The sequence below is a fragment of the Sphaerospermopsis sp. LEGE 08334 genome (genome assembly GCF_015207205.1).
Taxonomy (GTDB): Bacteria; Cyanobacteriota; Cyanobacteriia; order Cyanobacteriales; family Nostocaceae; genus Sphaerospermopsis.
In genome coordinates, this window is the sequence record NZ_JADEXH010000016.1 from 1 (window position 1) to 57671 (window position 57671).

General features: G+C 36.9%; 42 protein-coding genes and 1 pseudogene (1 of these 43 running past the window's edge). 19 read left to right on the top strand and 24 right to left on the bottom strand.

Translation table 11 applies throughout. From position 1 onward, the window contains the following. Positions 1–286 precede the first annotated feature (286 nt). On the top strand, positions 287–538 hold the full coding sequence (locus IQ237_RS10820) for a hypothetical protein (RefSeq protein ID WP_194054957.1): 252 nt from the start codon (positions 287–289) through the stop codon (positions 536–538). 75 nt (positions 539–613) lie between these two features. Here IQ237_RS10820 and IQ237_RS10825 read toward each other — a convergent pair whose 3' ends face one another. The 5 genes from IQ237_RS10825 to IQ237_RS10845 all read right to left on the bottom strand — a co-directional run bounded on the left by IQ237_RS10825 (position 614) and on the right by IQ237_RS10845 (position 4213). Further along, on the bottom strand, positions 614–1195 hold the full coding sequence (locus IQ237_RS10825) for a CPBP family intramembrane glutamic endopeptidase (protein ID WP_194054959.1): 582 nt from the start codon (positions 1193–1195) through the stop codon (positions 614–616). 142 nt (positions 1196–1337) lie between these two features. Beyond that, positions 1338–2375, bottom strand: coding sequence for a DUF3326 domain-containing protein (locus IQ237_RS10830; RefSeq protein WP_194054961.1), 1038 nt, complete (start codon positions 2373–2375; stop codon positions 1338–1340). Between the two features lie 244 nt (positions 2376–2619). Continuing rightward, complete coding sequence (locus tag IQ237_RS10835) at positions 2620–2802, bottom strand: hypothetical protein (protein ID WP_194054963.1); 183 nt, start codon at positions 2800–2802, stop codon at positions 2620–2622. A 120-nt stretch (positions 2803–2922) separates the two neighbouring features. Next, positions 2923–3240: a 2Fe-2S iron-sulfur cluster-binding protein gene (locus tag IQ237_RS10840; protein WP_194054965.1), complete on the bottom strand. Its 318-nt coding sequence runs from the start codon at positions 3238–3240 to the stop codon at positions 2923–2925. A 109-nt stretch (positions 3241–3349) separates the two neighbouring features. After that, positions 3350–4213 carry a hypothetical protein gene (locus tag IQ237_RS10845; RefSeq protein ID WP_194054967.1) on the bottom strand — a complete coding sequence of 288 codons (864 nt, stop codon included), beginning with the start codon at positions 4211–4213 and terminating at the stop codon, positions 3350–3352. Between the two features lie 39 nt (positions 4214–4252). Here IQ237_RS10845 and IQ237_RS10850 point away from each other — a divergent pair, with 39 nt between their 5' ends. Beyond that, the gene (locus tag IQ237_RS10850; protein ID WP_228020024.1) at positions 4253–5155 is read left to right on the top strand and encodes a metallophosphoesterase; all 903 of its coding nucleotides are present in this window, start codon (positions 4253–4255) and stop codon (positions 5153–5155) included. A 217-nt stretch (positions 5156–5372) separates the two neighbouring features. On the opposite strand, the gene IQ237_RS10855 is transcribed toward IQ237_RS10850, so the two are convergent. The 3 genes from IQ237_RS10855 to IQ237_RS10865 all read right to left on the bottom strand — a co-directional run bounded on the left by IQ237_RS10855 (position 5373) and on the right by IQ237_RS10865 (position 6881). Continuing rightward, the gene (locus tag IQ237_RS10855) at positions 5373–5591 is read right to left on the bottom strand and encodes a PIN domain-containing protein (protein ID WP_220610696.1); all 219 of its coding nucleotides are present in this window, start codon (positions 5589–5591) and stop codon (positions 5373–5375) included. After that, the gene (locus tag IQ237_RS10860) at positions 5591–5866 is read right to left on the bottom strand and encodes a hypothetical protein (RefSeq protein ID WP_194054969.1); all 276 of its coding nucleotides are present in this window, start codon (positions 5864–5866) and stop codon (positions 5591–5593) included. The genes IQ237_RS10855 and IQ237_RS10860 overlap by 1 nt, the downstream gene beginning before the upstream one ends. A gap of 445 nt (positions 5867–6311) precedes the next feature. Next, positions 6312–6881, bottom strand: a complete 570-nt coding sequence (locus IQ237_RS10865; RefSeq protein ID WP_228020028.1) for a TM2 domain-containing protein — start codon at positions 6879–6881, stop codon at positions 6312–6314. Positions 6882–7098: 217 nt separating this feature from the next. Here IQ237_RS10865 and IQ237_RS10870 point away from each other — a divergent pair, with 217 nt between their 5' ends. Together IQ237_RS10870 and IQ237_RS10875 are read left to right on the top strand one after the other, a co-directional pair. Next, positions 7099–7818, top strand: coding sequence for an ATP-binding protein (locus IQ237_RS10870; protein WP_194054971.1), 720 nt, complete (start codon positions 7099–7101; stop codon positions 7816–7818). 390 nt (positions 7819–8208) lie between these two features. Beyond that, positions 8209–8622 (top strand): hypothetical protein, encoded by a 414-nt coding sequence (locus IQ237_RS10875; protein WP_194054973.1) that lies wholly within the window; start codon positions 8209–8211, stop codon positions 8620–8622. 509 nt (positions 8623–9131) lie between these two features. Here IQ237_RS10875 and IQ237_RS10880 read toward each other — a convergent pair. Beyond that, a complete protein-coding gene (locus IQ237_RS10880; RefSeq protein ID WP_194054975.1) occupies positions 9132–9971 on the bottom strand; it encodes a prephenate/arogenate dehydrogenase in 840 nt (279 codons plus the stop codon). 84 nt (positions 9972–10055) lie between these two features. On the opposite strand from IQ237_RS10880, the gene IQ237_RS10885 reads away from it, so the two are divergent. Then, positions 10056–10649, top strand: a complete 594-nt coding sequence (locus IQ237_RS10885; RefSeq protein WP_194054977.1) for a DUF1517 domain-containing protein — start codon at positions 10056–10058, stop codon at positions 10647–10649. A 172-nt stretch (positions 10650–10821) separates the two neighbouring features. Further along, complete coding sequence (locus IQ237_RS10890; protein ID WP_194054979.1) at positions 10822–11706, top strand: hypothetical protein; 885 nt, start codon at positions 10822–10824, stop codon at positions 11704–11706. 82 nt (positions 11707–11788) lie between these two features. Here IQ237_RS10890 and aroF read toward each other — a convergent pair whose 3' ends face one another. The 10 genes from aroF to IQ237_RS10940 form a co-directional block, all read right to left on the bottom strand. Further along, entirely contained in the window at positions 11789–12847 is a 1059-nt protein-coding gene (gene aroF / locus IQ237_RS10895; protein WP_194054981.1) for a 3-deoxy-7-phosphoheptulonate synthase, read from the bottom strand. A gap of 224 nt (positions 12848–13071) precedes the next feature. Further along, positions 13072–13542: a PAM68 family protein gene (locus IQ237_RS10900; protein ID WP_194054983.1), complete on the bottom strand. Its 471-nt coding sequence runs from the start codon at positions 13540–13542 to the stop codon at positions 13072–13074. Positions 13543–13555: 13 nt separating this feature from the next. Next, positions 13556–13825 carry a 30S ribosomal protein S15 gene (gene rpsO / locus IQ237_RS10905; RefSeq protein WP_096572226.1) on the bottom strand — a complete coding sequence of 90 codons (270 nt, stop codon included), beginning with the start codon at positions 13823–13825 and terminating at the stop codon, positions 13556–13558. 202 nt (positions 13826–14027) lie between these two features. Beyond that, entirely contained in the window at positions 14028–14831 is an 804-nt protein-coding gene (locus tag IQ237_RS10910; protein WP_194054985.1) for an SDR family oxidoreductase, read from the bottom strand. Positions 14832–14909: 78 nt separating this feature from the next. Beyond that, a complete protein-coding gene (locus IQ237_RS10915; protein WP_194054991.1) occupies positions 14910–16427 on the bottom strand; it encodes a thioester reductase domain-containing protein in 1518 nt (505 codons plus the stop codon). Between the two features lie 2 nt (positions 16428–16429). Beyond that, the gene (locus tag IQ237_RS10920; protein ID WP_194054992.1) at positions 16430–18100 is read right to left on the bottom strand and encodes a PfaD family polyunsaturated fatty acid/polyketide biosynthesis protein; all 1671 of its coding nucleotides are present in this window, start codon (positions 18098–18100) and stop codon (positions 16430–16432) included. Between the two features lie 153 nt (positions 18101–18253). Next, on the bottom strand, positions 18254–21574 hold the full coding sequence (locus IQ237_RS10925; protein WP_194054993.1) for a type I polyketide synthase: 3321 nt from the start codon (positions 21572–21574) through the stop codon (positions 18254–18256). A 19-nt stretch (positions 21575–21593) separates the two neighbouring features. Next, complete coding sequence (locus tag IQ237_RS10930) at positions 21594–22946, bottom strand: polyketide synthase (protein WP_194054994.1); 1353 nt, start codon at positions 22944–22946, stop codon at positions 21594–21596. Positions 22947–23133: 187 nt separating this feature from the next. Beyond that, positions 23134–24864, bottom strand: coding sequence for an SDR family NAD(P)-dependent oxidoreductase (locus IQ237_RS10935; protein WP_194054995.1), 1731 nt, complete (start codon positions 24862–24864; stop codon positions 23134–23136). Positions 24865–25168: 304 nt separating this feature from the next. Then, the gene (locus tag IQ237_RS10940) at positions 25169–30547 is read right to left on the bottom strand and encodes a type I polyketide synthase (RefSeq protein WP_194055126.1); all 5379 of its coding nucleotides are present in this window, start codon (positions 30545–30547) and stop codon (positions 25169–25171) included. Positions 30548–32185: 1638 nt separating this feature from the next. On the opposite strand from IQ237_RS10940, the gene IQ237_RS10945 reads away from it, so the two are divergent. From IQ237_RS10945 to IQ237_RS11000, 13 genes and pseudogenes are all read left to right on the top strand, one after another. Then, positions 32186–33394, top strand: a complete 1209-nt coding sequence (locus IQ237_RS10945; RefSeq protein WP_194054996.1) for an ABC exporter membrane fusion protein — start codon at positions 32186–32188, stop codon at positions 33392–33394. 120 nt (positions 33395–33514) lie between these two features. Beyond that, positions 33515–34693, top strand: coding sequence for an ABC transporter permease DevC (devC, locus tag IQ237_RS10950; RefSeq protein ID WP_194054997.1), 1179 nt, complete (start codon positions 33515–33517; stop codon positions 34691–34693). Positions 34694–34734: 41 nt separating this feature from the next. Continuing rightward, positions 34735–35739: an NAD(P)-dependent oxidoreductase gene (locus tag IQ237_RS10955; protein ID WP_194054998.1), complete on the top strand. Its 1005-nt coding sequence runs from the start codon at positions 34735–34737 to the stop codon at positions 35737–35739. A 203-nt stretch (positions 35740–35942) separates the two neighbouring features. Continuing rightward, positions 35943–36938, top strand: coding sequence for a glycosyltransferase family 2 protein (locus IQ237_RS10960; RefSeq protein ID WP_194055000.1), 996 nt, complete (start codon positions 35943–35945; stop codon positions 36936–36938). 24 nt (positions 36939–36962) lie between these two features. Beyond that, positions 36963–37430, top strand: coding sequence for a DUF2141 domain-containing protein (locus IQ237_RS10965; RefSeq protein ID WP_194055002.1), 468 nt, complete (start codon positions 36963–36965; stop codon positions 37428–37430). Positions 37431–37558: 128 nt separating this feature from the next. Beyond that, positions 37559–38818, top strand: a complete 1260-nt coding sequence (locus tag IQ237_RS10970) for a glycosyltransferase family 2 protein (protein ID WP_194055004.1) — start codon at positions 37559–37561, stop codon at positions 38816–38818. Positions 38819–38973: 155 nt separating this feature from the next. Next, positions 38974–40236, top strand: a complete 1263-nt coding sequence (locus IQ237_RS10975) for a glycosyltransferase (protein WP_194055006.1) — start codon at positions 38974–38976, stop codon at positions 40234–40236. 1287 nt (positions 40237–41523) lie between these two features. Next, the gene (locus IQ237_RS10980) at positions 41524–42732 is read left to right on the top strand and encodes a response regulator (RefSeq protein ID WP_194055008.1); all 1209 of its coding nucleotides are present in this window, start codon (positions 41524–41526) and stop codon (positions 42730–42732) included. A gap of 300 nt (positions 42733–43032) precedes the next feature. After that, on the top strand, positions 43033–43398 hold the full coding sequence (locus IQ237_RS10985) for a response regulator transcription factor (protein ID WP_187038488.1): 366 nt from the start codon (positions 43033–43035) through the stop codon (positions 43396–43398). 186 nt (positions 43399–43584) lie between these two features. Continuing rightward, the gene (locus IQ237_RS10990) at positions 43585–44058 is read left to right on the top strand and encodes a chemotaxis protein CheW (RefSeq protein WP_194055010.1); all 474 of its coding nucleotides are present in this window, start codon (positions 43585–43587) and stop codon (positions 44056–44058) included. Between the two features lie 303 nt (positions 44059–44361). After that, positions 44362–45312: pseudogene (locus IQ237_RS27025) on the top strand (GAF domain-containing protein); the annotation flags it as partial. Continuing rightward, on the top strand, positions 45304–48594 hold the full coding sequence (locus IQ237_RS10995) for a GAF domain-containing protein (RefSeq protein WP_255512648.1): 3291 nt from the start codon (positions 45304–45306) through the stop codon (positions 48592–48594). The pseudogene IQ237_RS27025 and the gene IQ237_RS10995, both read left to right, overlap by 9 nt. 135 nt (positions 48595–48729) lie before the next feature. Continuing rightward, on the top strand, positions 48730–52479 hold the full coding sequence (locus tag IQ237_RS11000; protein WP_194055021.1) for a hybrid sensor histidine kinase/response regulator: 3750 nt from the start codon (positions 48730–48732) through the stop codon (positions 52477–52479). A gap of 117 nt (positions 52480–52596) precedes the next feature. On the opposite strand, the gene IQ237_RS11005 is transcribed toward IQ237_RS11000, so the two are convergent. The 5 genes from IQ237_RS11005 to IQ237_RS11025 all read right to left on the bottom strand — a co-directional run. After that, positions 52597–52863: a hypothetical protein gene (locus IQ237_RS11005; protein WP_194055023.1), complete on the bottom strand. Its 267-nt coding sequence runs from the start codon at positions 52861–52863 to the stop codon at positions 52597–52599. Positions 52864–53972: 1109 nt separating this feature from the next. After that, complete coding sequence (locus tag IQ237_RS11010; protein WP_194055025.1) at positions 53973–54380, bottom strand: PIN domain-containing protein; 408 nt, start codon at positions 54378–54380, stop codon at positions 53973–53975. A 5-nt stretch (positions 54381–54385) separates the two neighbouring features. Next, entirely contained in the window at positions 54386–54646 is a 261-nt protein-coding gene (locus IQ237_RS11015) for a hypothetical protein (protein ID WP_194055027.1), read from the bottom strand. Between the two features lie 241 nt (positions 54647–54887). Next, positions 54888–55499, bottom strand: coding sequence for a CPBP family intramembrane glutamic endopeptidase (locus IQ237_RS11020; RefSeq protein ID WP_194055029.1), 612 nt, complete (start codon positions 55497–55499; stop codon positions 54888–54890). A gap of 121 nt (positions 55500–55620) precedes the next feature. Then, a protein-coding gene (locus tag IQ237_RS11025) for a CHAT domain-containing protein (RefSeq protein ID WP_194055031.1) crosses the window boundary here: on the bottom strand, positions 55621–57671 show its 3' portion. Its footprint extends 196 nt past the window's final position; only the last 2051 of its 2247 coding nucleotides appear in the window; its start codon lies off the right edge, out of view; it ends in the stop codon at positions 55621–55623.

Below are 57671 nucleotides of genomic sequence, written 5' to 3' on the forward strand. Positions count from 1 at the left end.
TCTATTATTCCTGCTACTATCCCTAAATGGTCTATGTTCTGAATTTCTATTTCTTGAGGTTTTAATTTCACAACAGTTTCCTCTACTATTCTGTTGTTATCCATTATTTCTTATTTGGTTATCAATTCATTTTTTTCGTTTGTTTTTGTTACCAAGCTTCACTTTCTCACACCATCTCCCTTTTAATGCTACTCATTCTCATTAAGTCTCTTAATCTTTGAATTATCTTTAGTTATTATGTACTACTTTAATGGCTTTTTTACCTTGTGACAGTTGAGGGTGCGGAATGTGGGATCCAACCTACCTTCCGCACCCTCAACTGTCACACAACGAAAATTGGTCATTTGGAGATTTAGAATTGGCGATCGCCTACCAATATTCATTATCTTTGGTACAAAATACAACATTTGGTCGTAATGAAATTACGAAAAAACCGATTGTGACACCGGGGGGTGCGGAAGGTAGGATCCAACTCTTGAAACTCTCACCTGTCACCTGTCACCTAGCCTTCACAGATAACTTTTTCAGCAAACCCTAAATATTTTCTGTTTTCCCAGTCACCAGTCACCAGTCACTAGTCACCAATGACCAATCACCGATTACCAGTCCCCTGCTATAATTGCCGAATTTTCCACAGATAGCTAGATAGCCAATTTGTCAGGATATGAGCCATTATTGGTACTAACAAGTTTCCACTCAATAGGGCGCTATATGCCAAGATGATACCGATAATAGTTGCCCAAATTACATAAGGCCATTGTTCAGCACCACTGAGGTGTAAAACTCCAAAACAAAGACTGGAGACAATGACGGCTACATGATCTGCTCCTAAAGCTGGTAGCATGACACCGCGAAATAATAATTCTTCACTTAAACCTGGTAACAACCCCAGCCAGATCAAATCTGGTAAAGCTAAAGGTTTCAGTACCATTTCTAAGTAATAATCTGCGCTTTTGCGATAGGGAGGAGAGAAGCGATAAGCTAAACCACTAAAAACAGTGATGACTAAACCCAACCCCAAACCCAAAAATAAATCTTTGGGTTCCCAGTACAACCTAAATAGGGCAACGTTACCAAAGCGCAGCCACAATTTGGCGGCTATCCATAAAATAATCGCTGTTGCGCCCATAGCTACCAGGACTTGGGTGCGTGAGAGTTCAGGAATTTCTGGTTCTTGCTTTTGTTGTTCTACCACAGGCGTTTAAATAATGAGGACTGGACTGGGGACTGGGGACTGGGGATACTATTTTGGATTTTGGATTTTGGATTTTGGATTGTTTCTGTCAACTTCAATCTAAAATCTAAAATCTAAAATTATTCTGCCTTTTGCCTTTTCCTTATTCCCTAACTAATGAGTAAGGATTAATACCTGCTTTGTTGGCGACTAAGACACCGACTGCTTCTAAATATGAGTTTACCTTTATAGATTTTATTCCTAACGCTGGGGCAGGAACTTGTATTAAAGTTTTATTTTCTGTAACAGTTATTATTTGGCATTGTTTCTGGCTTAAACTTAGTAAGGTACTGCTACCACAGGCGTTTGCTGGTACTATAACGGCATCTACTTGATCTGCCCAAATGTCTGCTTGTAAAGAATTGATAAATTCTCTGTTGACGATAAACTGAGGGGCGCGACTTAAACCGACAAGGACGCATGGTAAAAAAGTATATCCTATTTCTTCGGCGGCGGAACGGGGTGATAAATGGGGATCGGGGGGTGCTGGTGCTAGGGCGGGTGCATGGGCGCAAGGTATTTTAAAGGTTCTCACTAATAAATGACTAATTACTGCTTCTGCTCCTGCTAGGGGGTCTACGCCTTTTCCATGACGGTAATTTTGCGTTGCTTGTTCATCTATGTTATCTGGAAAACGGGCTACTACTGCGATCGCTTCTGCTTTTTCTTTTTTAATCAATTTTTCTGCTGCTCGCAATAAACTGTCTGGGTTGCCTATTGTTCCCCAACTTGCACCGGATGAAGATATGCGTAATTCTACGTTTAACGGGGCATCTGTAATTACATGATTCGTAAGATTTAATCCTAGTGTGGCTCTGGCTGCGTCTGCGGTTTGCAGGTGTCGCAGCATTAATTCTGGTTCTATTCCTTGGTCTAAAAGTAAACCGACTCGGTTACTATGCACGGGTCTTAAACCCCATTCCCCAGCGGCAAATTTATCTAAACCATATCCTTCTACATAGAAGGCGTTGGGAATATTCCAGTATAAACTTGCACCGTTGAGGACATTGGGATGGGTAATCAGGCGATCGCATACCTGTGATATAACTCTAGCTACTGGTAGTGCGTCACCAGCATAACCACCAATGGCCGCGCCTATCCCGGTAGGTATAATTAAAATTGCTGTATATGGGCGTTGCATGATGGTATTATGAATTTTGTTTCGCGCAAAGAGGCAAAGGCGCAAAGGCGCAAAGTTGCTAATTTTGAATTTTTAATTTCTTGTAAGTATTCAGATGTAGCACCTGTAGATATCCAGATCCCCGACTTCTGCGATCAATTCACAGTTTATTGACACGATCATAAAAGAAGTCGGGGATATTATCACTCTATTCCTGAATGCTGACAATTTTTTTCATGCTCATTCAGCAACGCTTTAATCTTTATTATTCAGGGTTTGCTGTGGTGACAACTGCTTCTACTGTGGCTTTTTCCTGTTCTTCATCCACGGAAGTAACCGCCCAGCGCAGGGGTTCACCTTGTTTTTTTAATTCCGCTTCAATAACTTTTTGTAATTCTGTGGGTGTTTCTTGCAGGTCTATTTCGGCAGTAATAAAATGAGTGGTCATGATGGTAAAATATAGGGTTTTGGTTATTTATAGAATACAGCTATTTTTGGGTAATTGGTGATTGGTGATTGGTAAACATTTATTACTTATCCTATCACCCATCACCCATTAACCAGTTGACTAACTTTTACCAAATTGCTTTTGATAAACTACTTCTTCTTTGTCTGTTTCGATCTTTAAATCAGAAAGAGGTTTAGCTACACAAAGTAAAGCATAACCTTCTTTTTGCAATTCTGGACTTACACCCATTCCCTCAGATTGATCTACGCTTCCTTCTGTGATCAAAGCAGCACAAGTTGTACAAACTCCAGCATGACAGGAAGCTGGTAACTCTAAACCTGCTGTTTCTGCAACAGCTAAGACGGTTTCATTTTCAGGAACTTGCAATTTATAAATTGTGCCTTGGTGGTTAATTTCGACGGCGTAAGTTTTGGTCATATTTAAAAGTAGAGTCTTTCAACTGATAAATTACTTATTTTATCTCATAAGATGCAAATTTCACAATGGTTACTTTTAACTACAAATTTTGCTATTTATGAATCCTGATTCATGAATGTTTACTAAAGATTATCATTTCACTGCCTACAACTGGACTACGTGCAATTAATTTATTTTCAGCATCAACAAGTTGTAAATGTGTAAAATCTAGTTCTTGAGAGCGTTTTAATATATCCGCTGCTAATTGTTGCTGTTGTGATGGTTCTAAGGTGTACCAGTTATCACTAATTGTTATGGTTAAGTCGCTGGTGCGAAAATTAGCTTGGATTGATTTTATCAGATTAATAGCAATATTTTCATCTTCTTTGGTTTGTACGGTGATAACGGTAATTTCCGCAAGTTGCTGTTCTATTGCTGCTATTAAAGCTTGTTCTGGTGTTAATTGTACTGGTTCTGGTTCTGGTTCGGGTGTGGGTGTGGTTTCTGGGATAGGTTCGGGTGTAGGTTCTGGTGTAGGTTCGGGGGTAGGTTCTGGGATAGGTTCGGGTGTGGGTTCTGATGTGGTAACTTCTGCAACTAGAGGAATATCTGGGGGAATGGTTGCTACTTGAGTAGGTTTAGGAGTCAAAAAAGTTGCTGTAACCCCGACTATCACCACTGCACAAATGGCGAAAATTGCGGTTAGAGTGGAATCTGATACATTATTAGCAACTTTTGATGGCAAAAACAAGCGGAATGTTTGTAAAAATTTATCCCATGTTAATAAAACCCGTGCTAAAAGATTAGGTTTTTTTTCAGTTGTTGGAGGTGCTTCTGTTTCTAGTTTGACTACTGTATTTTCTAAAATTCCTATTGTTCCTCGGAGAAATTGAATTATTGCTATTTTCCAAATAGGTTGATTTTTTGGATCAGGTTGTGAAGCAGGTGGAGTGTTTTGTGGTTTTCTGGGTTTGCGTTTTCTATCTTGTGACATATAATTGATATTGACTTGTTGATTTATTGATTTATAAATATGAAACGTCGGAAATTTTTGGTTTTAGGTGGTTTGAGTGGGTTGGTTTCGGGTTTGTTTGCTGGTAAGTTTGTGGATAAAAATATTAAAAATCCTGTTTTAGAAACTGCTATAGCTGCAAATTCTCAACCAAAAGATTTATTATTGAGGTTTGTGTCGGTTGCGGATACGGGAACGGGTGCTAAAGGACAGTATACTGTTGCTAGGGCGATGAATTTTTATCATCAAAAAAATCCTTATGATTTAGTTATTTTAGCTGGTGATAATATTTATAACAATGGGGAAATTGAGAAAATAGGGGTAGTTTTTGAACGTCCTTATCAACCTTTGTTGAAAAAAGGTGTGAAATTTTATGCTTGTTTAGGTAATCACGATATTAGAACTGATAATGGTTTTGCACAGGTAAATTATCCTGGTTTCAATATGAAAGGAAGGTACTATACATTTATCAGGGATAATGTACAGTTTTTTGGTTTAGATACTAACGGGAATGCTGATTGGAAAAATCAACTAATTTGGTTAGAGAAAGAATTGAGTTTGAGTAAAGCTACTTGGAAGATTGTATTTGGACATCATCCGATTTATGCTTCTGGTGTTTATGGGAGTAATCCTAATTTTATCAAAGTGTTTACTCCTTTATTTCAAAAGTATGGGGTGCAGCTTTATATTAATGGTCATGAACATCATTATGAACGCACTCGGTCTATTAATGGTACAACTTATTTAATTTGTGGTGCGGGTGCGGGAAATCGTCCTGTGGGTCGTTCTGAGTGGACTGAATATTCTACAAGTAATTTAAGTTTTGCTGCTTATGATGTGTATGCAGATAAAATTGAGGTGAGTGGTATTGGTACTAATAATCGTGTTTTTGATAAAGGTTTGATTAGGGTTAAAGGTGTTTGATAATAATTGTTTGAATGAGGATTTTCAGGATGTGATTTTGTCTGAATCAGGATATCCAGGATTTTAGGATTAACAGGATGTAATTTTGTTAGAATCAGGATGTCCAGGATTTAAGGATTAACAAGATCAGAACGCAGATAAACGCAGATTCTCTGAATCAGGATATCCAGGATTTTAGGATTTTCAGGATGTTTGATTTGAGGAAATGTTATAAGTATTAACCAGCAATTAAGTTATCAATATCTTTTACCAGTAATTTTTCAACTAATTCCTCTAACATTTGTGGAGAAATTACTAAGTTAAATCTACCTTCTCGCCAGTATATGATAATTTTACAAGGCGCACTATTGGGGTTTTTACTCAGTAAAGCAGAGACAAAAACTGATGTATCTAAAATTACTAAAGGTATTGGTGAATCAAATTTTTGAAAAGACATTATAATAAATCCGATTCATTTAATTTTGCCGATATTTTTCCACTGGCGACATAAAATTTTTGCCAAACTTCCTCTTCGCAATCGTTGGATAAAGCTAACACTTCGCTGATGGTTTCTGCAATAATTTCTTTAGCTTGTTGTTTATAATTTACTGGTGGTTTTTCTTGATTATTTAATCCCAGTTGTTGAATTAACTGCTGTAATAACCATTGTTTATCTTCAATGGAGTAATTTTGTAATATTTGTTCAATTTCAATAATCTTAGGTGATGGCATAAGATTTTTATCAGGAAAGTTTAGTTAGTTTTATTATAGCAAATGGTTGGGTAAAACGGAATTGAGATCATTAATATTGACTAATATCCTACAACTAAAGGATAAGTAAATTGCTCAATTATGGGTTATAGCGTGTTCCTGTAGGTTTGTAAATTTGATTATTGATTTTATCAATTTGTCTGAATCAGGATGTCCAAGATTTAAGGATTTTCAGGATCAGAACGCAGATAAACGCAGATTGTCTGAATCAGGATGTCCAGGATTTAAGGATTTTCAGGATGTTTAATTGATTAATTACTACTAAATTCTGATAGTCTGTTTTAACAGACTTTCGCTATGAGACTGGGAATTAATTCCCAGTCGGTGATTTTGTCTGAATCAGGATATCCAGGATTTAAGAATTTACTGTTGTGGGTTACGCCCTCACTAACCCACCCTACTATACTTATAGTAATCTGTAAATTATTGCTCCTGTGGATTTATCGTTGGTAATTTCCATGAGTCCATCAGTACAAATATTTTCTAAAATTGAGCGCACTTCTGAAGTAGGTTGACCAAGTTCAATCACTGCATCAGTGAGTGATATGCTACCACCTTTACTTTGAGCTAACTTTAAAAGGGTGACAACATCATTTTTAGCTGAAGGTGCAGGTTTGATTTGTCCTTGGGGAAACTGTTGTTGTGGTAGTTGAATATTAGAAGGTTGATAACCTGATTCTGGTATTTGTCCGGTGACTTGTCCACCAAGGTTAACTACAACAGTTTGCGTGTTTGATTGATTATTGTTTTGATTACCACCACGTAAGGCCAGATATTTCAAGTTTTTTTCATCCACCATTCCCGGAATAATTAACAAATCTGCAAATTGGCCAAATCCAAGTAATCCCCATGTAAAAAGATAAATCAAGCCTGATAGTGGTTTCCCACAGTAAAAACGATGAATTCCTGCGAATCCAATGAAACACAGTGACCACAATAAATAAGCAGTACCTTTGTTAATCATTATTAATACCATTAGTTTATTTGCTCATACTTAATATTATATTTATCTCTTTTGTATATGTGGTATCATATAGTGAGTAATTTGACGGTGTAATATAATAGCAAATAGTGTGCTATAGTGTTTCTGCCTATTAAAATTGTTAAAAATATTTACTTTTAGTGCTAATAAGTGGTTTTTAGTGTCTAGACTAAGTAAAATTTAAAAAATTACTCAATTCACATAATGATATATGAACATCAAAGAATTATCAAAATGGGCTGATGATCAAGTTTTTTATCAAACGGGAAACCGTCTTAGTTCATTGCAAAAGTCTATATTAGAAGGTGTTTTACAATCTCAAGATTTTTGTGAAATTAAAGATAATAATGGATATAGTTATGATCATATAAAAAGAGAAGGTGCAAAATTATGGAAACTTCTATCTGAGATTTTTCAAGAAGATATTAAACAAAGTAATGTTCGTTCTATTTTAGAGAATCAAGCTACATCTACTATTTACAATTATGGTAATATCTGTAAAGAAAACTCCCAATATTTAGAAGATATACAAAATCAATCATCTTATTCTCAAAACCAAACTCCCAGAATTGACTTAACAAAAGCACCAGAATTAAACTATAAATATGGACGCACTTCAGAAATTGCTACTCTCAAACAATGGATATTAGAAAATCACACTAGATTAATCACAATCTACGGATTAAGTGGAATTGGTAAAACCGCATTAACCCTGAAATTAATCTCAGAAATTACCACACAATTTGATTATATTATTTATCGCAGTCTTGATAATCTTCCTAAACTGATAACTCTTAAAAATGAACTTCAACAATTCCTTTCTCAATCACAAAACCCATTACCTGAAATCCCAGGGGAAACGCATCTTATCAATAAGGGCGATTCAATCTCAATAACGACCAAAATATTCGCATTAACGACCACTTATTGACAATATTTTAGTCCATCACCATGATCCTGAAAAAATCAATCAAACGATAAATAGGGATTTATTGGTCTATACATTAAAACGGTATTTTGTCAATAAGATTTAGATGCGTTTCCCCTGCCTGAAATCCTGGATTATTTTAAATCATATCGTTGTTTAGTCATCATTGATGACCTAGAAAATATTTTTCAACTTGGTAACTTCGCAGGTCAATATTTAACAGAATACAAAGATCATAGTAAATTTTTCCAACAAATCGCAACTTCATCTCATCAAAGTTGTGTCATTTTAATCAGTTGGGAAAAACCCGCAGATATCGAAACTTTAGAAAGTGAAAACCAACATACAAAAACATTACATCTGCAAGGTTTAGGAGAAGATGCTAAAGCAATATTGAAAGAAAAAGATTTAAAAGATGATGATAAATGGGATGAACTAATCAAACTTTATCAAGGTCATCCTTGTTGGTTAAATATTATCACATTAGCTATTAAAGAATTATTTAATGGTCAAGTTTCCCAATTTTTAATAGATGAAGATGAGGTATTTTTAGGAGATATAGAAGCACTGTTAGAAAATCATTTAGAACGTTTATCAGATTTAGAAAAGCAGGTAATTAACTGGTTCGCAATGCTGGATGAACCCATAGATATTTCTCAAAAACTTGCTGAGTTAGAATTATCCAATGCTAGATTTTTGAAAGTTTTACAGTCTTTAAATCGTCGGTGTTTGGTGGAAAAAGTGTTAATAGAAGAGAAAGTAAAATTTCAGGTAAATTCTTTAGTCAGGATATATCTCAATAATTAATATTATGGTTGATTGAAAAGATTTTATTATCTGAATCAGGATGTCCAGGATTAAAGGATTAACATGATTTTTATTGGAAAGTTAACATATATGAATTTATATTCTATTGATTATCATATTTCTATAATCAATTTTTACCTTTTCTCTACCATCCATAAATAACCAACAGATAATAAATAAACAACATCCTATAAATCCTCAAATCCTGGACATCCTGATTCAGACAAACACAAATTTTACCACCTACAAAAAATCATCCTAAAACATCCTGAAAATCATCAAATCCTGGACATCCTGATTCTGACAAACACAAATTTCACCACCTACAAAAAATCATCAAACAACATCCTGAAAATCATCAAATCCTGGACATCCTGATTCTGACAAAATTTAAATTATCTCAACAAGCAACAAAATTACATAAATTTGATATTTATAAAACCCGTCAAGTAATCAGGAATTAGTAGGGGTTTAGTAATGCTAAACCCGTACATAATTCAGGATATTATCTATTCCACAAATTTAGGACGATTTTGTTGATTTAACTTGAGCTTTTGCTCTAAAACTTCCCAGTTTTCCTCTTCAATCAGATTAATAAATGTGTCGAGGTTTTGACGATATTGATGTAGTGAATTTATTAATGCTTGACGATTATATTGCGCCATCATCACCCCTAATTCTGGATTTCCTGCACCAACGCGGCTGGTATCTCGAAATCCTGAACTAGCAAGGTTTTGAGCTAATTGCAAAATTTCTGGATCGGTTTCACCCAAACAAGCAGCCATCAAAGAGGCGCTAACCATTACAGGTAAATGGGAAATCCAACTCACAGCCCGGTCGTGTTTTTCTGGTTGACAATGGTAGATAATAGAACCGAGCGATCGCACAATTTCCTCTAAAACAGTAATGGCAGTAGTTGGCGTTGTCTCTATTGGTGTGAGTACATAAGGCCGATTCACAAATAAATTGCGCTGTGCGGCCTCTATACCCACATCAGTGTTTCCCGCCATAGGATGACCGCCAATAAAATTATTCCATAGAGGAGAAATTGCATTGACTATAGGTGCTTTTACCGAACCTACATCAGTCACAATAGTAGTCTCAGGCAAATGAGCAACCAACTGTTCAACTTGAGGCACAATCAGTCCTATAGGAGTACAAATAAACACAACTTCAGCACTAGCTAACAAACTCAAATCAATTGATGCTTGATCGACACTGCCAATATCAACAGCTTTTTGACAGGTTGATTCACGACGGCTAACTCCTAAAACATAATGTCCTTGAGAACGTAAATCAAAACCTAATGAACCCCCTATCAGTCCCAGTCCTAAAATACCAATTTTCATTTTTGCCTTTAACAACTAAACTTTGAAATATTATCTGTATTTCTGACTCCTGCTATAACTAAGAAAATTATATGGAGAAGAAAAATGAGCAATTTTTTTAATAAAATGATGGGTAGAACTCGCTATGTAGTTTGTCGTCTATTTGTGCATTTAGCAGGCAGTGAAGTAGCACCAATTTTAGGAGTTTTAAACCGCGCCGCCAGAGAAGCAATTGACGCTGAGGGCGATTTAGAAGTTCTGGGCGAGGAATTAGTAGAAATTTGTGAAACTTTGCTCAGATATGATGAATATTGGCTTTCATCAGCTAATGAAGGAGATGTTTTTTGGAATGAAGGAGAAGCGGGAGATTATGTCAATGAATTATTTACCGACTGCGCCCAAAGATACGGCGCTGAATTTGATTTAGGTTCTTCCTCTAGTTACGATCAACCTTTATCTATTCCTGTCACCCGCAACATTGTGATTATGCTAACAGTGGCATTTGAAGGAGAAGTACCAGAATTAGAAACAGACCTTTCCAACATTGCAGCCTTACAAGAAGGGTTAAAAGCATTAATCAACTTACAGCAAAAACGTAAATTCCGCGCTATCCAAGTGCATTTTTCACCAGCCCAACTAGGAGACGAACTCACAAACGATCAATTGTTGCAGTATTTTCCAGAATTGATCCCATTGTAACTTGTTGTTAGTCTTTAGTTATCACACCTAACATCGGCAATGAGTAAGTATTCAGGAGTCAGGAGTCAGCCAGGGGTTTTAAAATTATAGGTTGAAGCTGATAGCTGATAGCTGATTACTGATAGCTTAATGCTTACTGCAATGATAACTAACACATAAGGACAATTATCTAATGATCAGGACTATAATGCGTAAACTAACAATTTTTTGTTTAGCACTAAGTTTGTGCTTGACAAGTGTCGCCTGTGGGGGAGGAAACCAAACTACCTCTTCTCCTCAAAGTGGTAGCCAAAGTACCAGCCAAAGTGCAACCCCCACCAAATTGAATGATGGACAGTATCAAGTACAACAAGCCACTTATAATGATGCCAATGGGGAGTATACCCTGTTCTTACTGGGTAGTCAGCCGCCAACCTTTGCTACAGAAAAATTACAAATGGCAAGGCTGACAGAGGAAGAAATCAAAGAGGGCAAAAAAAGTTACTTGAAGGTAGAAAATGGCGAACCAGCTTTATACCTGACAGAAGACTTTAAAATTGAGTACGTTCACAACGTCACCGAAACCAAAACCAATCCCCAAACCGGACAACAAGAAACCGTAATTGTACGTAGAGAATCTAACTTCTGGACACCTTTTGCAGGGGCTGTAGCTGGTAACTTAGCAGGTCAAGCTATTGGTAGTCTGTTATTTAGACCTCAATATTATGTACCTCCCGTTTATCAGCCCGGTGGAATTATGACCGGTTATGGTGGATATGGTTCTAGCTATGATGCAGCAGTTTCCAGCTATCGTTCACGGTATAATGAACCACCCGCATCTGTAAGAAATCGTACAGCTTTCCGCACTACAGGTTCAATTAGATCCTCTGGTGGATCTACTTCTACAACGAACCGTACAAATACCAGCGGTCGGGCTACTGGTTCAGGTTTTGGTAGCAGTAACCTTCGTCCTTCTGGTAATTCCAGTTCTACTCGCCGTAATTCTGGTAGTAGTTTTGGTAGTGGCAGCCGTTCTTCAGGCCGTCGTTCTTCTGGTTTTGGTAGCAGAAGAAGATAATTTATAGGAGGCAGGGAGCAGGGAGCAGGGAGCAGGGGGAAGTTAATAACCCAATGCCCAATTCCCTGTCACCTGTCACCTATTAAACTGTTGCCAATGCAGGTTGTGGCCAACGACCGACGGCTTTACCAATAACTGCTAATTCTGACATGAGTTGATCAAACCTGTCTGGGGTTAAAGATTGGGGTCCGTCAGATAAAGCTTTTGCTGGGTTGGGGTGAACTTCTATCATTAAAGAATCTGTACCAGCGGCGATCGCTGCCATTGCCATTGCAGGTACAAACTCAGACCAACCTACACCATGACTAGGATCAATCATAATCGGCAGGTGAGTGAGTTTTCTTAATACCGGCACAACGGACAAATCTAAAGTATTGCGCGTATACTGACGATCAAAAGTTCTAATTCCCCGTTCACACAAAATCACATTCGGATTACCAGCAGCTAAAATGTACTCAGCGGCCATTAACCAATCTTCAATAGTCGCCGCCATCCCCCGTTTTAACAAAACTGGTTTAGATTGCGCCCCCACTTGTTTTAAGAGAGAGAAATTTTGCATATTTCTCGCCCCTACCTGAATCACATCGGCAACTTCGGCGATTTTTTCCAAATCTCCAGCGTCCATCACTTCAGTAATGATTCCCAGTCCACTGACTTCCCGCGCTTTTGCTAACAACTCCAAAGCACTTTCACCATGACCTTGAAAAGCATAAGGTGAAGTTCGGGGTTTGTATGCACCACCACGGAGGAACTTAGCACCAGCAGCCTTAACCCGCTGTGCAGTTTCCACAATCATGGTTTCATTTTCCACCGAACATGGTCCAGCAACCACAACTAAAGGATGATGTTCACCAAAAATTACAGGACCATCGGGAGTATTTACCACCACCTCAGAAGCTTCACCGTGGCGAAATTGACGACTAGCACGTTTATAGGGTACTTCCACCCTTAATACTTGTTCGATCCATTGACTGAGTTCTTGAATTTGCAGGGGATCTAAATCCGCCGTTTCACCTACTAAACCTATTACTACCTTATGTTTACCAATGATTTTTTCTGGTGTTAAACCCCAGTCAGCTAATTCTTGAGTTAAACGATCTATTTCTGACTGTGGGGAGCCGACTTTCATTACAACAATCATTTTAAAATCCCTGTATTTTTGAGTAAACTTTGAGTCAAATATTTACCGAGTCAGGAATGTTGATTTAATTTTTGGCTACTGGAATTACTAAATAATTAAGCGAGAAGATATATAAAAAATGTAGCGCCAGGTACTTTGTCTGCATATTGTGTATAAATCAGATCAGATTCATTTCCTAATTTACTCAATATTGCAGTTATCTCAAGATACCTGAGCGCCGTTGATCAGACGTTCTTTTTGCGTGTTTCTCGCCAACCTTCGACCATTCTGCCCCAATTGGTACTAAATTCACCAAAACCTAGTAAAGTACCAGGTCTTTCTACATCCCAAGAAGCGGAAAGAACACCGTAGGTTATGCCTAAAACTCCTAACCCAAATAATCCCATATTCACCAATAATACTGCGATGGGAGGTAATTGGACATGAGCGTAACTGACCAACAAATAGCTGACCACCAGAGTAGTAATACCTAAAGCCGTAGGTATCCCACAAAATGCAGCGACTCTGCGGATCATCCGCTGGCTGACCACTTCAGGAATCGCCATTTCCTCTTTCGTGTAAGGTGGTTGCTGTGGCGGCTTTTGATTAGATTCCTGTGTTTTTACTATCGGTTGAGTTTTAGTTTTTACAGGTTTTTGACGCTTTTTATTTGGCTCAAAAGGTAAATTACTGCGTTCTGATCCTTCAGCAGACATAAGCTATAAGTTCCTAACCACGAATGCCCAGGCGAGAAATCAAAGCCTGATACTTTTCCCGGTCGTTTTTGAGAACATAAGCTAAAAGACGCTTGCGCTGTCCGATCATCTTTAATAGTCCTCGGCGGGAGGAGTGATCTTTTTTGTTAGCTTGCAGGTGTTGGCTGAGGCGGTTAATACGATCAGTCAACATAGCGATTTGGACATCCGCCGATCCGGTATCGGTTTCGTGTACTTGGAAGCCAGAGAGAATTTCTTGTTTGCGCTGTTGCGTAAGAGCCATGATTGATTAAACTTCGATTTTTGCTAAATGTATGCAGCAGTCTCTTATAATATCACAGCAATCAAAGTCTGTGGTAATTTTAGGTGATTGGTGACTGGTTATTGGTGATAGGGTTATTTACCTCCCCATCTTCCCCCTGTTCCCTACCCATGACTTTTGTTCTGTTTTGCGTAAGTCCTGAAGTATTTAATCGAACTCAATATTAGTTATTTTCTTGCATACTTCTAACAATTTTTGTCACCAGCTTTCGAGGGAAAAATCTGACACTTTTCGCCAGAATTTGATTTAAAAGTCCGGGAATAACTATAGTTTGACCGCGCATTAAGGCATCATATCCCATCAAAGCCACAGTTTCAGCATCCATCATTTTTTGACCTTTCAACAATTTAGAATCTGCCATTCCTGTGCGTTCATGAAATGCAGATACAGTTGAACCTGGACACAAAACAGTTACTGTTACACCTGTACCTTCTAACTCATTAGCAATAGCTTCTGAAAAGGATAAAACATAAGCTTTAGTGGCAAAATAAACCGCCATTAAAGGACCAGGTTGAAAAGCAGCAGCAGAGGCAACATTTAATATTTTACCTTTACCTCGCTTAACCATATCTTTGAGAAATAACTTAGTTAAATGAGTCAAACAAACTAAATTTACCTGCAACATTTCTAATTCATGATTCAAGCTGGTTTCATTGAATAAACCATAAGTACCAAATCCAGCATTATTTACAAGTACATCAACTTTAATATCTGTTTGTTGCAATTCTGTAAAAATTTCTTTGGGAGAGGAAGCTATAGATAAATCTTTAACAATAGTCTTGACGAGAATATTAAATTTATTTTTGAAATCCACAGAAATTTCTAAAAGCTTTTTTTCGTTTCTATCTACTAATACTAGATTGTAATTTTCAGAGGCAAATATACAGGCTAATTGGTAGCCAATTCCACTTGCTGCTCCAGTAATCAGAGCAGTTTCTTTACATTGTAATTGACCTTTAATGTTCATATTATAAACTGATATTGTTCACATAAAATTATGAGATTTTTAGGTGGGATATACCCACCTTAACCACCTTGCAATTAATTATCCAAGAGTGAGGAAACCTGTTTGCATTAAATAGGAAGTGTAAGTGATTAATAATTGTGAGTCAATTTGCGGACAAACAACAGAACTTCCTTTCAATGCTTCTATGGTTTTTTCACAGCTAATAATTGGTCTTCTTGCTTGCAAATACAAATCAGGAATGGTGATTTGTTCATCAGACCAACGCTCTAATAAAAATGGTTTCAGGGTGTATAATGGATTCTCTTGATCAGTGACATTATTGATTAATTCATTTTGCCATTGTTCGTAGGAAATCATTTCTAATTTAAAGCCAAAGGTGCGTATCCATTCCACCAATGATTTTAAAGAAGCGGGTTGGGGATGTTGCAAATGGAAAGCTTGTCCAAGGGATTTTTCCTGTCTAGATAAGTAAACCACTGCTTTACTTACATAGTCTACAGGGGACATATCCAACATATAATCTACATCAGGAAAATACCCCATTTGTAGACAACCTTTAATCATTAAATTGATAAAATCATGGGTGTTACAAATCCCAGTTTGACTATCTCCAGCAATTAAAGGTGGTCTGTAGATTGTAATCGGCAATCCTCTGTCACCAGCAATTTTAACTAACTTTTCAGCTACCCATTTTGTTTGGGAATAACCTAAGAAAATACCTTGCCAATCATCAAATCTATCTTGTTCTTTAACCACCTTACCAGCGTAAGCGGTAGATTCAAAAACAGCAACGCTAGAAACGTAATGTACAGGTTTAACTTTGGTTTTACAAGCTAACCTTAAAACTTCCTGAGTTCCTAATACATTAGCTGCTTTTAATGCTGAGTATGGATAAACATAATTCAGCAACGCCCCACTATGATAAATGGTGTCAATATTAGCAGCTAAATTTTCAAATTGTTCTGCACCAATACCTAAAAGTGGTAATGATAAATCACCAACAATTGGGATCAGTCTTTCACTATATTTATCATCCCAAATTGCATACTGTTGGAGATTTTTGATTAACTTACTCTTAGCTTCAGCAACATCAGCACCACGTACCAAACAATAAATAGTTGCTGGGGTTTCTGCTAAAAGTTCCTTAATAATAAACGCCCCTAAATAACCAGTCCCCCCTGTTAAAAAGATGTTTTTAGGATTGGTAATATCAACGGTATTCTTACCCACTGGTTGAATAGTGGGATCTAGTATCACTTCCGCACCTAAATCTAAAAATGGTACAGGAATATTGACATTATTAACAGTACCATTAGCTGAATTTTCTAACTGGGAATTTGCGGGATTTTCTTCCGATAAACGTTGAGAAAGTGCCGCAATAGTGGGATAATGCCACAATAAAACCGGAGAGGGTTTAAAACCTAGTAAATTTTCTAATTTACTAATAATAATCATAGCTTGGGCAGAATCCAAACCATAATTTTCTAGATGTTCTTGAACGTCAATTTCTTCTGGTGTTGTTCCTAGCACTTCCGCTAAGTTAGACACCATAAAATCTTGAATTTGAACAGCACTATAAGTAGTTGTTAAACTCATTTTTACATCTCCAATTTAGAGTTAAGAGGTTGATATTGACTGTAAAAACTGGGAAGTTGCAAACCTTGAAATTTTAGGTTTTGAATACGATATAAAAAGGCAGTTCCTAACATAATGTGATTAGCAACATCAACAACGTGACGGTTTTGAGGTGCTGCTAAATAAGAACCTTTTACCCAGTCGTTAAAACTGCCCATTGCAGGACCGCACCAAATTTGATAATCAACTTCTCGACCTTTTTCACCACTACTAGACCAGCGAGAAGATAAACCTAAATACCAACGGAAAATTAAAGCCATTTTTAACTTAGGATTGTTCACAGCTTTACCTAATTTTTCAGGGTTTTTCTGTGATAAATAGGCGGCTGTACCTTCCCAAACTTCGGCGATAGTTTTACGGAAGATTTGTTTTTCTAACTTCTCTCTTTCTGCTTGGGGAATTTCTTCAATTGAGTTGTATGCGCGGTATAATTCATATAGTTTTTGCGCCCGCATGGGAAACATTGTTCCCCGTTTTAAGACTTGTAATTTGACTCCCATTTCAAACATATCGGCGGCTGGTGCCATCATCATATCTGCCATTTCTGCTTGTGCTAATAACTTTTTGGTGTATTCACAAGCTCCTGATTCGATGCAAGATTGATTGATAGAACCAGTGACGATATAAGCCGCACCCATCATAAATGCTGCTAGGGCGGATTCTGGTGTACCAATACCTCCTGCTACTCCCACTCTAATGGGTTTTTCGTAATTATATTTAGCTTGAATTTCGTCCCGTAAACTAATAATTGAAGGCAACAAACATACGAGGGGACGATTATCTGTATGACCGCCAGAATCAGCTTCTACGGTAATATCATCAGCCATTGAAACTTTGCTGGCTAAATTTGCTTGCAGTTCGGTAATTAATCCTTGGGCAAGTAATTCTTTAACCATTTTTTCTGGGGGTGGCTGCATAAATTTGGTAGCAACTTCACGCCGAGAAATTTTAGCAATGACTTTATTTTTGATTTCAATTTGATGATTAGAATTTAAACTTAATCCAGCAATGCGATAATAAACAATGTTAGGAGTTAAGTCTAAAAATGCCGATGCTTCGACGGTGGTAACGCCATATTTTAAGTATAATTCTACAGCGCGGCGTTCTATTGCTGGTTCGTTGGGACTGTGAATTAAATTGAAAGCATAAGGTCCATTGGGTAGGGAAGTTTGGATGTTTTTAATGGCTGTTTCTAGGCGTTCTGGAGGTAAACCACCTGCACCAAATGAACCTAAAAGTTGTTGTTTTCCTAGTGCAATAACCATTTCTTCAGATGCTATTCCCCCAGCCATTGCTCCAGTCATGTAGGCATATTTTACATTATAGGTGGAGAGGAAAGAGCGATCGCCAAATTGTTGCAGTTCTAATGCTGGTAATGATATTAATAGTTCTGCTTGTTCGGATGCACCATTGTTAGCAGGTGTTAAATATCCGTCGTTGGTTACGCCGATGTTACCTGCTATTTTGACTATATGACAGGGTTTTTCTAGGGTGAGAAGTTTTTGTTTGATGGCGTTTTGTTCAAAGGCAATATAATCTAATGAACCTCTCCAAATTTGGGTTTGATGTTGGGAAATGTGGGAGAAGGTAAGTCCGTTGTTGGGTTTGTTGAGTACCGTATTAAATGTTGTCACGGTAGTTTTTTCCTCAAGTTCTCAAGGTTTGTAGCTATGTTTATGGTTTATAAACCGCAAAGTTCGCAAAGTTCGCAAAGGTAAGAAGGGAAAAGATGTAAAGGGTTTTTTGTGGTTCTATTTCTTTGCGTTCTTTGTGGTTCGTTTTATTGATTATTTTTCCTGTTGCAGTAAGTTTTGAGCGCAAGCTAATTGTAGTTTGATGATTTCGCTCATTTGTTGGCTGAAGTCTTTTCTAGCTTCTAAAAAGCTGGTGTGTGCTTTTGTTAATTTGGAGTTGTTGTTGGTCAGTTTTTGATACTGCGCTATTTTTAAATCGTTCATGTGAATTTTACGAAGTAGTTTTTTAGGTTTGGGTTTTTGAGTGCTGGTTAGTTCAGAAGATTTTAATTCTTCTTGGGGTTGTAAACGGTTATCTATGAGCGTTTTTACTTCCGGTTTTTCTGGTTGTGGGTAAATGTCTTGGGGTTGAATTTGATAGGATGGTTTGAGAGAGTTAATAATTTTATACTCTCGGTAATTAGTGTGTGATTCTGGATTTTGCTGTGTATCTTTTTGGAACAGTTGGCGGTTTTCTGGTTTCAATATTTCGGCTGTGATGGAGTTACCGCCAAGGGTTACTTTTCTCCAGGTTGCTTTGTTTTGTTTGTTGGTAGCAAGACTCAGGTTATACAGGGGAGAAATATCTAATTTGACTCCATGACTGAGCAGTTTTGCTAATGCTTTGATTATTGATGTATGATCATCTATGCCCCGACGATTTAAGGATACGGTCATGTGTTCTTGGTTGCCCAAAATTTTATCTATCCACCGTGAACAAATACCACCAGCACCAGCTTCAATAAATACTTTTGCACCGTCTTGGTAAACACGATTTACTAAGCGAGGAAAGTCTAATTCCTGACATAATCCTTTGGCAATATTATGGGCAATTACTTCACTTTCTAAAGTAATTGGTTGATATTCAGCCGCAGAATAATAGGTAACTCCGGTAATTTTTTGCGCTGGTAAGTTGTTGAGACGGAATAGTTCTGGGTATTCTGACTGCATCGCTGGAGCGTGAATAACGTGATCAAAGGGTGCAGGAAAAGCGTTACATCCTAGTTTTTTGATCACTCGTTCGCACGCTGCTGGTTCACCGGCAATTAATACCTCTTCTGGTGTATTAATTTGGGTGAGGTAGACACGGTTTTCACCTTTTAAAACTTCTCTAACTTGGGCAGGAGTGGACATTAAAACGTAGTTACTCCACAAATTATTATCATGATTTGCAGAATTTTTTGGTAGTCCCCAATACTCTCTGACTGCATTTTTTTGTCCTGATAATCTATCCCCAAATAATGATGATGAATTGAAGGTGTTACTTCCTTGATAAAAGTTACTCCAAACTCCTTGGGCAACCATCATACTGGTTTCACCTAAGCTGTAACCAAAGATATATTTGGGTTTAATTTGGAAGTCTTCACTAATAATTGTGGTGATGAATCTGGTAAAGAGCATTTCTGCTTCAAACATTGCCAGTGAATCATCTAACAATTTCTTTTCTAGTGTTTCTAATTCTCTGGTAGTTGGTTTCTTTAAACTCCTGGGAAATACTAATTTTTCAACATCGGCTGCCCGTTTGTACAAACTTTTAACAATTACGTCGTCAAAGGCTTTAGGAAATAGTCGGAATAATGTCCGTCCAATACCGACATAAGTGTTAACAGCCGCAGGATAAACAAAAGCAATTTCGCCATTTTTTCCTAATGGTTTGGGTGTAAAATAACTGCCTATTGGTGTTACCCAATCTTTACCATTTATAAAGGCATTGGTTACACCTTTTTTAGCAGAATTGATTTCTTTAAGTAGTTCTTTTTGGTTGCGTCCGGTGATGGATAAGGTATAATTGGCGTTAGTTTGTTGTTGAAAATTGATAAATGTTTGACTGGCTGCGGTTTTCAAACATTCAGCATTGGTAATGGTTTTTTCTAGGTTATTTAACGCAGTTAATAAGCTAGTTTCATCATTTCCATTGATGGGGAAAAGATGATAGGGACGTGATTCTAAATATCTGCTATTACGTTCTTCTTGTTGGGTTTCTTCTGATAAAATAACGTGAGCAAATGAACCGTCACAACCGATACTATTAATAGCAGAAATTCTACATTTGACCTCTTTTTGTAAAAACCAAGGTCGAGACTCGGTAGCAACATAAAAGGGGCTTCCTTCCCATACTTGCGGTGTTTTTACACCTGACCAGTTAAGGGTTGCTGGTATATATTTATAGTACAGGCTGAGGGCAGTTTTGATTAAACTGGCCATACCGGAAGCGACAAAAGTATGACCAATGTTAGCTTTGACGCTACCAATGGCGCAGTGTAAACCATCTCCCACCGAGGGATAAGCCTGTAACATTCCTTGAATTTCAGCTTCATCCTCTTGGGGTATGCCACTACCGCAGACTTCTAAGTAGTTGACCTCTTGGGGTTGAATGTCGGCTTGTTTAAATGCTTGTTTGCAGACTTGTTCAATGGTATCTGCATCTATAGCCATTGAATGAGATTGACTAATACTTAAACCATCAATTACTGCATAGATGCGTTGATTATTTTGCAAAGCTGTATCATGTCGTTGCAAAACTACCGCACCTGCACCTTCTCCCACATTCCAACCGTCTGCATTTTGATCAAAACTGAGGGTATTTATGCCTGTATTTAGCTTACCAAATTGATTTTTGAGTAAGACATTTTCTACTCCTCCTGCTAAGTCAACAGCACCTACAACTACTGCTTCAACTTCGTTAGTTGCTAATAGCATTTCTGCTAATTCTAAAGCTTTAAATGTGGCAGTTTCTACCGCGCTAATAGTGAAGGATGGACCAGAGAAATTCCACAAAGAAGAAACTCGACTGGCCATAATATTGCCGACATAACTGAGATATTCGCCAATATCAACTTGATGGTGAAGACTATCTTTAACTATGTTTTCTAATTGGGTGATTTTTTCTGGTAGTAAGGCAATTTCCGCAGCATTCAAACCATCTTTTAATTGCCAAGCAGAATTCCACCTTTGTTGTAGTTGGTGTACAGATAATTCTGTATCGGCGGCGATAATGACAGCGACATTACTATTAGGTTGAATGTTACCATCTTTGAGGGCGCGATCGCACACTTTTAATAATAAAGTTTGCTGGGGGTTGAGTTTTTCAACTTCGTTGGGTGGAATTTTGTAAGCTAAAGTGTCAATTTCAAAATCTTTAATGTATGCACCATTGGGCGCTGTTCCTGTTTCTAAACCGTAACCTTGCAGTAACTTTTCTTGTTCATTAATTCCATGCCATCTTTTTTCAGGCAAAGGAATAAAATGTTGTTTTCCGTCATAAATACTGCTTTCAAAAGCATCTAAACCATCACATTCACCAAAGAAGGCATCCATGCCGACAATTGCCATTTTTGCAGCCATTTTTGCGTTCATTCTTTCTTGATTATTCATTATCTGACTTTCCCCCTACTCAAGAATTATGTTCAAGAATTAAATGAGAGTTATTTCCACCAAATCCAAATGCGCTCAAAGCTACGCGCTTAGTTTCTTTACTCGGCCAAGGTGTGGCTGTTCTGACAATGTTTTGATGCGATACAACATTATTTTCAGAACCCATCGGTTCACTGACATTAATAGTTGCTGGGATAAGGTTATGAGACATTCCTAAAATCGTTTTTGTTATCCCCACCATGCCAGCAGCAACGAGTAAATGACCGACATTATTTTTAGTTGAACCTACTAATGGCTTGGCATTTTGTTCACCAAAAAAGCCTTCAATAGAGTTAGATTCGGTGGTATCTCCTAAGAGAGTGCCGGTAGCGTGACACTCTAAATAATCTATTTCTTGGGGGTTAAGTTTTGCTTCGTCATAAGCTCTTTGATAGGCAGTCATTTGCCCTTGAGCATTAGGACTTAAAAGATGTTTACCCTTGCCATCATTAGATAAACCATTACCGCAGATTGTTGCTAGAATTTTGTCCCCATCTCTGACAGCATCACTATATCTTTTGAGCATTACCATCCCTATTCCTTCGGAGGTAATTAAACCCCGTGATGACTTATCAAGAGGGCGACTAATGCCATTTTCTGGATATCCTTGAATACCGGAAAATAACATTCTTAAAAACAACGGATCTGAACAACTAATAGCACCAGCTAACATTAAATCTGCTTTACCTGATTGCAGATAATGGGATGCTAATTTAATGGCATAAAATGATGATGAACAGGCTGCATCTATACAGAAATGAGTTCCAGAAAGATTGAAAGCACGGGAAATTATGGCAGCAGGTAAACCCGAAACCATCGCATTATAGGGTGATGCTTTGGCTGCGGTTAATGTACCACCTAAACGGAAATCTTTTTCCTGTAAAAGTTCACTAATTGCCGGTTCTATTGTTTGCTGATAAATAGGGGCAAACAATTGATTTGATGCTTTAGTTGGTAAAGCAAGAGTACCTAAAATTACGCCACATTCAGAAAGTGCAGATTGATTTCCCCAATAGCCACTGTTAATAATTGCTTGTTTGGCTGCATACAGTGACCATTTAAAAGTATTGTCCAGACTTTGGACAAATTCCCCAGGTAAATTATATTCCTTGGGGTTAAAGTCAAAGTTACGGATAAATCCACCTTTTAAAAAGTAGAATTTTTCCGGTTTGCCTTTGGTTGTATCGTAGAATATGCTAGGATCTAAACCTAATTCGGTTACGCTAATATCAGAAGTTGAGTCTTTTTCTGCGCTGAGATTCTGCCAAAATTGCTCAGGATTGTTTGCGTCTGGAAAGAGGCAGGATAATCCGATAATGGCTATTTTTTCCACTGTTGAAATCCTCGTTGGGGTAGAAGGGAATTAAAAATTAAAAATTAAAAATTAAAAATTAAAAATTAATTCCCCAATAGTTTTTTAGGATTTACGCGATTCCCCCAAACGTGGTATTTCAGTTATTAGTCATTAGTCATTAGTCATTAGTTAATTTCCCAATCACCAATCACCAATCACCAATCACCTACTTCTTACTTAACATTTTCATCGGCCAAATAACTGCTTTTGCTCCTAAAATTTGGGAATAGATTTTCCCTTCTCGACTATGAAGAATAAAGTTAGCGGTTACACCTGTATCTGTTTTATTTTCCACTTCACAGGAAACATAAAATGGTGAGTTACAAGGAACAGCTAAAAATTGTTCTGAATAGGTTAATTGTCCTGGTAAACATACTTCTTGATGAAAGTGATTTAACCAAATCCAAAGTGATTGAGTGCTGATGTCAGTCGTATAAGGATTATGGGTTTTTACAGGGAATTGTCCCTGTGCCTGGGCAGAGATTTCTTGCCAACAACATTCAACAGTTATTTTATCAGGGTTAACATTTAATACCCTGGTAATTTCCTGGAATGCTGGTCCATGAAATAAGGATGAATCGCCATTTTGATAAAATCCTTTACCTATGGTGGTAATGATGTTATCTTCTGTTAAATTCAATCCTTGATAAATTGGTGCTTCTGGAACTTTCCCCACTACTTTGATGATAGCAGAGAAGTGAAAATGGGTTTTACCCTGAGCATTTTTACTCAATATTTTGGTTTGAAATTCAATAAATTCACCATCAGCTTTGGAAAGTTCTTGAATTTCTAAAATGAATTCATCTGCGAGGGTAGAATTAAAAGATATGCCTTTTAAAACTTTAAATTCTTTGCAGTTTAAATACCTATATCCGGGATAAATTTCTTCACAAGCATGAATCATCCAAGACATAGCACAGGTAGCTGGTAACACTTGCACCCCAGCAATGGTATGATCATATAAAAAGGGATTTTCTGCTAAGGTCATCCGTCTGCGGAGACGATAACTTTTTAGTTCACTTTCTAGGGGTGTGGGTGGTAAATTCATGGGACTACCAATCACCACCTGGGATTGATTTTGAAAAGCGGGATGTAGTTCATTAACTAACATTTGTGTACCGATTTCTACGGGAATAATATCAATTCCCCGTTCAGCAAATGCTTTTTTTAATTGTGGTGTCACCATCCCACTATCCCAACCACCCCAGTTAATTGCGACTACATGAGTTTGGGGATAATGTTTTTTAAATTGGTGTGCTGATTTATTGAGAATTTCATTAGCTATAGCATAATCACTTTGACCAATATTCCCATAAAAACCAGTCACAGAAGAAAACAAAACTAAATGCTGTAATTGCTCAGGGTGAATACAATTAAGTAAATTTTGTAAACCTTGAACTTTGGCAGTATAAACCTTTTCAAAATCCTCAGATGTTTTCTTTTCAATTAACTTATCTGCTAAATTTCCAGCACCGTGAATAATACCTGTAATTTGCCCAAACTTTTGAGCAACAGTATTGAGTTTTTCTTGTAATGCTACTGTATCGGTGACATCAACACTGATATATTCAGCCTTTCCCCCAGTTGCTTCAATTGCTGCTAATGTCTTTTTAATTTCTCTGCTGGAAGTAATTTGATTAAATATTTTTTGTACCATCATGGGTGTGGGTTTCTCACCTTGAGAAAGCAAATTTTCCATGATGCGTTTTTTCAAAGCTGGTTCTTCTAAACAATTACGCGCATAATCTGGTTCTTCTGTAATTTTTGAACGACCTAAAAGAATGAATTTACATGGCTGATTTTGGGCTAATTTAATTGTGCATTGTGCAGTGATTCCCTTTGCTCCACCACTGACAACAAATACAGATGATGGGCTAACTTGAAGTGTTGCTGTCATAATTCCTCGGTAATGAGATAAAAATTAAAAAATTAAAGTAAGGAGTCAGGAGTCAGGAGTCAGAATATTTAATAGAGGTTTTGATGTGGTGAGTAATGCTTTGTGAGTAAATCAATTTATTTTTTTCTCACGCAAAGACGCAAAGACGCAAAGAGAAGATTTAATGAACCACGAAGAAGCGAAGGACACGAAGGAAGAAGAGAAGAAGGAAAAGAGAAGAAGATAATATATTTTGCGTCTTTGCTCCTTTGTGTCTTTGCGCGAAACACAATTTCTTTGTGGTGGGCAATGCCCACCTTACAGGTTATTCGGCTTCAGCTACAAGTGTTACTCGTCCCTTTGAGCTATAACCAACTTCACCGATATATCGGTTAGAATCGTGCAATTCTGCTACAATATATTCTGCTGATTGGTGTGGGTCTAAGTTGGAATGTAAATCAATTGCTCTCAAGAATACTTTTGGCCATTCCCATCTCAAACTCTTGGTTAATCCAAATAATCCAGCACCGATAATTCCGAAGTTTTCTGTGTAGTCTAATCCAAATGCACCGTCAAGATGGGCAACTGTACAAAAGCTAACTCTTCCTTCTAAATCGGCGGCTGTGTTGAGCGATTGTTTGAGATGTTTCGCCATCAAAAAGATGTGTTTTACAATCGCTTTTTCTGTTTCTGAATAGCCGAGATTTGCTGTTGTGAATTGTGGATGTAGGTGAATAAATGCCCCAATCTTTCCATGTTGAATAGTGATACTTTGCAGTAGTAGTTGTAGGTGTTCTTCACTCATGTTTGCTAAGGTGAGGCGGGTAACTCCTACTGGTAATGGTGACTGTTCGGGAACTATTGATTGGGGGAAACTTAAAACTACTACTTTCCAACCTTTTTCTATTAGCACGTGGGCTAATTTTGTGGTAGTTAAAGAACCGTCATCTGTGATTAATCCAATGTGTTCTTCTGGTAATTTACATTCCCAAAAATCAGGTCTGGGTAATGTTTTGAGTTTGGCTGGACGACGGGGTAAGTTTGGGTCTGCTGGTAGTGGTGGGGTTAAGTCCACCACTTTTTCTATTGTTTCTATTTGTGGTTCTATCTGGTAAGAATCAAGCTTTTTTTTTTCACCTGCCACCAGTTTTTGGAGGTAGTTAACTATCTGTCCAATTGTCCGCAGGTCGCCTAACTCTTCGATGTTTGGTTTGGGTAAATCAGGGTATGCTTCTTGCATTCCTCCTAATATTTCTACCCGTTTAATGGAGTCTATTCCCAGGTCGGCTTCCATGTCCATGTCTAGTTCTAACATTTCTACTGGATAGCCTGTTTTTTCACTGGTAATTCTTAACAGGGTTTCGGCTATATCCGGGTGTTCGGTACTGAGGACTGGGGACTGGGGAATAATGACTAAATCTTGTTTTACTTCCTCTATTTCTGTCACCTGTAACCTGTAACCTGTCACCTCTTCTGTCACCTGTAACCTGTCAACTGTCACTTCTTCTGTCACCTGTAAACTGTCACCTTTCACCTCATTTTTAACTTCTGAACTGTTAACCGCAACCTGCTTTCCTAGATATTCAACTATTTGACCAATGGTGCGTTTTTCTGCCAGTTCTTCTAAGTTTGGTTTGGGTAAATCAGGATATAATTCTTGCAATCCTCCTAATATTTCTACCCGTTTGATGGAGTCAATTCCCAGGTCGGCTTCCATGTCCATGTCAAATTCTAACATTTCGATGGGATAACCTGTTTTTTCGCTAGTAATTGCTAGGAGATTTTTACCTAGTTCATCAATATTAATTGCAGGTTTTGTTGGTTCAGAAATTAATGCTATAGGGGCAACTGGTTCGGGTTGCTTTTCTATTACAGGTGCAGTTTGAGTTACAGTTTCTATTACTGGTTCAGGAGTTTCTACTATTTTGTTAACAGGAGTAACTACTGTTTCTGTAATAGTTGGTTCTGGGTTTTGGGGAATAAATTCCCGTAAACTTTGGGTGTGTGTTTCGGTAAATTGTGGGGGAATGATGGGTGTGATTTCTGTACCGTCAATTAGTAATGAATATTCTTGTTGAATGAGTTGGAAAAAGTTTTTGGTGTATTCTACTTGTTCCCGCAAATATTGTTCATGGATGCGGAGAGTTTCGGCTTGTTGGTTGTGAAATTGCACCATGCTACGCTCGAAACTTTCCATGATTGATTGTTTAATTTGGGCAGTTTCGGCAGCTTGACTGTTCATTAACAGGGTGTTTTGTTGCTGCATCAATTGGAAAAATGTTTTGGCATATTCCATTTGATGATTTAGATATGTGCCGTGAATTTCTAAGTTATCACTTTGATTATTTTGAAACTGGTTGAGGAGGTTTTCTAAACTTTCCAAAACCTGTTGAAAGTTGGTGTTTTTATCTGGTGTTTCCATGTTCCCTCCTAGACTCTCTGCCAGCGCATAAGTCACTGTAGGTAATTTTTCTTTGGTGGCTGGATTTGAATTTATAGATGTAGCAGGATTCATCTGAGAAACTGTTTGCAAAGAAGTAATTACTGGTGTTTTTTTGTTGCCGTTTCCGTTGCCGTTGCTTCCATTGCTAGAAGTAACTACAGGAAGTACAGCCTTGGGAATTTCTAAAGTTTTAGATTCCTCGACTACTTTCACTGTTTGAACTTCTTTAACTTCTTGCGCTCCTTGAATTTTGAAGCCATCATTTAATGCTTCGGTAAAGGCGTTTTTGGTTTTCTCGGAAACGTAGTTAATGCCTCTTAATTTAACGTTTAAGGCTTTTTTAGTGTCTTTAGCGGCAGATTTTTCTGGTAGTTGATAGGGGTCAAGATTACCTAAAGCCATACCAATTACCCGCAGTTGTACTGCTGCTTCTCTGAGAGAGCGATCGCTATTTTTCTGTGTACTAGGATTGAGAGAAATAGTAATATGTGGACGCTCACCTAAAATATCTTTTACCAAGTTGGTAAGAATGCGTTTTGGTCCAAATTCTACGAAGCAATAACCACCAGCAGCATAGATATTTTCTATCTCTTGTTTGAAGTGAACTGAGCTAGAAAGATGACTTTCTAATACTCTTTGAATGGCTGAAGGTTCTTGAGGATATTGTTTACCAGTAACGTTACTGAAAACGGGAACTTTGGGATTTTGGAACGCAACAGATTTTGTGGCAATGGCAAAGGATTTCTGTGCAAAGGCAATTAATGGTGTGTGGAAAGCTGCGGAAACTGGTAAAGGTACAGCACCATATCCTAACTCTTGGAATTTCTGATGAATTTTTTGAATTTCCGCAGTTGGACCAGCTAAAACAATTTGAGTGGGAGAATTGAAATTAGCGATCGCAATTTTTGGAAAATTCTTCAGCACTGCTTCCACTTTGCTGATATCTTCTTTCACCGCTAACATACTACCTGCATCATGGTCAGGATCTTTCGGTGCAGCCATCGCTTGACCTCTAGACTTAACCAAGTACAAATAATCTTCTTCACTCAACACTCCCGCCGCCCACAAAGCGGTTAATTCGCCAAAACTATGACCGGCAGTAAAATCAGATTTAAACCCAGCTTGTTGGAAAATAGAATACAAACCAGCACTAAAAACACCAATCGCCGGCTGTGCATATTCTGTTCTTTGTAAAGCTGCAATTTGTTCGTTTTTCTCAGCTTCATTAAAAGTGGGATAGGGGAAAACAACTTCCGAAATAGGCTGCAAATTATCTTTAATTAACAACCCATCCATCAACCCATACAACCTTCTTAAAGTTGGGAAATTCATCACCGCTTCTCTACCCATTTCCAGGTATTGAGAACCTTGACCAGAGAATAAAGCCACAACTTTTCCAGCTAATTCTATGCCAGAAGCACGGTAATAAATACCTTGAGGATGTTCCCAAGAATTTGCAGATTGTTTATTTTTCAGTAAGTCAATACTAACCTTTAGTAACTTACAAGCCTCTGCTTTATTCTCAGCAACAAAACCAATTCTGGCAGCAGTTTTAGGAATACTTAAAGCTTGAGATTCTTGAACTAATTGCGAGTAGTATCTATCGCCTTCGTTAGATTGCAAATTATTAAAAGTTGCTTCTAACTTAGTAATTAATTCTGCTGGAGTCGCACCAAATAACAACACTTCACTAGGTGCATTATGTAAACGATAAGCCTCTTGTTGTTCCCCTTGATATTCTTCCAAAACTACGTGATAGTTAGTGCCACCAAAACCAAAGGAACTTACACCCGCACGTCTTGGTGCTTCACCTTCTGCACGTATCCAAGGTCTAGTTTCAGTGTTTAAATAAAATGAAGAATTTTCAATATCCAGCTTAGGATTTGGTTCAGTAATATTGATAGTTGGTGGTAAAATCTTGTGATGTAAAGCTAGGGCAGTTTTCACTAAACTAGCTGCACCTGCGGCGGCTTTTGTATGTCCAATTTGGGATTTTACACTACCTAAAGCAATATGCTGTTTCTTGTTATCATATTGACTAAAGAAATTGTGCAAAGATGCAAATTCTGTAGGATCTCCCGCCATTGTTCCAGTACCGTGAGCTTCCATTAAACCCACAGTTGCCGGCGAAAAACCAGCATCATTATAAGCACGTTCTAAGGCTTTAACTTGTCCTTCTTTTCGTGGTGCATAAATACTCTTGTAGCGACCATCGCTAGAAGTACCAATACCTTTAATTACAGCATAGATTTTATCGCCATCTCTTTGGGCATCTTCTAAGCGTTTGAGAACTAACATAGCGATGCCTTCACCTAACATCATTCCATCTGATTTGGCATCAAAAGGTTTGACATTTTCGCTAGGAGAAACCGCCGGAGTTTTGCTAAAAGAAATGTAAGCCATGATGGTGTTATCGGTATCTACACCACCGGTTAACATCATATCGCTGCGATGTTCTACCAGTTCACTAATTGCCATTTTCAAAGCACCAAAGGAACTAGCACAAGCAGCATCAACTACACAATTCATACCGCCAAAATTGAGACGGTTAGCAATACGTCCAGCCACAACATTGGCTAACATTCCAGGGAATGCGTTTTCATCCCATTTAACGTAAGCACTCTTAATTTTTTCGACGATTTTTTTAGTATCTTCGTCAGATAAACCGCTACTTTTAAGAACTTTTTCCCACACAGGATATTCTAATCTGGCTGATAATGGCATACCCAATTGTTTAGCCATTGCCACACCTAAAATAACCCCCACATTCTCCCGGTTAAAATCACGAGATTCACCATAACCAGCATCTTCCATTGCTTCTTTAGCAACTACTAAACTTAATAGTTGCGATACATCAGTAACTTCTAAAATGCTGGGAGGAATCCCAAATTCCATCGGGTTAAAATCAACTTCAGGAAGAAAACCACCACGTTTACAATAGGTTTTATCTTCTGGTGTTCTGGGGTTGGGATCGTAGTAATCTTTGACGCTCCAATGGGTATCAGGAACATCAGTAATACAGTCAGCTTTATTAACAATATTTGACCAGTATTGTCTTAGGTTTCTAGCTTGTGGTAATAGAGAAGCCATCCCCACAATAGCAATAGGATTTTGTTGCAGTTGTCTGTTAATTTTGTGAGTTGACATTTGATTTTCTGACTTCATTTTTCTTTCCTCTATAAACCTAATCAAATCCTTTTCACAACTGTTAATAAGGCTCTCTAACTCTGCCAAGGCAGTATTAATTGAATCAGCAGACATCATGGCATAGAGTAATTTTGAGGATTGTTAATTGTTGAGCAACAGAATTTACGGAAACCTCTGTGGCTTACAAATCATAGACCCATTTTTTTCTTACCAGTATTTCTTGATTTAGCTGTGTAAGAAATCAGGCATTTTCATCCATTAACACCACACGGTAAATACTGCCTTGATTTCCCATTTTAATAATTGGCTTCTTTGGTATTTTTTTGGTGTTTTGATGTAATTGGCTAACACTGTAAACCTGAAACGATACTATACAATGTTGTCTTTCCTTTTCTTGTTTGTTTAGAGACATTATCAGTAAAAACTGGCGTGTGTGAGAAAAGACAGCAGGATTTAGAAAACTCAATCCAAAGAACTTAGGATATTGTAGAAACTGGTAAAATTTTCTGAACTTGTTTAGTTACTAATTGGTTAGTAAATTGGTGAATTGTCTGATCACGGTAGATATGATGTCAGCATTTGTGTGAGCATTAAATTACCAGTGATTAGGAAAACAAGTTAATATATTTTATGACATTCAACCAATAAAAGCTGCCAAACTCGTTACAGAAATAACATCACCTTGAATCTAAATTCATGCAATGTGAAAAAATACTTAAACGGTTTTATCGAGATAATAACAGGGTTGGTTTATGGTATTTTTTCCTTTTTACTTGCAACTCATTGAATAATTGACTTGCTGCTTTTCTTTATTGAATTAATACAAAGAATAGCACAATTTGAAAAAATAGAATAGTTCACAGACAGTAAGTTTTGAAAAATATTTTTGGCTCATGAACTCAGTTTTCAATATTCTATCAGGATCATGGTATATCCCTTTACTCGAATTTGGAAAATAAAAGTTTTGTTTTAGGTGTGTTATTGTCATTTGAGCTTGCATTATCAAGAGTTTTAGAGCAACTGTCTTGTAAGTAACAAATCATTAAATACACACATTGTTGATTTGAACATAAATGTTTTTTTCTCAGAGAAACATGATAATTAAGCTGTGGTATTTGATGAATTTATAAGATAACTCAGTTTGTTAATCAAATTGGTTATTTATAAAGCAAATCTTAATTTAGTAGCTGTAATTAATTGTATTAAGACCACAGGAGCAACTTGTGATGAAATCTTTATATTTTGACAACATCAATCGTTATTTGATCACAAAAATACAGATTTCACAGTTGATTCATGAACCTCTTATGTCATGTTTTCAATAAAATCTCTTATTTGAGTTATTTTCAGGAACAATAACAAATAGGTTGATTTACTTTGTTGACAAAATTCAACTTTTTTGGCAGAATTAAATTGAACTTTTACAGATTTTTAGACTCATTTACTCGGAAATTCGTTCTATCGGAAACACAAAATTATTAGTTAGCCATCTTGTATTTCTCGCTACTTTATCAAAGGCTAATTAAAGATAAAACAAAGGATAATTGCCAGCTAAATCACCGAGTTAAATCACTGTTGATTTTCCGGTTCATCTTGTTACCTGTAAAGATTGCTATAAACTATCATAACAATTCATACCCACAAGTAATGCGACTTATCCATTAGCTAAACGTCAGATGATAAAGGATAAGTTATTTTAGGTAATTTGCGCTATTAAAACTATACCTGAGCAAAAATAACGGGAATAAAAATATGGCAGTAAATAAAGAAAGCCAACTATTAAAAAAAGCTACCAAGCAGTGGAAAATTATTTTAGCCGTTGCAATTGCTTTAACTGCTGGTTTAGGATCTTTCTACAGTTTTTCTCAATTAAAGGGAAAATCTAATTCTCCACTTCCCGCTACTGAAAACCCATCCCCTCCACCCACTCCTGTAAAATTTGCTGTCACTGCTTTAGGAAGACTACAACCCCAAGGAGAAATTACTTATTTATCTGCTCCTAATTCCATCAACGGTGTGCGTGTAGAAAAACTATTAGTAGTAGAAGGGGATGAAGTAACAGCAGGACAAACATTAGCTTATTTAGAAAACTATGAACGTTCAAAAACTGCAATCAAACAAGCTTTTGATAAATTATTAGTTGCTAAAGCTAAACTAGCACAGGTAAAAGCTGGAGCAAAACCCGGAGATATTAACGCTCAAAAAGCAACAATTACCCGGTTAGAATCACAATTAAAAGGTGAAATTGCAGCACAAAACGCGACAATTAACCGCATTCAAGCTGAAGTAGATAATGCTCAAAAAGAGAGCGATCGCTATCAGAAATTATACAAAGATGGCGCAATTTCTGCTTCTATTGCTGATGCCAAAACTTTACAACTAAAAACCACACAACAACAATTAACAGAAGCAAAAGCGACACTGCAAAGAACCAAAAACACCTTACAAGATCAAATTCAAGAAGCAACTGCCAAACTCAACAGTATCAAAGAAGTACGCAGTGTAGATATTGCCTTAGCAGAAAGTGAAGTTAAAAGCGCAGAAACTGCTGTTCAACAAGCCAAAGCAGACCACGAATTAACTTACATCAAATCCCCCATAGATGGCAGAGTATTAAAAATTCATGCCAAAAATGGCGAAGTAATAGCAACTTCTGGTTTTGCAGAACTTGGTAAAACCTCAGAAATGAATGTCATTGCTGAAGTTTATCAAACAGATATTCAAAAAGTGAGAGTTGGACAAAAAGCTAATCTTACCAGTGCTGCATTTTCAGGAAAACTACAGGGAACAGTCAAAGAAATAGGCTGGCAAATTGACAAACAAAGTATCTTTAGTATTAACCCTAATTCAGATACAGATCGCAGAATTGTAGAAGTAAAAATCGCCATTGATAACCCTGCGGACAGCAAAAAAGTATCTCGTTTAACCAACTTACAAGTAGACGTTGCCATTCAAATTTAGTCATTAGCAGGTGACTGGTGACTGGTGACTGGTGACTGGTGACTGGGTAGTAATTTAAAGTTACTAATGACTAATGACTAATGACTAATGACTAATAACTAATAACTAAAAACAAAATATATGACCATAAAAATACCTTTAGCATGGCTACAGTTAGCCCAGCAAAAAGTGCGTTTTGTTGTCGCTGTAGCTGGCATTGCCTTTATTGTGCTACTCATGTTTATTCAACTTGGTTTCCAAGATGCACTTTATTCTAGTGCTACAGCAGTACATCAAAATCTCAAAGGAGATTTATTTTTAGTTAGTTCTCAATACAAATCTTTGACCTCAAATCAAAGTTTTTCTCGCAATCGTTTATATCAAGCATTAGGGTTTAATGGTGTAGAATCAGTTAGCCCGATGTATTTGCAATTTGCAAAGCTAAAAAATCCAGAAACTGGGGAGAAATATTCAATTTATGTCATTGGTTTTGACCCCGGTAGACCAGTGATGAATATTCCCGAAGTGCAGGAGAATTTAGATAAACTTAAAATTCCCGATGTCATGTTATTTGACAGAGCTTCACGCCCAGAATTTGGTCCCATAGCGAAAAATTTTGAGAGAGGAAATACAGAACAAAAAATAGAAATATTTGCCTTTGATGCCTTGCAAGGTTATCGAGTCAGAGTAGGAGGTTTATTTAGTTTAGGTCCTTCCTTTGGTGTCGATGGCAATTTAATTGTCAGTGACTCAACTTTTGTAAAAATCAATCCCTTTGTACGTCCATCAGAAAAAATAGATGTAGGTATTGTTAAACTTAAACCAGGTGTTGACCCCCAGGAAGTGTTAAAAAACTTGCGGGACAATATACCTAATGATGTCCAGATTTTCACCCGTCAACAATTCATTGATTTTGAAAAAGAATATTGGGCTTCTAGAACACCTATTGGTTTTATTCTTAACTTAATGTTGACAATGGCTTCTGTAGTAGGTGTGGTCATTGTTTATCAAATTCTCTACAGCAATATTGCTACTCAATTCATTGCCTACGCCACTTTAAAAGCTATCGGTTATGCCAATGGATATTTATTAAATGTTGTTTTTCAACAGGCACTAATTCTAGCTTTACTAGCTTATTTTCCAGGATTTATTATTTCCGTAGCCTTATATGATTTTGCAATGGAAGTAACTAAATTACCCATCATGATGACTTCTAATAATGCCCTACTTGTCTTAACTTCAACAGTTTTAATTTGCATCACTTCCGGCGCATTAGCAATTAATAAACTGCGCTCCGCAGATCCAGCAGATATTTTCTAAATCGTCAAGAAATTAACTCAGAATATTCACTAATCAATACTATGGACATCAAAAATAAAACCATTCTCATCACTGGAACTGACGAATTTATTGGCTCTCGTGCAGCAGAATTAGCAGTATCTCAAGGCATGAAAGTCAAAGGTTTACAAACTTCTCAAGTACAGGATAAAAACCTCGAAAACTTAGGAGTAGAAATTATCGTTGGCAGCATCACTGATGAAAAAATAGCGCAAAAAGCTTGTCAGGGAGTAGACATTATTTTACACACTGCCCAACTAGCAGAAGAAGCAGGAGACATTAAACGTTTTCAAGAAATAAACGTAGGAGCTACTGTCAACATAGCTAAAGCTGCTAAACAAGCTGGTGTGAAAACATTTGTTCATCTTTCCACTGTCTTAGTTTATGGCTTTAACTATAGCGATAATATTGCCGAAAATGGAAAATTATCTAGTGATAATAACCCCTATTGTCAAACTAAAATTGAAGCAGAAACAGAAGTTTTAAAACTTAACTCATCCCCAGATTTTGGAGTGATCATAATTCGCGCAGGAGATGTTTATGGTCCAGGTAGTATTCCTTGGATAGTGCGCCCAGTATTAATGATGCGTCAAAAATTATTTGCCTATGCCAATGATGGTAAAGGTGTGATGAATCATTTGTATGTTGATAACTTAATTGATGCCATCTTTTTAGCAATAGAAAAAGAAGTTTATGGCGAAATATTTAATATCACAGATGGCGAAAAAAATTCCTGGAAAGAATATTTTATTCACCTCGCAGCAATGGAAGGTTTACCTGCTCCCATGTCCTTGCCTAAAGAAGAAATGAAATTGTTTCTTAAAGTGCGTAACCAAGGACAAAAACTATTTCGCAAAAAAGCTGATATCCTCCCAGAGTCAGTAGACTTTATGAGTCGTCCTTATGCTTATTCTATTGCTAAAGCTACAAGTTTATTAAACTATAAACCCAAAGTTGATTTAGAAGAAGGCATGAAACGTACTCATCAATGGTTACAAAAAACTGACATTCAAAAATTGATGAAATAAGTAATCAGTAATGTAAGTATTCAGCTATCAGTAAGTGGCTACGCCACGCTACGCTAACAGCCAATAGCCAGGATTCAGGCGTTTTCAGTTGAGGAATGTTATCTACATCTATTTCCTTTGATTCTTTTTATTTCAATCTTTCAGTTACATAGCTGATGGCTGAATGCTTACTCAGTAATATATATTTTTGTGGGGAATAACGTATGTATAAACCTCAAGCAAAATTAAGTATTGGATTACCTGTATACAACGGCGAAAAATTTATAAAACAGTCTCTAGATTCTCTGTTAAATCAGACATTTAGTGATTTTGAGTTAATTATTTCCGATAACGCTTCCACAGATAATACTGAAGAAATTTGTAGAAATTACGCCGCACAAGATCACCGGATTCGTTACTATCGTAATCCTACTAATATTGGTTGCGCTTGTAATTTTAACCGCGTTTTTGAATTATCGAATAGTGAATACTTTAAATGGGCAGCTTACGACGATTTACACGCTGCTGATTTTCTCAGTAAATGTATACAGGTACTTGAGGAAAATCCGCATTATATCTTATGCCATTCCCACACATATCTGATTGATGAACAGGGTAATTTTTTCCAAAACTATGACATTAAACTCAATACTAACTCAGAAAAACCACAGATCAGATTTGAAGAATTACTGACTAAACATCTCTGTTATCAAATGTATGGAGTCATTCGCAAAAGTGCCTTACAAAAAATCACTCCTATGGGTGGTTATGGCAATGCAGATGGAATTTTATTATTAAGACTTGGTACAGTTGGGCAGTTTTATGAAATTCCCGAATACTTATTTTTTGCCAGGATTCATCCCCAACAATCTTTGAGTATGTTTTTTCCAAGTTACCTGTCTTTTACTCAGAAATATCCTCAATATTCATTAGATATGTTACCAGATTTCTATGAGTATTCCATTTGGTTTGATTCAGGTAACAAAGACAAAGTTTTATTTCCCCATTGGCGCATTCTCAAAGAATATTTACTTTCAGTCAGTCAAAGTTCACTTAATTTATATGAGCAAATATTGTGTTATTTGATTATTGTTAAAAAGCTATCTGGAACAGAATCTTTATTACTTAAAGATTTGTGGATCGCTGCTAAAATTTTGCGTTCCCACAAAACCAAAACTAACAGTAATTTAAGTTTGTCTAATGAATATTTAAGCAATTAATCTACAAGTTATATCTCACAGCTTATGTTGAAAATATCTCGCATTTCTTATCTATTGCTGGCGACTGTTTTAAGTTTCAGTTGTGCTAACACTGCCCATGCACAAACTACCACAGCATTAACTGTAGTCGTGAATGGAATAAGTAACAAAACAGGTGAAATTTGTTTCCGAATTTATAACTCTGAAAAAGGCTTTCCTATGAGTAGTTCTAGTGAAGTTCAAAGTGGCTGCACTAAAATTACTGGTAGTTCTGTGAAAAAAGTATTTTCTGGTTTAAAACCAGGAACTTATGCAGTAGCAGTAGTTGACGATCAAAATGGCGATCGCAAACTCAATAAAGACTTTTTTGGTATTCCCACAGAAGGTTTTGGCATTTCCAGAAATCCCATTGTCTCTATCCAAACTGGTACACCCAAATTTAAACAAGCCAGTTTTAAAATGACTAAAAATACCACCATTAACATCAACATGAAATATTCCCTTGATCCATAGATGATTGGTGATTGGTGATTGGTAATTGGGTTATTTACCTCCCCATTACCCATTACCAATTACCCATTCCCTATTCCCTATTCCCTATTCCCTATTCCCTATTCCCTATTCCCTATGACTAATAACTAATGGCAGATTTGACTACATTTCTATCTAACTCTTTGATAGGTTGGCTGGTAATTCAGGTATGTTTAATGCTAATATTTTTATGGTATTTGCGAACCTACAAACAGCCATTAATATCAGATAACCAACTACCAAAAACGGCAGTAATTCTTTGTTTACGAGGTGCTGATCCATTTTTACCTAATTGTGTGCGATCGCTCTTAAATCAAAACTACCCAGAGTACGATTTAAAGCTGATCATTGATAGTCTAGAAGATCCAGCTTTGAAAATTGCCAAAGAAGTCATCGCTGAAACTAAAGCCACTAATTTCCAAATTAGCACCCTCAGAACAGTACGTCATAATTGTAGTCTCAAATGCAGTTCTTTAGTACAAGCAGTTTCCGATTTAGATGACTCTTACCAAGTAATTGCCTTAGTAGATGCTGATACCATCGTACACAAAAATTGGTTAAAAGAATTAGTTAGTCCCCTGACCAATGAAACAGTAGGACTAACAACAGGAAACCGTTGGTATGTACCCACAGGAAAATATTGGGGTTCTTTAGTACGCTACGCTGGTAACGTTTCTACCGTCGTGCAAATGTTCCTATTTCAAGTTCCTTGGGGTGGTAGTTTAGCAATTAAAAAACAACTCCTCCAACAAACAGAAATACTGGAAAAATGGGGAGAAGCATTTGGTGACGATATGCTCCTACACAAAGTCATCAAAAAACACGGATGGAAAATTAAATTTGTCCCTTCTTTGTTAATGGTAAACCGAGAAGAAAGCAATTTATCTACTTTATTTCCATCTCTCCAACGCCTCATACTTTGTTCTCGACTTTATCATCCTAATTGGTTAGCATTAGTAAGTGATGCAGTTTCCAGTATTCTCTTTCCTACCCTCACCATTCTCTTAGCTTTAGGATTATTTTTAGCCACAGAATGGAATCAAGCATTTTCCTTATTTAAAACCTATAGCATCTACACAATTGGATTACTCTTGTTAATGCTAGTCATGGAACTAGGAGTACAAGAAATAATTCGCTCTCAAGGACAACCAATTCCAGAAATTTCACTCACCAACATCCTCAAAATGTTCATTGCTATTCCTTTAACACAATGGCTTTATGGTTTAGCAATGTTATCTTCCCTCTGGATGTCAACAGTAACATGGCGAGGACTTACCTATAAAATTAAAAGTCCTTGGCATATTCGCTTAGTTGAATATCATCCTTATCAATGGTTAGATCAACCAATTGATCCGAAAATTTCTCTCTAGTCATACTCTTGATAGAAATTCAGAAGCTTCTCTGTAATTTGATTGGGAATTATAATTGGGAATTTTATTAATTATCAGCGCAGAAACCAACAGTTTCATGATAGTTGCTGCGTAAATCCTCAAACCAGCACATTCATGAAATAAGTGAACTACAAATGAAAAAACAACCCCTCCGCATTGCCTTATTTACAGGTTTATATGCTCCTTTTTTAACAGGAGTATCCGTTGCTGTACATCAGCGCGTCCATTGGTTACTTGAACAAGGACACGAAGTTTTTCTCATTCATCCACAGATCAACAATAAGTACAGTCAACAAATTGGAAATCGTCCCATGTCGGGATTAGAAGAACTACAATCTTTTCCCAACTTTTCATCTTATGCTTTCCCCACAGAACCGCTAATATTCTATAAATCTCTACCTCAACCATTGCACTATCGTCATTGGAGCGATACTAAATTACTGGAAAAGTTTCAGCCTGACATCATCGTCGTTGAAGAAGCAGCCCAAATGAGAGGGCTATATTCAGTTTTCCTACAAGGTTATGGACGACCAGTAGGAGTTGATTACGCCAAACGCACTAAAACCCCCATCATCTCCGTTTTTCATACCGATATCGTCGCCTATATTCGATATTATTTAGGTGATTTTCTATTCGGATTGATGCGTCCCATAATTCCATTATTAGTTAAGCAATTTAGTAATGCTTACACCCTCAATATATTTTCTTCTAGGGAACAACTTTCCAAGTACCAAAAACTAGAATGTCTACGCGGTGAATACGTCCCCTATCAAGGAATTAACTGTGAAAAATTCCATCCCCGCAACATCTGTTATGATCCAATTCCTAACGATAAAAGACCTACAATTTTATTTGTAGGACGCATCACTGCCGAGAAAAATGTCACACAACTTTTAGATGCTTATCCCTTGATAGCTGCTCAAATTCCTGATGTTCATTTAGTCATAGTTGGTAGCGGTCCATTAGATCAAGAAATTCGTCGTCGCGCTCAAAAATTCCTCCACGGTGTAACGCTTTGGGGTGAATCTCACGGTACTGAACTTTTGGGATGGTTCGCTCGAGCAGATGTTTTTATTAACCCTTCAGTAACAGAAAACTTCTGCACTACAAATAACGAAGCTTTAGCATCAGGAACTCCTGTAGTCGCTGCTATGGCTCCCTCTACTGCTGAACAAGTAATAGTTGGTTATAATGGCTTTCTTGCTGAAGCTAATAACCCCAAAGATTTTGCTGACAAGATAATTGCAATACTGCAAAATCCTGACCTCAAAGCCCAATTATCCGCACAAGCTCGTCCTTCTATCTTAGAGTTTGATTGGTCAGTATGTAGCCAAAAATTTGAAGATAAGCTGTACCAGTTAGTTGGTATAACCCAAATAGTTGAGTCTTCCTCATAATTATTAGCACCCACAGGTTAAAAAAAAGCCAATTTGGCTACATATCTTTGATTATGTTTGGTAGAGTATTCCAGTAATTGACCTGTGGGCTTTTAGGTTACAAGTTGGAGACATGAGCTTTGCCACGGTTTTATCAGCAGAGACATGACCTACTCTCACTGTTGATCATCCTGGTATTGCCCTCAACTGTGCCTAAAAATCTTTAGACCTCATAAGTCATGACTTATGGGGTTTTTATTATCCAAAAAATCTCAGTATTCACCTATTACTACTCAGCAGTCAGCTTTTTAATTAATATTCTTCTTTGTTTTTTTTGTTTTTTTTCAACATCCTTACTCCTCAATCCTCACTCCTGAATGACCACAAAATTACAGACAAAATTCCTGTAATTTTGTCTCAAGTTTTCGTGATTTCAATGCACTCTTATGTCAAGATTAAATTTTTAGCAACTACATAAACTAGAAAATCTGTTATTTCTCAGACATAATTACTGGGGTTATGTCTTAAGGATTACGCTCAGAGTCTTGATTTTTTATATTTTGTCAGCAAAAATACAAAGTAAGTCTAACATCTTGTAGGCTCTCTTGGTGACAACTTAACCTTATCCAATGTCCATAGTCCGCACTTGCGGACTTTTTTATTGCCTTCACGACACAAGGAGTTAAGTAAGTTGTTAACCAGCTACATTTTATATAAGTTCAACTACTTTGGCTTTTACCGTCGTTCTAATTGTCTCAAAAATTATGATTCATGGAATAAAAATTCCCAAAATCCTATAAAAACTCACCAAAATTCACACTATCTTTATCTTTAGTAAATATAAATTCAGAAATTTTACGGATAACGTATCAAGAAATATTGCGTAAAATAGCATATAAGTGTAATTTCCATTTAAATACTTAAATCTTGCGTTTAGGGAAGTTAAAAAAGAAATGATCCAAGTTCTCGATTCAAAATGAGGTTTCTTCCATCTGCTACTTGATCTCAGAGAGTTTGTATATTTTTTTATTCGGAAGTCCCTTACCTCATCCAACTTGTCAACCAACTGTCTTCAAACATATCAACAGGGTGTAAAGTATTAAATAGATCATCTCCTAGTTCAAATTTAAAACTACTTTTAAACAAGACCAAGCAAGTGCTGAACAAAACTAGTATAGAGAAAGAAAAGGTAATATTTATACCGTTAAAGCCACATATATTTTTGTCAATTTCCTGGTGCTTGCTAACTCCTGTGTGGCTAATATTAGATTCTCTAGAGACTGACTTATTGATTACAAGGAACAAAGTATGACCAACTCAGAACTCGTGGAATCTCATAACTTACTGAATGAGTTTAAAACCTGTACTCAGTTTCAGTACAACGGTAAATTAAATATTAAAAGCTCCAAAGGCCGTCAATGGGCTTTTTACTATCGTCTCGGACGGATAGTTTGGGCAACTGGTGGGACTCATCCCTTCAGACGCTGGCGCAGACAAATGGCGCAGCATTGTCCTGAGATTGATTTAGACAAGATTCGCTGTCGCTCTGAGGATTTTGCTATAGATTACTGGGATTATCATCTCTTGGATATCTTATACAAAAGGCAAAAAATCCAACGAGAACAAATTCAAGCTATTGTCGAAGGCACAATTGCAGAACTATTTTTTGATTTAGCCCAGGAGGTTGATTTTCATGCTGTAACTAGTCATTTCAGCCATGATGTAGTTTTAGATATGCCTATGAGTTTCACAAGTGCAGATATGTCAATCAAACAGATGCAAGACTCATGGGCAATTTGGTCACAAGTCGGTTTAGCCAATGTTTCTCCCAACTCATCACCTGTCCTACGGCGGCCAGAGCAACTCGAACAGATGGTGAGTCCATCTGTGTACAAAAACTTTGTCAATTTAATTAATGGCAAATACACTCTGCGAGAACTCGCCATCAAAATGAAACAGGATGTGATGCCTGTTGCTCGTTCCTTGCTTCCCTATATCCTCAAAGGCATTATTGAGTTAGTCGAAGTACCTGACCTACCTCTGCAAGTTGCAGATGGCGACCATCCTACCTCTGGACATTCTAGAAGTCGGATGAATCGAATTGCACCACTGATAGCTTGTGTTGATGATAGTCCTTTGGTGTGTAAAACTCTAGAGGATATTATCACCTCCAATGGATTTAGATTTACCAAGGTTCAAGATGCTATCCAAGCTTTACCTGTTCTGATTCAAGAGAAGCCAGATTTAATTTTCTTGGATTTGATTATGCCAGTAGCCAGTGGTTACGAAATTTGCACTCAGTTACGGCGCATACCTGCTTTTGCTAGTACACCAGTAATTATCTTAACTGGCAATGATGGTCTTTTGGATCGAGTGCGTGCTAAAGTAGTTGGTTCAACAGATTTTATCTCCAAACCAATCGTGGCTGAACGAGTCATAGGTGTAATACGTAAATATTTACCTGTACAAGCTAACTCAACGGTTAAAAATATAGCTAATTTAGAAGCTTCTGGATAGGTGATGTTTACTTTACAAGTATCTCTTGTTTGATAAAATATACTTATGATACCAAAAAAATTACAGCCTAGTTGTTTTTGTCCTCAATTAGACGTTTTCAGAAGTTTTAAAATAAAGTTAAATCATGAACTTAAATGGTTGTAAACTTATGTTTAATACGTAACTTTCCTAATGGAAATATCTATACAATGATTGAAGATATAATAACCATACAGGCTAGTGTTATTTTCATCTGTCTGAATTGCTCCCTCTAAGTCTTTGTTTCCAAGTTGAAAAACATAATTTTAATAGGTAGTTACCATGAGTACTGTTTTAGTGGTTGAAGATGGTTTGACTGATATGGAAATTATCAGCGGTTACTTACGACAAGCAGGTTATTCTGTAATTTCTGCCGTCAGCAGTGAAGAGGCACAACAAAAACTTGATACAAATAAACCTGATGTTATTCTATTGGATGTAATTTTACCAGGTAAAAGCGGTTTTGAGATTTGTCGAGAACTACAAAATAACCCTAATACTAGCCAAATACCTGTGGTTTTTTGTTCTACTAAAAATAGTGAAGTAGATAAGATTTGGGGTAATATGTTGGGCGCTAAAGCTTACCTATCCAAACCAATAGATAAGGAAGAATTAGAAAAAACTTTGAAAACATTAACCAACAAGTAAAAAAAATATTTAAGGAGTCAGGAGTAAAATTAGCTTGGTGTATAGGTTTCAATTTAAAGTCTGTACCTAATTGATCTGCAATCTGCTGTATTTAATTGATTCAAAAAGAAATAGTCACTATTTATCATTGAGTTTAAATCATTAAATAGTGGCGAAAACCCTATCTAAATAAAAAGGAAATTGACTTTGGAAACCAAACAAAAATTCTTAAGTTTTAATTTGGGATCACGAGATCAAGCTGTAATTGATTTACAACATATTTCAGAGGTATTACGTATATCCCTGGCGGAAATTTGCGTAGTTCCACAGATGCCAAATTGTGTTTTAGGTATTTATAGTTGGCGTGGGGAAATGCTGTGGATGGTTGATATAGAGGAAATGTTAGGTTATCCACCGCTTTTACAAGGTTCAAATTTACTGACAAAAATCATGGCAATTGTGCTAGAAAAAGACGGTAAATATTTGGGGCTGTTGGTGCGCCAATTAACAGATATTGAGTGGATGGATACTCAACAAATGAAAATTCCCTCTCCTGAGCTATTTTACCCAGCAATGTCAGGTTATTTGCAAGGATACTTTACTAATGGTTCAGAACAGATGATTTTCAATTTAGATGCTTTAGCAATTATACAATCGCCAATGTGGGGGAGTCATAACTAACAAATGTTGTTGTAACAAGTAATAAAACTGATAATTCAGTTAATTGGCATCTTATTATTTAAGTAATTTTTTTGTTCAAAATTTCCAGTTATTAGTAGCTAAAAAAGTATTGAGGATAGGTCAATGACAACATTATATCAAAGTAATGAAGACAGAGGAAATATCTTTGGTGAGGTAGAAAAATCGGATAAACAAAATGGCAGTACACTAGAAAAGTTTGCTCGCAATGATGGGGCTAAAACTAATACTATTGCCCAGGAATTTAAAGCTTGGCGGCAACGCTTCCAGTATATAACCTCGCAAATGGGGAAAGCACAAGACCTAGATTCTTTACTAAAGGTAACTGTAGCGCAAGTTAGGGATAAGATTGGTGGCGATCGCGCCTTGATTTATCAATTTACTAACTCGGATACTGGTACAGTTTTAGTAGAATCAAGAACCACGGGTTGGACACCATCTTTAGGCGAAAATCTGCCAGCAATTTTGTTTGGTTTATATACAAATCAAGATTACATAGAACCAGTAACCATAGACGATATTAATCAAATTCAAGCTACTCCCTATCAAAAACAACTACTAGATAAATTTCAAGTTAAAGCTAGTTTAAGTCTACCAATTTCAAGAAATAATCAAGTATGGGGCTTGTTGGTACTCCAGAGTTGTGGATCAGAGCGTCAATGGCAAGAGGCAGAAATTACACTACTGTCGCAAATAAGCACAGAAATTACCTACAGATTGCAGAGTTTTAAATTACAAAAAGAACTGCAACAGTCAGGACTAGCCAAAAAATCAGCAGCTAAAGTTATCAGCAAGATTTTACAACAGCCAGATGTAGATAAAATCTTTCAAACCACCACTCAAGAAGTCAGACAATTACTAAAATGCGATCGCGTGGGTGTGTATCGTTTTGAGCAAGATTGGAGTGGTAAATTTGTTTCTGAGTCAGTAGGCAACAACTGGACAAAAGTCGTCACACCTGATTATAAAATGGTGTGGGAAGATACCCACCTACAAGAAACCAAAGGTGGACGATATGCTCAAGGTGAAACATTTGTTGTCAATGACACCTATAAAATCGGTCTAGCTCAGTGCCATATTGACATCTTAGAACAATTTGAAGCTAAAGCTTATATAATTGCTCCCATCTTCTCTGGAGAAAAATTATGGGGTTTACTAGCAGCTTATCAAAATACAGGGTCACGGGAATGGCAAGATTGGGAAGTGAGCTTTTTAAATCAGATTGGCTTGCAATTTGGTGTAGCTATTTCCCAAGGAGAATACTTAGAAAAAGTACAAAAACAATCTGATCAACTAGCGCAGATTGCTAAACAAGAAAAAGCCTTAACCAAGATAGTCAACCGGATTCGTCAATCTTCCGATTTAGAAGAAATCTTCAAAACCACCACACAGGAAGCACGTCAGGCACTCAAATGCGATCGCGTTGCTATTTATCGCTTCAATCCAGATTGGAGTGGTAATTTTATCGCTGAATCAGTAGCAACAGGATGGGTAAAACTTGTTGGTAGTGATATCAATACCTTGGTTGAAGATACTTATTTCCAAGAAACCAAAGGCGCGAGATTTGCTAAAGGTGAAAACCTGTGGGTAAATGATATCTATCAGGAAAATATTACCCCCTGTTACCTAGAACTATTAGAAACGTTTGAAGCCAAAGCTTATGTTAATGTTCCCATCTTCTTTGGCGATCAATTGTGGGGATTGTTGGCAGCTTATCAAAATTCCGAAACCCGTGAATGGCAAACCTCGGAAGTCAACTTCTTGACTCAAATAGCTTTGCAGTTCAACTTAGCAAAATCACAAATAGACTATTTAGAAACAGTCAAATTAAAAAATGAAGAACTAGCAAAAATAGCTGAACAAGAAAAAAGCATCAACAAGATAGTCAACCGCATTCGTCAAGCGAGAGATGTAGATGAAATATTCGTCACCACCACTCAAGAAGTCCGTCAGGCGTTACGTTGCGATCGCGTCGCTGTTTATCAATTCCATCCAGATTGGAGCGGACAATTTATAGCTGAATCAGTAGCTAGTGGCTGGATAAAAGTTGCCACTGCTGACTTTAAAATGGTATGGGAAGATAGCCACTTACAAGAAACCCAAGGTGGTAGATATGCCAAAGGCGAATCCTTGGCAGTTAATAACATCTATCAAGCCGGTCACGCTCAATGTCACTTGGAAATTTTAGAACAGATAGAAGCCAAAGCTTACATAATAGTTCCGATCTTTTATGGAGAAAAATTGTGGGGATTATTGGCAGCTTATCAAAACAGTAGCACCCGTGAATGGCAAACCAGAGAAGTCAAATTTTTAGAGCAGATTGGCTTGCAATTTAGTTTAGCGAAATCACAGATAGATTATATAGATCAAGTACAATCGCAATCTCAAGAAATTAGTCAGATTGCCGAACAAGAGAAAACCCTCAACAAAATAGTTAACCGTATCCGCCAATCCTTTGATTTAGAAGACATCTTCAAAGCAGCTACTCAAGAAGTTCGTCAGGCGTTACGTTGCGATCGCGTCGCTGTTTATCAATTCCATCCAGATTGGAGCGGACAATTTATAGCTGAATCAGTAGCTAGTGGCTGGATAAAAGTTGCCACTGCTGACTTTAAAATGGTATGGGAAGATAGCCACTTACAAGAAACCCAAGGTGGTAGATATGCCAAAGGTGAATCCTTGGCAGTTAATAACATCTATCAAGCTGGTCACGCTCAATGTCACTTGGAAATTTTAGAACAGATAGAAGCCAAAGCTTACATAATAGTTCCGATCTTTTATGGAGAAAAATTATGGGGATTATTGGCAGCTTATCAAAACAGTAGCACCCGTGAATGGCAACGCCGAGAAGTCAACTTTTTAGAACAGATTGGCTTGCAAATTAGTTTAGCAAAATCACAGATAGATTATCTAGAACAAGTACAATCTAAATCAGAGAAACTAGCGCAGATCGCCGAACAAGAAAAAGCCTTTAGTAAGATAGTTAACCGCATCCGTCAATCTTCAGATGTAGAAGAAATCTTCAAAACCACCACCCAAGAAGTCAGACAACTACTAAAATGCGATCGCGCCGTCGTTTATCAATTTACATCTGATTGGGGAGGAGAATTTGTAGCTGAATCAGTAGCTAGTGGTTGGGTAAAACTTGTAGGACCTGGTCTTAAAACCACCTTAAACGACCCTTGCTTACAAGACAACGAAGGTGGACGCTATAAAAAAGGTGATGCTTTAGTAGTCAACGACATTTATAAAGCTACCCTTGATCCTTGCTACATAGAAATCATCGAAAAATATGAAGCCAGAGGATATATCATTACTCCCATCTTATTTGGCGATAAACTCTGGGGATTACTGGCAGCTTATCAAAACTCCGCCCCCCGTCAATGGGAAGAATCAGAAATTAACTTGTTGTCACGAATCGCAGACCAATTAGGACTGGCTTTACAACAAGCAGAATACCTAAAACAACTGCAAACTCAATCTGCCCAACTATCAGAAGCCGCCCAACGGGAAAAAGCCGCCAAAGAATTACTACAACAAAGGTCAATTCAACTACTCAGAGCCATTAGTCCCGCCCTTAGCGGTGATTTAACAGTCCGCGCTCCCATTACAGAAGACGAATTAGGCACAATTGCGGATGCTTACAATGGCACACTGCAAGCATTACAGCAAATCGTTATTCAGGTACAAACATCTTCCCAACAAGTTGCCCAAACCTCTATCAATAGCAGTTCTTCCTTAGTAGGATTAACTGATTTAGCAAAAGAACAGTCCGACGAAATTAGCCAAGCATTACGGGATTTGCAACAGATGGTAGATGCTACCCAAGCCGTCGTAGCCAACGCCCAACTAGTGCAAATGGCAGTACAACAAGCCAACAAAACTGTAGATTCTGGTGATACAGCCATGAACCAAACAGTAAATGCTATTCAGGCCATTCGGGAAACCGTCGCCCAAACTAGCAAAAAGATTAAACGCCTGAGTGAATCATCCCAAAAAATCTCTAAAGTCGTGAATTTGATTAGCAACTTTGCCTCACAAACCAACGTACTAGCTTTGAATGCTGCCATTGAAGCTACTCGCGCTGGTGAATATGGTAAAGGCTTTGCCGTGGTAGCAGATGAAGTTCGGTCTTTGTCTCGTCAGTCGGCAGCAGCTACCATCGAAATTGAAAAATTAGTCCAAGAAATTCAAGCAGAAACTGGGGAAGTTGCTGTGGCAATGGAAACAGGTATTCAACAAGTTGTGGAAGGAACAAACTTAGTTAGTCAAACCCGCCAAAACTTGAACGCCATTGTTTCCGCGACTGCGGAAATTAGTCAACTCATTGAGTGCATTACTGAAGCCACCCAAAAACAAATGGAACAATCGGTAACAGTAACAACATCCATGAATGATGTAGCTGCAATTGCTAATAAAACCTTTGGTGAATCTCAAGAAATTGCTGCGGTCTTCCAAAACCTATCAGAAATGGCTCAAGCTCTCTTAACAACCGCTGGTAAGTTTAAAGTCAAATAAAAGATAGGGAATGGGGAAGGGAACAGGGAACAAATTTATTGTTATTATCCTGCCTCCTACCTTCTGCCTCCTGCCTCCTGCCTCCTGCCCCCTGCCTCCTGCCTCCTGCCTCCTGACTCCTGACTCCTGACTCTTATGATTACAGATACTGAAATTCGTGAACAAGGCTATGCTTACTTTTTAGCCGAAGCACCAGAATTATTACAAGCAATTGAACAAGATTTATTTAGCTTTTTAGAAGACCATAGCACCAAAAAAGTACATAACTTAATGCGGGCGACTCATACAATTAAAGGAGGAGCAGCTACGGTTGGGCTAGATACAATCAAGATGATCGCCCATTCTTTAGAAGATATCTTTAAAGCTTTATATAGTCCTGATGTAGTTATAGATACTGAATTGCAAACCCTCCTACTAGAAGCTTACGAATGTCTTCAGTTGGCTGTCACCGCAGAATTGACATCAAATAATATTGATAGTGAAGGAATTATACAAAGGGCAAGTTCGGCATTTGCACAATTACAAACAAAATTAGGTGATGCTTTTGGGGCTGAAGATCATATTCCTACTTCTGAAGAATTGGGATTTGATATTGTCCAATCTATTTTTGAAGTAGGCGTTACTCAACGCTTAGAAAGTATAGCTGATGCTATTAATCATTTACTCAATAATCAGGAATTAGCAGAGTTTTTAAACTCTCAACTTGAGGTATTTATAGGGTTAGCTGAATCTTTAAATTTACCTGGTTTCAAAGAATTGTCTCAGACAATTATGGCTGCATTAGTAGCTCATCCGCAGGAAGTACATGAAGTAGCGGAAATTGCCTTAGCTGATTTACAAGCGGCACAAAAAGCAGTTTTAGCTGGCGATCGCACATCCGGGGGTTCACCTTCTGCTGCTTTAAAAGCACTAACCCTGGCAGAAAAAGAAGGAGAACCAGAGGTAGAAAAAAAACAATCACCTGTTACACCCACTAATAGTTCCTTGGCTACAGTCCCCAAAAATGAGTCAGGAATTAGCCATAACAATAACTCTTTCGCTCACATATTTTTCCATATTACTAGAGAATTTTATCAATTTTTAATTACATCTGGTGACAGAGAACATGAGCCTTTGAAACCAGCAAATGCCAAATTTTACTTAAAAGTAATTCGCTATATTTTTGGCTGGTTTAATCACCAAAGACAAATACCAGAATCAGAACTGAGTTTAGATTTATTAATTTCTGAAAAACATCAAGATGATGCTAGAGAATATGTGAAAAATTGGATAAATCAATTTTTAGATTCTATTAGGGAGGAACAGGATCAAGAGAACCTTTGTCTTTATCGTCGCGGTGTGATATTAATAATTATCCTCACTGTTGCTGAATTTGAGTATTCAGTTAAACAAGATGATCATGCTATTTCAATTATTAACTCACTCAAGAAACAAATCCGTCAACTAGGAAAAGAATATAAAAAATATCCTGCCGTCACAGAGGAAGAAAAAAAATGGCTTGATCGTCCCAAGTTACAAGAATTATTAGTTATTAAAGAAATATCTGCCCCTGTGGTTAATAACACTGACTATAATCTCGTAGAGGAAATATGGGGAGGAGAGCCTATACAAGAAACATCTGAAGAATCTTTGATAAACCATACCGCCGAAGAAGTTAAAAATGATAATTATTTAGAAAGTGTAACATCATCAGTTGTGAGTAATCAGGTATTTACAAATGATACTGATTCAGATTATGAAGTGATTACTGATGACACAGAAACAAAAAATAGAGAACTAGAAGATAAATCCCCAGCATCCCCCAATAAAAATTCCCGACAATCTTCATTTGTGCGTGTAGACGTAGAGGGATTAGAACGCCTCAATTACTTAACAGGGGAATTACTGATTTACCAAAAACGACGCACTTTATATGATGAACAAATTATCGAATTAATTGAGCAATTAAGTAAGAAAATCAGCCAGCATCAAGCAACTTTACAACAATTATGTGATTTGCCTTTGCAGGGAAATAATTTTTCTATAGCAACCAAGCAAAAAGTTTCTGCTGTACAATTTGATGCTTTAGAAATGGATGTTTATACAGAATTTAATTTAACATTACATGAAGCACTAGAAGAAACGCTGCAACTACAAGAAACTGCGGATTCTCTAGAATTACTAAGCAGACAATCTGCACAAATTAGTGAGAAAAAATATAATTTAACTCTGAGCATTATAGAGAACCTAGCAGAAGCAAGAATGCTACCTTTAGGAATCATATTAAATCGCTTTCCGCAAATGGTCAGCAATCTAGCAAATGTTTATGCAAAAAGTGTAAAATTAAAACTTACTGGCACAGAAGTTCTCATAGATAAAGCCATTGCCGAAAAACTCTATGATCCTTTATTGCAATTAGTTCGTAACGCTTTTGATCATGGGATTGAATCACCAGAAAAACGCTGTGAACGTGGTAAAAACGAACAAGGTTTAATAGAAATATGCGCCTATCATAAAGGAAATCAAACTATTATTGAAGTTAGAGATGATGGTCAAGGTTTAAATTTAGAAAGTATTAGAAAAAGAGCTATTGATCTGAATCTGATCCCAGATGATGACAACCCTCAATATTATCATCATCAAACTGAATCAGAACTGATCGATCTCATGTTTTCACCTGGATTTTCTACCGCTGTTAAGGTGAGTGAAATTTCTGGACGGGGTATGGGGTTAGATATTGTCCGTACTCAGTTACAATCACTTAATGGCGCGATTTCCGTGCAATCATCGCCGAATCAAGGAACAACATTTATACTGAAAATCCCCTTTTCTATGACCACAGATAAATTAATGCTAGTCCAATCTGGGGGTATTGTTTATGCTTTACTACTAGATAGTATTGAAAAAATATTAATTCCCTCGGAACAGCAAATCCAAGAATTTGAAGGCAAACAAATTTTATATTGGCATTCTGGTGAAGAAGAAATTGTTGTTAACCTTGTTAAACTTGAAAGTTTAGTGTATTACAATGGTTCAGTTGTAGGCAGCAATTATTTAAATAATATACCCAGAACTGCTGATACAGAAATAATGAAAAATCCTGTGTTGCTGCTCAGACGCAATCAAGGGTTTTTGGGTTTAGAAGTTGACCAAATTATTGGGGAACAAGAATTAGTAATTAGACCTTTAGGTATTGTGATTACTCCACCAAAATATATTTATGGTTGTAGTAGTTTAGCGAATGGCAATTTGATTTTAGTGATTGATGGAACTATGTTGATAGATGCTCAACAGATGCAGGCCACACTGGATGTTAGAACTTTACCAACAAATTCTGAATCTCACAAACAAGCTTTGCTGATGTTGAATGATTATCATGATCAGAAATCTATATCATCATCTACACCAGCAAATGATTCTACACCGCTACTAGGTGCATCTGATTCCGTCAAAAAAATCGAATCTTCTGCAAATTCTGCTTTAGCAATCACGTCAAAATTGCCAAAAGTAGTGTTAATTATAGATGATGCTATTAGTGTCCGGCAAACTCTGGCTTTGACTTTACAAAAGTATGGTTATCAAGTTGTTTCAGCCCAAAATGGTGTAGAAGCTTTGGAACAGTTGGAGAGACATTCAGAAATTGAAGTGATCATTTCTGATTTGGAAATGCCTCGAATGAATGGATTTGAATTATTAAGTCATATTCGCCAAAATCCAGAATGGTCTCAAAAACCAGTGATGATTTTGACTTCTCGGAGTTCGGAAAAACATCGTCAGTTAGCGCAAGAATTAGGTGCAACTGCTTATTTTACTAAGCCTTATTTAGAGCATGAGCTTCTTTCTACTGTGGAGAGTTTAGCTAACAGTGATGGTGGTAGTGTAATACAGCAGTTTCCGTTTTTATAATGATAAAACACTTGTAGCGCAGGCATCTTGCCTGCTCATGGTGTACCTCATGTAGATAGAATGTGCTGTATGTGTATTTCACTCAGATTAAATATACTGTAAAAAAAATTAAGATGTTTAATATGCACGTTCTTGTTTAGGAGGTGTGTGTTCTTCCCCTGTGGGGTTATCCAAAACAAAACCTCGAAAAAATAGACCAGCACAGACAACAACACTCATGGTAATCACAGCAACTACGACAGTAATTATTCTTAAAGGAAAGGTCTTTTGCTGAGGAATAACTTGTTGTGAAAGATGTAAAGTGGTATTTTGTAGAGGTGTAACCTGTTGTGAAAAATGTATGTTTGTCTGGTTGAGAGAAGAAAGTGCTTGCAGTTTTTCCACGAATGATCTTTTACATATTCAAGACCTTCAGGAATATAAGTTAAAAGTTTTTGTATTTTGTTAATAGAATCGGTATACTCTGGAGAATCTACGGAAATGACTTGCTTGGGTGTTGTTTGGGATGATGTGTTATCTGTATTTTGCTGTTGAGCTAAAACTACATAATTCGTAGTTACAATAAAGGCAGTGCTTGTGACAACACTAATAGTTTTCCGAATCAATTTAAACATGGATTTTCTCAACAGTAAACAATAATTTTGAAGACCAACGCAGATAATTAAACTATCAGTTTTAGCAAAATAGGCTTACTTTATATACGCTCCCTGCTTATCCTGTGTTGCAAATAGGGAAAAAATTTTTTTGACACCTATACCAAACCCGCGAGATAGGGAAAGGAGAGCGATCGCTCTTTTCTCCGTAGGTATTGCACGCTAGTATAACAATTACCAATACATATCATACTACGTAATTTCTGATTTTTATAACTGTGTAGAAATACTCACAACTGTGTATAATACGGACTAATTTATAAATTAAATACAAAAAATAATTACTCAGTATATAGTGGAGATACAGATTCAGCATAGTTAAAAAATTGCGTAGGGTAATTCATGAATTACCTCTACTTTTGTTCTGTTTTGCGTAAGTCCTCAGCTATACTAAACCCACAAGAATAGCGATGTCTAAGCAGAGCGATCGCACTTAAATCAAACCTTACTACAATGGAACAAAGTGATATTGCAATGAGGTAAGCTGTTGTGTGTTTAATTTGTATAACTGTTGAGGGCTGTTTTTTCCTAACCATAACTGTCCATCTTTTATTGATATAAAACCCCAACTTCTGTAAACATTCAAAATTAATGTTACTAATCAAGATAACTTTCCCGCTACTTCTTTATTTTGTAAGTATTCAGCTATAGCACTTGTTTCCAGATCCCCGAATTATAAGATAGATTTATCCTTTCCGAATACAATCAATCAAAGAAGTCGGGGATCTTATCACCTCACCTGAATCCTTACTTTATTTTTTATCCTGGATTTATCTTCATTTTAGCGGGTGATTGAGAGAAAGCGATCTGACGACGTTCATAAATCGTATTTTTATTAGTTTATGGGACACCAACAATTCCTAATCCTGCCATTTGACGAATATGATCATCAAAAGCGAATACCTTAAATATTTGTAAGCGATGAGCCATAACTAAAATAGAACAATCTGTGTAACTCCATTTTTTGTCATTGTACTTACAGAAAGCTTCCCATATTGCCAGATCATCGCTATCTGACACATTAATATAACGATGATCTTCTCTTAGTATTTGACCGACTTGAATTGAGGCTCGACTAGATACCTTGCTCCGAATCCAAGTTACAGTTTCATCGAATACCGATTCGAGAATAATCCAATTATTATAAGGATTTTCTAGGCAATATTTTTGAGCGATTTCGTGATGAGTTTCAGATTTAACAAAAAAGGCAATTAAAGCAGAAGTATCAACAATAATTTCTTTATCCACAATTTTTAATAAATAATTTCATCAATGTTTTCAGCGTAGTTAGTTATAACTTGACCCCGATTATCTTGTCCGATAATATATTTAGGCTCAGGTTGGACAATTTCTAAACTTCCACAAAGTTCCCAAGTACGAGTCTTAGTAATATCTGGTAATTCAGCTTGAACATAATTTTCCAAAGCTTTGATAACAATCTCTTGAACCGAGGATTTTTGTTCTTGCAAACGAGATATTAATTCGTCTGGAATTTCTATCAATATTTGAGTCATTGATAAACCTTAGAGATTAATGTTGTTTTACTAACATTATAGCCTGTTTTTGAATTATAACAACTAGACGCAAACGCGATCGCTTGAATCAGTTACCGAAAGGCTAACAACTGTTTACTGATTCAGGTGATTCGCCAGAAGTCCAGAAAACAAGTTTCGTGAAGAAACCAGTTTTCTAGATATTGTCACAGAAGGAAATTTTGGCACGCTTACTTTTGTTCTGTTTTGCGTAAGTCCTGACCTATATCAAACCTACGAGAATAGCGATCGCTCCCAGTAAGGAATGACTAATAATGACACTATATAAATTACCAAACTTGGCGTAGTTCCATCCCCAAATTATACCGATAATAAATGTAAATACCAGCGTGAGTATATCTCTATAAATCAGATGCACAAAACTGTAAAGTAAGGTAGAAAGTATAATCTGTACCCAAGTTGTAAATTTTGCTCTCTTAAAAATAGCAAATAAAAACCCCCGATATAGAAACTCTTGTATAGGGGAAGATATAGCGACAAAGAAAAGGTAAAATAGCCATTGATATGCGGAGTTATCTAAACGTGATCCATGAGTCAAATAATAAATAAACATTAACCCAGTAAAGATTAATGTTGGTAAGGCGATCGCTTGCAGAGATTTTTCTAAGTTATTATTTGTAAATCCCAATTCTACAGGAGAAAATCGGTATAAATAGGCGATCGCTACTACCATTATAGCCGCCAAAATTAACACATAAAAACGCCAGGAAAAAGGAATTAATTCTAAAAATACAAGTAAAACTGGGAGAATGTATGTCAAAAATACAATGATAATTACTTTTTTTCGTTCTTGATAGAGTTCCTGATTTGCCATATTTAATCATCACATCAGTAAGTATTCAGCTATAGCACTTATTCATACCCAGATCCCCGACTTCTGATATCAATTTATAATTTGTGGACACAATAAATAAAAGAAGTCGGGGATCTTATATTTAATCATCACCTACTCGCAAATCAATCCAACGCACAAGTAAGCAAAATAAAGGAGCAAAAAACACGATACTTGCAAACCAAGGAGTTAAAGGATTGGTACTGTTCATTCCAAACAAGTGATCAATAATAGAAACACCAAAAATACTACTTAACACAGTAAAACCTAAACTACCTAATAAGAATGACAACAAAATAGGCTGATATTTTTGGGTAGCACTTTTGTATATACTGCTAATAGTGGTGAAAAATAAGATGGCAATAATCGCATAGGTAATTACATTAATTCCGGCTAGAGTACCTCGGAAATCATAGGAAAATAACAGACTTTTGGTATGTTGGATGCTGTAGCTTTGAAAAGGCAACCATAGGAGAATACCCAACTCACAAATAATCAGATAAGTGAGGTATTTATTTTTATTGAAGATGGAATCTGGAGCAAAAATAATATTTGATACCAGTGCTACAAGTTGAACCCCACAAGCAACAATACTGACAAAATTGAGAACGTAAAACCATCTACTTAGGGAGAAATATTGATGATTTTGTTGCCAAACTTGATAGGAGGTAGCAATTCTTAAAAGTCCTTGAAATCCTGTTCTATTATTGCTTTTTTGTAGTCGTTTAATGGCTGGTTCTAATTCAGATTTTTTGATGATTAAATTTCCTTGGTCGTCAAAAGCCTGATCAATATTAAAAATGTCTTGGGGAATACTTTTGATCTGTGATTCTGAAGTTCCCCAATCTAAATACAGTGTTTTTAGGTTTTCAGCTTTAATTGTTGTCATTGCTTGGGAATTAAATTCTAAAAACATCATGCGATCGCCATTAAGCTCAAAAAACAACGCCCCCAAAGTGATAAAAATTGTCACCAATGTTAAAATTAAAAAAGACCGAGTTTGTACTCGAATCATACAATGCGCTCTATAAGCTGCAAATAGAGACATCCAAAGAAACAGAGAAGGATAAATGATAATATGGGGGTAAAGTTGAGCGTAAAGTGTTAAAGTTTCCCGGCCATTAAATTCAGTCAATATACCAAGAGGTAGACAAATAAGCATGGCGATCGCTATTATCCCTAAAAATATTTCCCATTGCCAAGATAACCTTCTTTCAGAAAATAAACGATTCCAAGTTACCTCTTTAGCTAAGGGGTTAGCAACAATTACAGGAAGCCAACTTTTACCGGGTTCAAATTTTTTTTGTAACTGTTGTCTAGCATAATTCATGGCTGCAAATAAAGAGCGATCTTGTACAAATGCCTCCAAAAAATGCCTTAATAATTCTCTAGCTACGGTAGATTCAACCCTTTCCCGCATGACAATACAATAAGGCAAAGATAGCTCAGTTAATTGATTTGCTAATCCCAAACCATCACAAGAATTAAAGATAGCTATTTGTAATCTTTTCTGAATTGCACCTGTTAATAAATCTTTCAATTCAGCAATTTCAATAATTCCTTCTTTGCCATCGGTGGGATTAATTTGAATCCGTCCAATACGTCCATTGCGATCGCTCTCACTATGGCCAGCAAAAAAGAAAATGTGCCAACCTTGACTATCTTGTAATTTCTCTTCTAACTGTTTGCGTGTAGGTTCTCTAAGAATATGAGGATCTCCACCATGTTGTCGCAAACTTTTAATAAAATTGATCTCTTCTGCAAAATCAAGTTTTTCATCACCAAATACCACCAATATCCGAGCAGTTGCTTTTAATTGTGGGGTTTGCTTTTGTGTCAACCGTTTAAAATTAGTAGCACTAATGGCAACTTCTACACCACTGCTAGTATACCCTGCTAAAGTGTCCCATTCTTGCCAAGGAAGTCCCCGTAATTCTCGATCTTCTGTTTGGATAATAATTTGAACTTCATCTTTTTGAGTTATTTTCTCCCTAAATTTTTGCAAAACCAAACTCACACGGGGATCTGGTTGTCCATTTTCATCAACCCAACCGTCTCTACCTAACCATTTGTTTAATTCTGCTTTTAAAGAATTAGCTAATTCTGTGAGATTAATTACTCCAGAAGTCCGATTTTCTCGATTTTTGATAACTT

What these genes read in the sequence shown, in the direction of transcription:
- IQ237_RS10870 (WP_194054971.1), top strand. Translation starts at nt 7,099, where the DNA reads ATGAACATCAAAGAATTATCAAAATGGGCTGATGATCAAGTTTTTTAT.
- IQ237_RS10965 (WP_194055002.1), top strand. Translation starts at nt 36,963, where the DNA reads ATGTTGAAAATATCTCGCATTTCTTATCTATTGCTGGCGACTGTTTTA.
- IQ237_RS10880 (WP_194054975.1), bottom strand. Translation starts at nt 9,971, where the DNA reads ATGAAAATTGGTATTTTAGGACTGGGACTGATAGGGGGTTCATTAGGT.
- IQ237_RS10985 (WP_187038488.1), top strand. Translation starts at nt 43,033, where the DNA reads ATGAGTACTGTTTTAGTGGTTGAAGATGGTTTGACTGATATGGAAATT.
- IQ237_RS10980 (WP_194055008.1), top strand. Translation starts at nt 41,524, where the DNA reads ATGACCAACTCAGAACTCGTGGAATCTCATAACTTACTGAATGAGTTT.
- IQ237_RS10910 (WP_194054985.1), bottom strand. Translation starts at nt 14,831, where the DNA reads ATGAACATTAAAGGTCAATTACAATGTAAAGAAACTGCTCTGATTACT.
- IQ237_RS10915 (WP_194054991.1), bottom strand. Translation starts at nt 16,427, where the DNA reads ATGAGTTTAACAACTACTTATAGTGCTGTTCAAATTCAAGATTTTATG.
- IQ237_RS10970 (WP_194055004.1), top strand. Translation starts at nt 37,559, where the DNA reads ATGGCAGATTTGACTACATTTCTATCTAACTCTTTGATAGGTTGGCTG.
- IQ237_RS10900 (WP_194054983.1), bottom strand. Translation starts at nt 13,542, where the DNA reads ATGTCTGCTGAAGGATCAGAACGCAGTAATTTACCTTTTGAGCCAAAT.
- IQ237_RS10865 (WP_228020028.1), bottom strand. Translation starts at nt 6,881, where the DNA reads ATGGTATTAATAATGATTAACAAAGGTACTGCTTATTTATTGTGGTCA.
- IQ237_RS10850 (WP_228020024.1), top strand. Translation starts at nt 4,253, where the DNA reads ATGAAACGTCGGAAATTTTTGGTTTTAGGTGGTTTGAGTGGGTTGGTT.
- IQ237_RS10845 (WP_194054967.1), bottom strand. Translation starts at nt 4,213, where the DNA reads ATGTCACAAGATAGAAAACGCAAACCCAGAAAACCACAAAACACTCCA.
- IQ237_RS10945 (WP_194054996.1), top strand. Translation starts at nt 32,186, where the DNA reads ATGGCAGTAAATAAAGAAAGCCAACTATTAAAAAAAGCTACCAAGCAG.
- aroF (WP_194054981.1), bottom strand. Translation starts at nt 12,847, where the DNA reads ATGATTGTTGTAATGAAAGTCGGCTCCCCACAGTCAGAAATAGATCGT.
- IQ237_RS11000 (WP_194055021.1), top strand. Translation starts at nt 48,730, where the DNA reads ATGATTACAGATACTGAAATTCGTGAACAAGGCTATGCTTACTTTTTA.
- IQ237_RS10860 (WP_194054969.1), bottom strand. Translation starts at nt 5,866, where the DNA reads ATGCCATCACCTAAGATTATTGAAATTGAACAAATATTACAAAATTAC.
- IQ237_RS10885 (WP_194054977.1), top strand. Translation starts at nt 10,056, where the DNA reads ATGAGCAATTTTTTTAATAAAATGATGGGTAGAACTCGCTATGTAGTT.
- IQ237_RS10835 (WP_194054963.1), bottom strand. Translation starts at nt 2,802, where the DNA reads ATGACCACTCATTTTATTACTGCCGAAATAGACCTGCAAGAAACACCC.
- IQ237_RS10925 (WP_194054993.1), bottom strand. Translation starts at nt 21,574, where the DNA reads ATGAATAATCAAGAAAGAATGAACGCAAAAATGGCTGCAAAAATGGCA.
- IQ237_RS10940 (WP_194055126.1), bottom strand. Translation starts at nt 30,547, where the DNA reads ATGTCTGCTGATTCAATTAATACTGCCTTGGCAGAGTTAGAGAGCCTT.
- rpsO (WP_096572226.1), bottom strand. Translation starts at nt 13,825, where the DNA reads ATGGCTCTTACGCAACAGCGCAAACAAGAAATTCTCTCTGGCTTCCAA.
- IQ237_RS10960 (WP_194055000.1), top strand. Translation starts at nt 35,943, where the DNA reads ATGTATAAACCTCAAGCAAAATTAAGTATTGGATTACCTGTATACAAC.
- IQ237_RS10855 (WP_220610696.1), bottom strand. Translation starts at nt 5,591, where the DNA reads ATGTCTTTTCAAAAATTTGATTCACCAATACCTTTAGTAATTTTAGAT.
- IQ237_RS10955 (WP_194054998.1), top strand. Translation starts at nt 34,735, where the DNA reads ATGGACATCAAAAATAAAACCATTCTCATCACTGGAACTGACGAATTT.
- IQ237_RS11020 (WP_194055029.1), bottom strand. Translation starts at nt 55,499, where the DNA reads ATGGCAAATCAGGAACTCTATCAAGAACGAAAAAAAGTAATTATCATT.
- IQ237_RS10830 (WP_194054961.1), bottom strand. Translation starts at nt 2,375, where the DNA reads ATGCAACGCCCATATACAGCAATTTTAATTATACCTACCGGGATAGGC.
- IQ237_RS10935 (WP_194054995.1), bottom strand. Translation starts at nt 24,864, where the DNA reads ATGACAGCAACACTTCAAGTTAGCCCATCATCTGTATTTGTTGTCAGT.
- IQ237_RS11015 (WP_194055027.1), bottom strand. Translation starts at nt 54,646, where the DNA reads ATGACTCAAATATTGATAGAAATTCCAGACGAATTAATATCTCGTTTG.
- devC (WP_194054997.1), top strand. Translation starts at nt 33,515, where the DNA reads ATGACCATAAAAATACCTTTAGCATGGCTACAGTTAGCCCAGCAAAAA.
- IQ237_RS10840 (WP_194054965.1), bottom strand. Translation starts at nt 3,240, where the DNA reads ATGACCAAAACTTACGCCGTCGAAATTAACCACCAAGGCACAATTTAT.
- IQ237_RS10820 (WP_194054957.1), top strand. Translation starts at nt 287, where the DNA reads ATGTGGGATCCAACCTACCTTCCGCACCCTCAACTGTCACACAACGAA.
- IQ237_RS10890 (WP_194054979.1), top strand. Translation starts at nt 10,822, where the DNA reads ATGATCAGGACTATAATGCGTAAACTAACAATTTTTTGTTTAGCACTA.
- IQ237_RS10975 (WP_194055006.1), top strand. Translation starts at nt 38,974, where the DNA reads ATGAAAAAACAACCCCTCCGCATTGCCTTATTTACAGGTTTATATGCT.